General features: G+C 59.9%; 33 protein-coding genes, 8 pseudogenes and 1 riboswitch. Of the genes and pseudogenes, 29 read left to right on the top strand and 12 right to left on the bottom strand.

The genetic code is table 11. The features are described from left to right. From NKI59_RS31120 to NKI59_RS31130, 3 genes and pseudogenes are all read left to right on the top strand, one after another. On the top strand, nucleotides 1–629 hold a 629-nt coding region (locus tag NKI59_RS31120), incomplete at its 5' end, for a TCP-1/cpn60 chaperonin family protein (protein WP_352708441.1). Nucleotides 630–1,033: 404 nt separating this feature from the next. Then, nucleotides 1,034–1,417 carry an ABC transporter permease family protein gene (locus NKI59_RS31125; protein WP_352708442.1) on the top strand — a complete coding sequence of 128 codons (384 nt, stop codon included), beginning with the start codon at nucleotides 1,034–1,036 and terminating at the stop codon, nucleotides 1,415–1,417. A 639-nt stretch (nucleotides 1,418–2,056) separates the two neighbouring features. Beyond that, nucleotides 2,057–3,138, top strand: a pseudogene (locus tag NKI59_RS31130) (HPP family protein). 116 nt (nucleotides 3,139–3,254) lie between these two features. Here the strand turns inward: NKI59_RS31130 and NKI59_RS31135 are convergent. Together NKI59_RS31135 and NKI59_RS31140 are read right to left on the bottom strand one after the other, a co-directional pair. Beyond that, nucleotides 3,255–3,872, bottom strand: a complete 618-nt coding sequence (locus NKI59_RS31135) for a cold-shock protein (protein WP_352708443.1) — start codon at nucleotides 3,870–3,872, stop codon at nucleotides 3,255–3,257. Between the two features lie 261 nt (nucleotides 3,873–4,133). Next, nucleotides 4,134–4,346, bottom strand: a pseudogene (locus NKI59_RS31140) (3-methyl-2-oxobutanoate hydroxymethyltransferase); the annotation flags it as partial. 147 nt (nucleotides 4,347–4,493) lie between these two features. Here NKI59_RS31140 and NKI59_RS31145 point away from each other — a divergent pair. Next, nucleotides 4,494–5,456: an NUDIX hydrolase gene (locus NKI59_RS31145; protein ID WP_352469024.1), complete on the top strand. Its 963-nt coding sequence runs from the start codon at nucleotides 4,494–4,496 to the stop codon at nucleotides 5,454–5,456. Nucleotides 5,457–5,460: 4 nt separating this feature from the next. Here NKI59_RS31145 and NKI59_RS31150 read toward each other — a convergent pair. After that, nucleotides 5,461–5,793 (bottom strand): annotated as a pseudogene (locus NKI59_RS31150) (transposase); the annotation flags it as partial. A 21-nt stretch (nucleotides 5,794–5,814) separates the two neighbouring features. Between NKI59_RS31150 and NKI59_RS31155 the strand changes: the two are divergent. Beyond that, nucleotides 5,815–6,027, top strand: a pseudogene (locus tag NKI59_RS31155) (PIN domain-containing protein); the annotation flags it as partial. A gap of 227 nt (nucleotides 6,028–6,254) precedes the next feature. On the opposite strand, the gene hemN reads toward NKI59_RS31155, so the two are convergent. Continuing rightward, nucleotides 6,255–7,595 carry an oxygen-independent coproporphyrinogen III oxidase gene (gene hemN / locus NKI59_RS31160; RefSeq protein ID WP_352708444.1) on the bottom strand — a complete coding sequence of 447 codons (1,341 nt, stop codon included), beginning with the start codon at nucleotides 7,593–7,595 and terminating at the stop codon, nucleotides 6,255–6,257. Between the two features lie 1,063 nt (nucleotides 7,596–8,658). Between hemN and NKI59_RS31165 the strand changes: the two genes are divergently transcribed. From NKI59_RS31165 to NKI59_RS31215, 11 genes and pseudogenes are all read left to right on the top strand, one after another. Next, nucleotides 8,659–9,810, top strand: a complete 1,152-nt coding sequence (locus NKI59_RS31165; RefSeq protein ID WP_352708445.1) for a porin — start codon at nucleotides 8,659–8,661, stop codon at nucleotides 9,808–9,810. 14 nt (nucleotides 9,811–9,824) lie between these two features. After that, nucleotides 9,825–10,034 (top strand): annotated as a pseudogene (locus tag NKI59_RS31170) (bifunctional hydroxymethylpyrimidine kinase/phosphomethylpyrimidine kinase); the annotation flags it as partial. A gap of 390 nt (nucleotides 10,035–10,424) precedes the next feature. Further along, on the top strand, nucleotides 10,425–11,957 hold the full coding sequence (locus NKI59_RS31175) for a Fic family protein (RefSeq protein WP_352708446.1): 1,533 nt from the start codon (nucleotides 10,425–10,427) through the stop codon (nucleotides 11,955–11,957). A gap of 15 nt (nucleotides 11,958–11,972) precedes the next feature. Continuing rightward, complete coding sequence (locus tag NKI59_RS31180; RefSeq protein WP_352708447.1) at nucleotides 11,973–13,742, top strand: prenyltransferase/squalene oxidase repeat-containing protein; 1,770 nt, start codon at nucleotides 11,973–11,975, stop codon at nucleotides 13,740–13,742. 203 nt (nucleotides 13,743–13,945) lie between these two features. Then, nucleotides 13,946–14,478 (top strand): annotated as a pseudogene (locus NKI59_RS31185) (HsdM family class I SAM-dependent methyltransferase); the annotation flags it as partial. Nucleotides 14,479–14,520: 42 nt separating this feature from the next. Then, entirely contained in the window at nucleotides 14,521–14,679 is a 159-nt protein-coding gene (locus NKI59_RS31190; protein WP_352708465.1) for a hypothetical protein, read from the top strand. A 109-nt stretch (nucleotides 14,680–14,788) separates the two neighbouring features. Beyond that, complete coding sequence (locus tag NKI59_RS31195; RefSeq protein ID WP_352708448.1) at nucleotides 14,789–15,292, top strand: type I restriction enzyme subunit R domain-containing protein; 504 nt, start codon at nucleotides 14,789–14,791, stop codon at nucleotides 15,290–15,292. A 141-nt stretch (nucleotides 15,293–15,433) separates the two neighbouring features. After that, nucleotides 15,434–15,973, top strand: coding sequence for a hypothetical protein (locus tag NKI59_RS31200; protein WP_352708449.1), 540 nt, complete (start codon nucleotides 15,434–15,436; stop codon nucleotides 15,971–15,973). Nucleotides 15,974–16,860: 887 nt separating this feature from the next. Then, nucleotides 16,861–17,242: pseudogene (glyA, locus tag NKI59_RS31205) on the top strand (serine hydroxymethyltransferase); the annotation flags it as partial. Nucleotides 17,243–17,296: 54 nt separating this feature from the next. Further along, nucleotides 17,297–18,472 carry a methionine adenosyltransferase gene (metK, locus tag NKI59_RS31210; RefSeq protein ID WP_352452623.1) on the top strand — a complete coding sequence of 392 codons (1,176 nt, stop codon included), beginning with the start codon at nucleotides 17,297–17,299 and terminating at the stop codon, nucleotides 18,470–18,472. A 110-nt stretch (nucleotides 18,473–18,582) separates the two neighbouring features. Continuing rightward, nucleotides 18,583–19,575, top strand: a complete 993-nt coding sequence (locus NKI59_RS31215; RefSeq protein ID WP_352708450.1) for an adenosine kinase — start codon at nucleotides 18,583–18,585, stop codon at nucleotides 19,573–19,575. 32 nt (nucleotides 19,576–19,607) lie between these two features. Here NKI59_RS31215 and NKI59_RS31220 read toward each other — a convergent pair whose 3' ends face one another. Beyond that, nucleotides 19,608–20,282 carry a transposase gene (locus NKI59_RS31220; RefSeq protein ID WP_352503101.1) on the bottom strand — a complete coding sequence of 225 codons (675 nt, stop codon included), beginning with the start codon at nucleotides 20,280–20,282 and terminating at the stop codon, nucleotides 19,608–19,610. A gap of 289 nt (nucleotides 20,283–20,571) precedes the next feature. Between NKI59_RS31220 and NKI59_RS31225 the strand changes: the two genes are divergently transcribed. Both NKI59_RS31225 and NKI59_RS31230 read left to right on the top strand, forming a co-directional pair. Further along, complete coding sequence (locus tag NKI59_RS31225; protein ID WP_352708451.1) at nucleotides 20,572–20,802, top strand: MFS transporter; 231 nt, start codon at nucleotides 20,572–20,574, stop codon at nucleotides 20,800–20,802. 84 nt (nucleotides 20,803–20,886) lie between these two features. Next, nucleotides 20,887–21,720 carry a helix-turn-helix transcriptional regulator gene (locus NKI59_RS31230; RefSeq protein WP_352515945.1) on the top strand — a complete coding sequence of 278 codons (834 nt, stop codon included), beginning with the start codon at nucleotides 20,887–20,889 and terminating at the stop codon, nucleotides 21,718–21,720. A gap of 317 nt (nucleotides 21,721–22,037) precedes the next feature. Here the strand turns inward: NKI59_RS31230 and NKI59_RS31235 are convergent, their stop codons facing one another. Continuing rightward, nucleotides 22,038–22,292, bottom strand: a complete 255-nt coding sequence (locus NKI59_RS31235) for a hypothetical protein (protein WP_352708452.1) — start codon at nucleotides 22,290–22,292, stop codon at nucleotides 22,038–22,040. Between the two features lie 555 nt (nucleotides 22,293–22,847). Continuing rightward, a riboswitch (cobalamin riboswitch) is annotated at nucleotides 22,848–23,048 on the top strand. Nucleotides 23,049–23,143: 95 nt separating this feature from the next. Between NKI59_RS31235 and metE the strand changes: the two genes are divergently transcribed. Further along, nucleotides 23,144–25,489: a 5-methyltetrahydropteroyltriglutamate--homocysteine S-methyltransferase gene (gene metE / locus NKI59_RS31240; RefSeq protein ID WP_352708453.1), complete on the top strand. Its 2,346-nt coding sequence runs from the start codon at nucleotides 23,144–23,146 to the stop codon at nucleotides 25,487–25,489. A gap of 79 nt (nucleotides 25,490–25,568) precedes the next feature. Here metE and NKI59_RS31245 read toward each other — a convergent pair whose 3' ends face one another. The 3 genes from NKI59_RS31245 to NKI59_RS31255 are packed head-to-tail and all read right to left on the bottom strand — an operon-like array spanning nucleotide 25,569 to nucleotide 28,027. Next, nucleotides 25,569–25,805: an FMN-binding negative transcriptional regulator gene (locus NKI59_RS31245; RefSeq protein ID WP_352708454.1), complete on the bottom strand. Its 237-nt coding sequence runs from the start codon at nucleotides 25,803–25,805 to the stop codon at nucleotides 25,569–25,571. Nucleotides 25,806–25,839: 34 nt separating this feature from the next. Then, nucleotides 25,840–26,742 carry a dihydrodipicolinate synthase family protein gene (locus NKI59_RS31250; protein ID WP_352708455.1) on the bottom strand — a complete coding sequence of 301 codons (903 nt, stop codon included), beginning with the start codon at nucleotides 26,740–26,742 and terminating at the stop codon, nucleotides 25,840–25,842. Between the two features lie 52 nt (nucleotides 26,743–26,794). Further along, entirely contained in the window at nucleotides 26,795–28,027 is a 1,233-nt protein-coding gene (locus tag NKI59_RS31255; RefSeq protein WP_352708462.1) for a trans-sulfuration enzyme family protein, read from the bottom strand. An 83-nt stretch (nucleotides 28,028–28,110) separates the two neighbouring features. Here NKI59_RS31255 and pdxR point away from each other — a divergent pair, with 83 nt between their 5' ends. From pdxR to NKI59_RS31280, 5 genes and pseudogenes are all read left to right on the top strand, one after another. Beyond that, nucleotides 28,111–29,607, top strand: coding sequence for a MocR-like pyridoxine biosynthesis transcription factor PdxR (gene pdxR, locus NKI59_RS31260; RefSeq protein WP_502901133.1), 1,497 nt, complete (start codon nucleotides 28,111–28,113; stop codon nucleotides 29,605–29,607). A 158-nt stretch (nucleotides 29,608–29,765) separates the two neighbouring features. Beyond that, nucleotides 29,766–29,843, top strand: a pseudogene (locus NKI59_RS31265) (MOSC domain-containing protein); the annotation flags it as partial. 310 nt (nucleotides 29,844–30,153) lie between these two features. Beyond that, on the top strand, nucleotides 30,154–30,297 hold the full coding sequence (locus NKI59_RS31270) for a hypothetical protein (RefSeq protein WP_352708456.1): 144 nt from the start codon (nucleotides 30,154–30,156) through the stop codon (nucleotides 30,295–30,297). 24 nt (nucleotides 30,298–30,321) lie between these two features. After that, on the top strand, nucleotides 30,322–30,450 hold the full coding sequence (locus tag NKI59_RS31275) for a phenylalanine--tRNA ligase beta subunit-related protein (RefSeq protein WP_353016739.1): 129 nt from the start codon (nucleotides 30,322–30,324) through the stop codon (nucleotides 30,448–30,450). Nucleotides 30,451–31,201: 751 nt separating this feature from the next. Further along, entirely contained in the window at nucleotides 31,202–31,531 is a 330-nt protein-coding gene (locus tag NKI59_RS31280; RefSeq protein ID WP_352708457.1) for a helix-turn-helix domain-containing protein, read from the top strand. A 277-nt stretch (nucleotides 31,532–31,808) separates the two neighbouring features. Here NKI59_RS31280 and NKI59_RS31285 read toward each other — a convergent pair whose 3' ends face one another. Both NKI59_RS31285 and NKI59_RS31290 read right to left on the bottom strand, forming a co-directional pair. Further along, entirely contained in the window at nucleotides 31,809–32,864 is a 1,056-nt protein-coding gene (locus tag NKI59_RS31285) for a cytochrome-c peroxidase (RefSeq protein WP_352708464.1), read from the bottom strand. Nucleotides 32,865–33,678: 814 nt separating this feature from the next. Next, on the bottom strand, nucleotides 33,679–33,903 hold the full coding sequence (locus NKI59_RS31290; protein ID WP_352708458.1) for a DUF982 domain-containing protein: 225 nt from the start codon (nucleotides 33,901–33,903) through the stop codon (nucleotides 33,679–33,681). 612 nt (nucleotides 33,904–34,515) lie between these two features. Here NKI59_RS31290 and NKI59_RS31295 point away from each other — a divergent pair. Then, nucleotides 34,516–34,986, top strand: a complete 471-nt coding sequence (locus tag NKI59_RS31295) for a Ros/MucR family transcriptional regulator (RefSeq protein WP_023679671.1) — start codon at nucleotides 34,516–34,518, stop codon at nucleotides 34,984–34,986. A 227-nt stretch (nucleotides 34,987–35,213) separates the two neighbouring features. On the opposite strand, the gene NKI59_RS31300 is transcribed toward NKI59_RS31295, so the two are convergent. After that, on the bottom strand, nucleotides 35,214–35,426 hold the full coding sequence (locus tag NKI59_RS31300) for a cold-shock protein (RefSeq protein ID WP_023679670.1): 213 nt from the start codon (nucleotides 35,424–35,426) through the stop codon (nucleotides 35,214–35,216). A 345-nt stretch (nucleotides 35,427–35,771) separates the two neighbouring features. Here NKI59_RS31300 and NKI59_RS31305 point away from each other — a divergent pair, with 345 nt between their 5' ends. The 4 genes from NKI59_RS31305 to NKI59_RS31320 all read left to right on the top strand — a co-directional run. Beyond that, a complete protein-coding gene (locus NKI59_RS31305; protein WP_352452611.1) occupies nucleotides 35,772–36,026 on the top strand; it encodes a hypothetical protein in 255 nt (84 codons plus the stop codon). Nucleotides 36,027–36,987: 961 nt separating this feature from the next. After that, nucleotides 36,988–38,409, top strand: coding sequence for a M16 family metallopeptidase (locus tag NKI59_RS31310; protein WP_352708459.1), 1,422 nt, complete (start codon nucleotides 36,988–36,990; stop codon nucleotides 38,407–38,409). Nucleotides 38,410–38,911: 502 nt separating this feature from the next. Further along, nucleotides 38,912–40,369: an NAD-dependent succinate-semialdehyde dehydrogenase gene (locus tag NKI59_RS31315; protein WP_502901135.1), complete on the top strand. Its 1,458-nt coding sequence runs from the start codon at nucleotides 38,912–38,914 to the stop codon at nucleotides 40,367–40,369. A gap of 473 nt (nucleotides 40,370–40,842) precedes the next feature. Then, nucleotides 40,843–41,284: transposase (locus NKI59_RS31320; RefSeq protein ID WP_352708461.1), on the top strand; the 442-nt coding region annotated here is incomplete at its 3' end.

A 41,284-nucleotide genomic window follows, 5' to 3' on the forward strand; every position in this document is an offset into this window, starting at 1 on the left:
AGGGCCGCGTCGCCCAGATCAAGCAGCAGATCGAGGAGACCACCTCGGACTACGACAAGGAGAAGCTGCAGGAACGTCTCGCCAAGCTGGCGGGCGGCGTTGCGGTCATCCGCGTCGGCGGTGCGACCGAAGTGGAAGTCAAGGAAAAGAAGGACCGCGTCGATGACGCCCTCAACGCGACCCGTGCGGCCGTCGAAGAAGGCATCGTTCCCGGCGGCGGCGTCGCACTGCTGCGCGCTTCGCTGAGCATCAAGGCAACCGGCGCCAACTCCGACCAGACCGCCGGCATCAGCATCGTGCGTCGCGCGCTGCAGGCTCCGGCCCGTCAGATCGCGGCCAACGCCGGTGCGGAAGCATCGATCGTTGCCGGCAAGATCCTTGAGAACAAGGGGGCGACCTTCGGCTACAACGCCCAGACCGGCGAATATGGCGACATGATCGCCATGGGTATCGTCGATCCGGTCAAGGTTGTGCGCACGGCTCTGCAGGACGCGGCCTCGGTCGCCGGCCTGCTGGTCACCACCGAAGCCATGATTGCGGAGGCTCCGAAGAAGGAGTCGGCTGGCGGCGGCATGCCTGGCGGCATGGGCGGCGGCGGCATGGGCGGCATGGGTGGCATGGATTTCTAATCCAGCCAATCTCGCAAGCTTACGGAAAGGGCGGCAGCGATGCCGCCCTTTTTGTTTGCCGAGCATGATCGACAGCTTGGAGGTGCAAGTCCTCTACCCAGCTGATGGCGGCGAAGCGCAACGGCGTCGTCGTGAGACGGGTCTGGCCGTGTCCTGTCGTTCAACCGCTGGTCGAAACTCACGATGATCGTGCTGCCTTCCGCCGTGCCGTGGATCTTTACAGGGCTGCGAGAAGGCCTTGCCAACGGCTGGCAGACCCTGGTTGCGGTAGAACTCATCGCATCGTTCGAAGGGCTCCGATTACCTGATGGCCTATGGTCGTCAGCTCTTTCAATTTGGACTCGTTCTTTCGGCCATGATCGTGGTCGGCCTGACCGAATTGGTGATCCACGGCCTGCTCACGCTTGCCGAAACTATCTGCAACGCTGGCGTCCGGAGACCCCACGATCAGCCTGATCACGATTGCAGGTCGGGATAGGCTGTCGCACGGCTCTTCCATCGCACCGCCGGCCTTCCGCTTCATCGGCCGACATCTGCGGCCGCTTGCGGTGTCGATGGCGCTGCTCGCGATTTGGGAGTTGCTCGCCCATGCCGGCGCTGCTGACCCACGTTTTCTACCGCGGCTGGGAGAGGTGGCGGCCCGCGGCATGGCAGAGTTCAGCCGAGGTAGCCTCGGCTCCAATCTTCTGGCGAGCCTGGAACGTGACCTGATCGGTTTCGTGTGTGGCAGTGTGGCGGAATCGCGCTTGGTCCGGCGATCGGATTTTCCCGCCTTATCGAACGCCTGAGAGGCTCGTGGTCGCGGTTGTGTTACCGCTATTACGTGACCTGATCACGTTGACGATGCCAGCACCTTCATTGGCCACTTTCTGGACCATGTACGTCACATCAGGCTCCCCCGCCCGATCGACACGAGCCGGCTCTGTAACCACGCCGCCGTCATATAGCGGTTCCACGACGGCACTGGCGGCAGTCGTCTTCTCAGCGGCTACTGGTGGACGTTTCAGCAGCCAACGAATCCGATGGTGGCAAGGACAGGCAGACCAAGCACCGCGTAGAAGCCGTACTCCGCTGGAGTTCGCCTCGGAAGTGGAGCGACAAGGGCCTGATTTGTCTTGCCATGCCGACATTGTCAGCACGCTTTTCGAAGCCTCTGAATTCCTTAGTGTCCATCCCAGCTCGACCTCCGACCATCCCCATTTCCGGCTGCCCGCGGCAGGGCAGCCCTTGGCCTCTAGCTGCGCTCGAGCGGATCAGCGTGCCGTCCGCCTCCTCTGATCAAAATGTCTGCACCCATTTGGCAATGGCCGCTTCGCGCAAAAGTTTTCCCCCGTGAGCCGACTTTCCGAATTGGCTTAACTTCCAAATCTGTGGCTTTGCCTGCATTGCGGAGCGCGGAGTTCCGACCACTCGCCCAAGGGTATGCCATGGCGTTTCGTCTCTTTGTTCCGATCCTTGCCGGTGCAACGCTGCGCGAGCGGCTGCTCGCCTGCATCGGGGCCATGATCGGCATCGCATTGACTGGCGTGATCAGTGCGCTGGCGAACGGGTCTGGCCCACATGTCGCACTGCTGGTTGCTCCAATGGGAGCATCGGCCGTGCTGCTCTTTGCCGTGCCTTCAAGCCCGCTGGCGCAACCTTGGTCGATTATCGGTGGCAATACGATTTCGGCGCTGGTCGGGGTGATCGTGGCGCATTTCGTGCATGAACCCGTCCTTGCTACCGGCATTGCGGTGGCGCTGGCGATCGCCGCCATGTCGTTCACGCGCTGCCTGCATCCGCCGGGTGGCGCCGCCGCCTTAACTGCGGTGTTCGGCGGACCGGCCGTCTTCAGCTCGGGCTTGCTGTTTCCCTTCGTTCCGGTAGCGCTGAACTCGATGTGCTGGTCGCACTCGGCTACGGCATACATAAACTGTCGCGGCGCAACTATCCGCATGTGGCGGCTCCCGCCCTTAAAAGCGCGCATGGAACCATCGATCCGCCGGCGCGGGAGCGGGTCGGCTTCCAGCCCGAGGATATCGATGCCGCGCTCGGCACGCTGGAGGAAACCTTCGATATCGACCGCAACGATCTTGAGCGGCTGCTACGGCAGGTCGAGTTGCAGGCGATGGTGCGCTCCCACCGGACCCTGCTGTGCGAGGACATCATGTCGCGCGATGTGATTTCGGTCGATGAACATGCGCCTGCCGACCAGGCGCGTCATTTGCTGCTCGATCACAACATCCGGACGCTGCCGGTGACCGACGCCGAGGGCGGGCTGGTCGGTGTAGTTGGCCTGCGCGAGCTGACGAAGGCGACCGACGCGGTGAGGGCTGTGATGGCGAAGGCTGGTACCGCCTCTCCCGATACGCCGGCCATGAGCCTGCTGCCGGTGCTCACCGACGGCCGCAGCCATGCCGTGGTCATCGTCGATGCCGAGCGACGCATTATTGGGCTGATCACCCAGACCGACCTGCTGGCAGCGGCAGTGCGCGTGCACATGGCGGACACAACGCTGGCAGCGGCATAAAATAGGGATCCGGACTTGCTCAATCCGGGAACCCGATGGGGCGCCAATAGGATAGCAGTATGACGGCCGCCCGACGCTCTCCGGCATCTCCTTCGAGGCGAGCAATGCATCGCCGTCTAGGCAAGGCGAATGCTCCGGACTTCCCAGCCTTTCTTGCCTTGCCCGCCTTCGACAAACACCTTCTGTCCCGCCACCAGCACGCTGAGCCCTGAGCGCGTCAGGGCGCTGGCATGAACGAAGACGTCCTTCTCACCGTTGTCAGGAGCAATGAAGCCGAAGCCCTTTTCGGGTTTGTACCACTTGACCGTGCCCCCGCTCTCCAGCTGCGCACCGGTTTCAACGAAGGTCCCTCCAGCGACGCGCGTATGTGACGGAGTTTTCGAGCGGTGATCGCCGATCTCCAGCACCTGCGCGACTTGATGACCTTTTGGACTTTTTTCGACCGTGATCTTGAGAGGCGTCCCCGCGGCAACATCCCGGCTTCCGGCCGCGTCTAACACTCGCACGTGCAGATAGGCCTCCGTGCCATCCGACAGTTTGACGAAGCCAAAACCCTTGCTGACTGTGAACCACAATACCTCCGCATCGACAGGATCTGCCGTCACGGGCGGCGGGCGCTGAAAATAGCTTGGCTCGGAAGTCCGTTCCGAAAAGGAAACGGGGTCATCGTCATAGCGATGCCGGCGTGGCTCGCGATGGTCTCGATATTTGCCCATGATCATCTCGACTGGCATGGATGGCGCACTGCGCTACCGTCAAGATAATCTCAATCCGGCGACGCGTTTATATCAAAAAGGCCGTGAAGGCCGCAGCTGTGCCCGGCCTATCGGCCGAACCCTTTGAAACTAGATTCATTTCCCCTGAAACAATAGTGCCGGCGAGTCGATTTACTGACTCGCATAGGTTGTGTTGGAGTGCGAGTGCGATGATGCTGGCGCGGGCGCACTGGAAGGGCTTTATCAGGCATTGCGGAAAGCCTGCTCCGGGTTTCTTCAAAAGGAACCGAACGGAGAGTCGACGACCATTTGCGCCGGCTCCAGGAGCGCAGGCCTGACCGTGCATGATCATCATCTCCAGCGTCACGCCCAGCGTCGACGCCAAGCCGTGGAGAACCATGCCGCGCTGTCGCCGACGAGAACAACGTCGGAATGTCGATCGACGAGCTTTGAATCGGCGCACTCAATGGGCCTCCTTCCCCAAGCACGGATGTCGCGTTGGCACTTTTTGTGCAGCTGCGAAGAGCTAAAATCGCCACGACAGGTGGTGTTGACGCGCCGACAATTATCAGACAAAAACGGAATTCAATCGGTTCAGCCGCTACGCGGCAGGGGCTCTGCTCAACAACGTCGGGGACCATGGACGATCGCGCAAAAGGGATTAGGAAAGGCGGAGCTGGAGGCAAGGCCAACGACGTCAATGCGGACTTGATCGCCGTTGTGGTCGCCATGGACAGCAGCGCCCCCTGCGTTCTGACCATCCCGCAGGCAAACGCCCTGCCCTCGGGCCCGTTCGAGCTTGCTCACCGTTCGCTGCAGTCGGGCCTCAGGGGATGGGTGGAACAACAGACCGGCCAGCCGCTCGGCTATATCGAACAGCTCTACACCTTCGCCGATCGCGACAGGGTTGGAGCTGACGACCGCGTGGTCTCTATCAGCTATCTGGCGCTCACTCACCAAGACGAAGCTGGCGACCCGGCCGGGCGACACTGGGGAAGCTGGTACGACTATTTCCCGTGGGAGGATCACCGCTCCGGCACACCGGCGGTCGTGTTGGACGAATTGCGGCCGCGCCTGATGGAATGGGCGGATGGCACTGACGACGGTACGACACGCCTCGACCGACGACGGCGGGCGGCGATCGCCTTCGGCTTTGACGACCGCCATTGGAACGAGGAACTCGCGCTTCAACGTTATGAGCTGCTCTACGAAGCCGCGCTGGTGGAGGAAGCAATACGCGCCGGACATTCCGCTGCGCCCACCTCGGTGTCGGGCAGATCGATGATCGCCGATCATCGTCGCATCCTGGCGACCGGCATTGCGCGACTGCGCTCCAAGATCAAATACCGGCCGGTCGTATTCGAACTGATGCCGCCGGTCTTCACGCTTTTGCAGCTGCAGCGCACCGTGGAGGCGCTTGCCGGCAGGCTCGTACGTAAGCCGAACTTTCGCCGGCTAATCGAGCAGCAGGAGCTGGTCGAGGAAACCGGTGAGACAACCGCGGAAACCGGCGGCCGGCCGGCGCAACTTTATCGCTTCCGTCACGCCGTTCTCGACGAGAGGGTGATAGCCGGAACAAAATTGCCGCTGTCGCGGGCTTGACCCGCCTTGCGCCAGCAGCCCTGACGATGTCGCGGACGGCTTGGCCCTTGTGAGAACCGGGATTGTCGAGAATGACGATGTCGCCCGGCTTCAGTGTTTTGTTGAGTTCGGTTTCGACATAGACGCGAAAGGCCTGCGTATTGATGGGTCCGTCAATGATCCAAGGCGCCTCCACCCGATCCTGCCGCAGCGCAGTGATGAAGGTCATCGTCTTCCAATGGCCATATGGTGCGTGGGCCATCAGCCGCTTGCCGCGCACACCCCAGCCGCGCAACGGCGCCATGTTGGTCTTGACCCATGTTTCATCCAGGAAGACCAGCCGCGTAGGGTCAATGCGGGTCTGTGTCGATCGCCGAGACTCCGGCGCGGCGCTGCCCTCATGGACAAAGGTCGGAAACGTGACGCACTGGCCGAATGGCTCGCCCGGGACCTGCCGCAGCGCTTCGAGTCGAGAGTCCTGCCGGTGGACGAACTGGTTGCCTTGGCCTGGGGCGACCTGACGGGCCTCGCGAAGCGGCGTGGCCGCGGTCTGTCATCGATGGACGGGCTGATCGCAGCCACCGCGATCTCCTGACCCATCACATGGCGGGGATCTTCATGCGCTGACGGCGAAACACCCAGATATCCCGCACCTACCACGATCAATATGGAAACGCCTCGGTGGCAGCCACGAGGTCGATGTCATTGAAGATGAGATGAAATAGGCGGATCAGCTCTGCTTTTCGTATCCTTGACGCGCGCTTCATGACAGGCCTCGGCCAAGGGCGTCGAGTTTAGCTTCCGGTTGGATGTTTGCCCTCACCTGGGGCTATGCTTACGGCCATCCCGATCGAGAAAAGCATCGAACGCGGCAGCGACAGCACGAATCACAAAGCGATGCTCCCGCCGTACGCGGACAAAACCGTTTTCGAAGTCCACTATCCCGTCCTCGGCCAGCATCACCAAGCGTTCAGCTGAATCGAGAAGACGGATCGGATCAGATCCGTGGGCGGTACAGATTGCCTGCACATCGGCCTCGAGATCGCACATTAGTCGCTCGATAATTGCGGCTCGCACGCGGTCGTCGTCGGTGAGGCGATAGCCCTTTGACGTCGCCAGACGGCCAGCTGCGATGTGCTGGATGTAGGAATCCCGTGTAACTTCGTTTTGGACGTACCCCTCGCCGACGCGGCCGATAGCCGACGCGCCGAAACCGATCAGGGTTCTGCAGGTGTTGGCCGAGTAGCCCAGCGAGTTACGCCGCAGGCGACCCGTTTTCTGTGCCAGCGCGAGCTCGTCGTCCGGCAAGGCGAAATGGTCGAGCCCGATCTCGCGGTAGCCGGCGGCGCGCAGCGTCGCGGCCACGGCCGCATACTGTTCGGCGCGGGCAGCGCTGCCCGGAAGAACTGCCTCCTCGATGAGGCGCTGATTCTTTATAAGCGACGGGATGTGCGCATAGCCGAACACCGCAAGCCGGTCGGGGCGCATTGCGACCGCCACCCTCGCGGTCTCCACGCAGGACTGCACCGTTTGATGCGGGAGACCGAAGATGAGGTCGAAGTTGATGCGGCTTACTCCATGCCGGCGCAGCATTTCCACGGCAACCGACGTCTGCGCCTCACTCTGAACCCGGTTGATCGCTTTTTGAACAATGGGATCGAAGCTCTGCACGCCGAGACTCACACGGTTCACGCCGGCCGCTCCTAAGGCCTCGGCCATCTCGGCCGTGAACGTGCGCGGATCAATCTCGACGGCGACCGTAGCTGTTTTCGTGAGAGCGAAGCGGCGTCGCAGGAACTCCATCAGAGCCAGGAACTCGGCTGGTCCTATGAGAGACGGCGTTCCGCCGCCGAAATGCATGTCGCTCACGGGCAGCCTCTGCGGCGCTCGCTCCGAGACCAAACGGATCTCGTCACGCAGCGCCGCCAGATAGTTGAGGATCGGCGCATCATGGCGGGTGATGGTGGTGGGGAAGCCACAATACCAGCAAGCTGATCGGCAGAACGGAACGTGAAAATAGAGCGACACCGGATCGTCAGCCGGCAGGTTCCTGAGCCATTCCTCATAAGCCTCGGCGCCGACCGCCCCAGAGAACTCCGACACAGTCGGATAGATAGTGTACCAAGGCAGGCCGGCCTCGCGATATTTTGTGGTCTGCAACAGTTACCGTCCCATGCTGATAACCACCAACCTTACCGCTGCGCTCGCCTGTGTCTTTGCGCTATGTCAGTCCGTTCGCTTTGGGCTCGAAACTTGTATTTCGCAGCAATAGCGGCCGTTCAGTCTTGGCTGGACAGCGATGGTCTGAGCACTCGGGCAGCAACTGGCCATGGCTGTTCCCGCCGAGATCCTCACGCGCACCGTTAAGTTCCACCATCCCTTCCCTTCAGCTTGCGCCTGGTCGAGGAGATTCTGCTGAGCGCGACTGCCGCATCCGACGAGATAACACGGCGTTGGGACCAGACTTAGCTCGCCAGCTAGCGCAGCCCCATGGTGATCTCTGGCATCTCGATGAGCTCGTTTTGTGAATTGCTGGCAAGAAGCATTAGCTGTGGCGCGCCGTCTATCAGGACGAGAGCTTGCTCGACGCGACCGTTAGGTCCGCCGCAATGCCAAGGCCGGCGCGCGCCTAGTGACTCCGTGCTGGAGGCAAGGCTGCGCGTTCAGCGCGTGATTATCGACCATCGCGCTCGCTAAAATGACGGCGTCGTACCGAGCGGTGCCGCCGCATGATGTCTCAAACGTCGGGGCTCACAGCAAACAAAGCTGTCGCCATTGAACGAAACTGTCGCGAAGCGAACAGACGAACCGTAGGCGAAACGTTTGCCGTTCGTGCTTGGGTTGATCCGCAAGGCAAAAAGGAAGGAAGAGCGAACCAAGGTCCGCCGGCACACTTGAGCTTCAAGCCGCAGCGCGTCGTCAGGATGGCACGCCATTTGCAGTAGCCTTTTTGACGGCCCGCCCACAACTAGCGGAGATGACGGTGGTGATTTGGACAGAATTGTTGAATGGCGTCGTCTCCGCGATAATTATATTTGTAATAACAATTGCATATTTGTAGCAATACTACCCAATCATATTCTCAATTTCATGAACATCTGGCGTGACGAGCGCATCAAAACTGCTCAAATTCGACTCAATGCCGCATCGTTATCGACTGTTTCCTTAGCAAAAATTCATTCACTGACGTCCATTCCTTTTACTCTTTGAACGGAGATCAACAATGAACATTAGGAGCCTCCTCCTCGGCTCAACTGCGGCACTGATTGCCGTTTCCGACGCTCGCGCCGTGACCGCCGTTGCCGAGCCTGACCCGACTGAGTACGTTAAAATCTGCGACGCTTACGGCTCGGGCTACGTCTACATTTCAGGCACTGAGACCTGCCTGCGCATCGGCGGCTATGTCCGTTACGACGTCGGCTTGGGCCATATGGTTGATCACGCAAGAACCTCGGATGTGAGGACTGGTGAGGATCAGGGCACATGGCAAAACAACACGCGCTTCACATTGAAAACTTGGACCGGCCAGGAGACCGAACTCGGCACGTTGAAGACCTACACCGAAACCCGCATGAACTTCGGTAACCGCGACGCTTCGGTTTCGGACAGTTCTCGTTCCTATGCCTTCAACGGAGACAGCACCTTGACTTTCGCCTGGATTCAGCTTGGTGGCCTCCGAGTTGGTAAGGACTGGTCGGCCTTCGACATGTTTATTGGCGGCGCGGGTGACGTACTCAACCAGACGCCGGTTCCGTACGGCGCTTTCGATACCAATGTGGTTCAGTACTACTTCGACGCCGGGAACGGCTTTTCGGCCGTGGTTTCGCTCGAAGAAGGCTCGGGCGTGGTCGGCACAATCGACAGCTACGCTCCGCAGGTAGTCGGCGGCTTGAAATACACACATGGCTGGGGCGCGATCACCGGCGTTGCCGCTTACGATAGCAACTACGAATCGGTGGCCGCCAAGGTCCGTGTCGACATCAATGTCACCAACGAACTGTTGCTGTTCGGAATGTTCGGCTACGGTTCCAGGGGCAAGCTCAACGACGACTCCACGAACGCGATCGACGCTCATGGTCGCGGCTTCTATAAGATTTGGGGCGGGAACTGGGCTTTCTGGGCTGGCGCCGCTTACGAGCTCAACGAGACAACTTCGTTCAAGCTTCAGCTCTCCGGTGATCAGCTCAAGAACCATGGTGTCGCTGCAAACGTTGCCTATGCGTTTCTTCCAGATTTCACAGTTACGGCGGAACTCGACTATGGCCGATACGGTAACTTCGCCGTCGGCAAGGTGGACGCTTCCAACGTGAATTGGACCAACGCCAACAAGAAGAGCAGTGTCGGCGGAATCCTGCGTTTCGAACGCTCATTCTAACGGATGAAAGGGCGCTGAGGCAGGCATCGCATGTACTTGTCGTCGGCGGATCGGACTCCAGTGGGGGTGCCGGAATTGCGCGCGATATCGAGACGCTCTCCTCCATGGGCGTGCGCAGCTGCCTTGCCGTCACTGCGGTGACGGTGCAAACACACGACAGCGTCACGGACATCCTTCATCTGCAACCCGGTCTGGTGGCCGATCAGATGCGTGCAGCGATCTCGCGGGCGTCGTGGCGTAGTGAGCGCGGGCGCGGCCGTGATGATCGTGGCGGGAGGGAGAGGTAAGGAGCGAGAATTCGCGTTTACGGGTACCCACGATGCACAACGGGCGAGTTTTTCAAAGAGGCGCGTCCTCCTTCGAAGCGCTTCGGAGGGCCAGGCTCTAGGCTCGCCCCGAGCCCTTGGTAGCCTGCGGGGGAGCTGGGTCTCGGCCCATCCGGGTAACGATCCTTCGCGCGGCTATGGAAACGATCGCATTTGCCGATTATCGCATAAAAAACTTGTTATCGCACGACTAAAAAAACTTGCAACTCCACAGCATCATTGACTTGTCGCCTATCAGCACTATATACTTGTAATCGCACAACTCTAAAAACTTGCAAAGGCACGGCCATGGCCAAGCCCCATGAAAAACTCGCTGTATCACTGGCCGTCCTCAAAGAGCTGCAGGAGGGTGGGCGGCGCATATTCAAATCAGATGAGCTGACCCGCGTCCACCGGGAGCGGCTGCTGCAGAACGGGTTCCTGCGCGATGTTATCAAAGGCTGGCTCATGTCGACCGGCCCGCAGGCACGGCAGCAAGACACCACCCCTTGGTACGCGAGCTTCTGGGAGTTCTGCTCCCTTTACTGCAATGACCGGTTCGGCAAGGACTGGTTCCTCTCACCGGAGCAGTCGCTGCTTCTGCACGCGGAAGCGCCCACTATTCCGCCTCAGGTGGTGGTGAATACCCCCAAAGGCACGAATAACAAAATCGACCTGCTGTTCGGCACTTCGCTCTATGACCTCAAGGTCAAGGAGATGCCGGCCGAACTGACAGAGAAAAACGGCCAGCGCGTGTTCACTGTCGAGGCCGCCCTTACCCGGGTGCCGGAAGCGTTCTTCCAGCGCGCCCCTATCGAGATGCAGATCGCCATGGCGTCGGTGCGCGACGTATCAACCGTTCTGGCCCTGCTGCTTGATGGCGGCCATTCCGCCGTGGCGGGACGGCTTGCGGGGGCCTTCCGTCGCGTAGGACGCGACTCCTTTGCCGATGAAATCGTGGCCGCCTTCAAAGCCGCCGGCTATGACGTGCGCGAATCCGATCCGTTCGCGGGACAAATTGGTGTGACAACTATTGCGGCGGGCGTACCGCCGTTGGTCGCCCGCCTGCGCGCGATCTGGCAATCGCAGCGCGAAGCCATCATCGAGATATTCCCGAAGGCACCCGGACTGCCGTCCGACAAAGACGCCTATATGAAGTTCGTCGAGGATATCTACGAAAGCGACGCCTACCATTCGCTGTCGATAGAAGGGTACAGCGTCACCCCGGAACTCATCGACCGGGTGCGCGAGGGGAGCTGGAATCCGGAGATTGATGAAGAGGACCGCAAGAACCGGGATGCGCTTGCCGCGCGTGGCTACTACCTCGCATTCCAAAAGGTCAAAGACTCTGTTGCCGCGATCATCAACGGCAAGCCAGCCGGCGCGTTGACGCGGGACACTCACCGGGAGTGGTACCGGGAGCTGTTCGCGCCGTCAGTGACCGCCGGCATCCTCAAAGCCAGCGCGCTTGCGGGATATCGCAATCACCCTGTGTACCTGCGCGGCTCGCAGCACGTGCCGCCGCGTACCGAAGCGGTGGCCGATGGTATGAATGAGCTGTTCGACCTGCTGGAGGCGGAGAAGGAGGCCTCCGTGCGTGCCGTGCTGGGGCATTGGCTTGTGGGCTATGTGCACCCCTATCCGGACGGCAACGGACGGATGGCGCGGTTCCTCATGAACGCGATGCTGGCTTCAGGCGGTTACCCCTGGACAGTCGTCAGAGTCGATGACCGGAAGGCCTACCTCGCAGGGCTGGAGGAGGCGAGCGGCAATATGAATGTGAAATCATTCGCCGCCTTTCTCGCCGAACGGGTGAAGTGGTCTATGGAGAAGGCGGCGTGAGGTCGGTGGTGTGCTATGTTTAACTTGCTTGTCTCGGGCCACGGCGAGTGGTGGGAAACGCCGCCGTTCACGTCAACCATTGACCGGTTCAAGGAATATAGCGGCGCCGAGGCCGAGGCTATCGACCTCGCGCGCCCTGAAACATTGCGCCGGCTGGAGGAAATCCCGGCGCTGTTGATGTACGAAGTCGGGGCGGGAGGCCCGCACGCGCGCGTGGTCCGGCACGGCCGCATACGCAATATCGTTCGGCGCGGACTCGAACTGGCCTTCACCTTCGAGCCCGATCCGGAACATGCCTTTCTCGACCGGTCAGCGGTGTTGAGAATTGCGGACCGGCTGGGCATTCAACAGTTCGAACAGCACCGTACGCACTGGGCGATCAAGGATGGTGACATTCCGGCCGAGCTGATTGCCACCGGCACCGCTGAACGGGCGCAGCGCACCGTTGCTGTGGTTGCGGCAGAATATGTAGAAGCGCGCCGCGAGGGACGAAGGAGAGAAGCTGCCGAACTGGCCGAAGAACTGGAGGATTTTCCTCCCTCGCTGGAGAAAGCACTGTCGCTAGTGCCGGCGCGTATCCTTCAGCAGCCGACACCCGAATTATACCCGATCCTTGGGATAGAGCCCCGCACGCCCGAAGGCCGCAACGCCGTCGTGGCCGTCGTCGCAAGGGATCACAATGGGCAGGACTTGCCTGCCGACTGGTCTTATTCGCTGGCGTGGTTCCTGGACCTTTACGGCAGCGCGACGGAAGCGGGGCGCCTTGACGGCGCGCTGGCCGAATGCGCAACGCATATGATCGCGCTCGGCACTGGCGAGGGAGAAGCTGCCGCCCCGGTTGAAGATATCGGCTACGCACTCTGGCGCTGTTCGCGAAGCCCGAAACTTATCGGCGATCTGCGCCGGGAAATTGCGGTCCTGACTGATCGCCTCGTGCGCCGCCAGGAGGGTGGGGGCTACTGGAATGAAACTAGAGAAGGGGTTCCCCGGCCCGGCCTGCGCGCCACGGCCCTTGCGACAGTCGCCCTTCAGCGGCTTGGCGATGACCGCTACCACGACGCAATTCGGAAAGCCGTGTCATGGCTGATCACACAAGTTATTCCTGACACAGGCGCGCTTCCGCGCGACGCGGGCGACGACGATCCCGAGGTCATCGCCACGACACTCGCGATGGAGGCTATTCGCCGGTCTGATTTTGTCGATGACGTGCCCCACGTGCTGGCGGCTGGAGATGCCTGGCTGGTCTCCGGTCAGACCGTGCTGGGAGGCTGGCAGGCAGAGCCGTGGGCAGAGGATTTTGTCGCGGCCTTGGTGCTTGAATATCTCGCGCGCCAAAACGAGATGCTGCCGCAGGTCGATGGCTTTCTCCTGATGGCGCGCGACTTCTTCCGCAAGGCAGAAGAGCTGCAGCTGGAAGGCGGCGCCAATAATCGGCGGCTTGCTGCCATAGCGACCGTGCATGCTGTGGAAATGTTCCTCTATGGGCTGTTTGAGCGGCGGGAAGATTTGGCGCTGTCAGCCTTCCGCGAAAACGGCACTGAGACGCTCGGCCCCCGGGAAGCGCTCGGCGCTCTGCAGGCTGCGTTGCAACGGATCGGGGTGCTGCACGCGCCGCAACGGCTGTCCCACCGCGACAATCTGAGTGCGTTGGTCGGGCGGCGTGACGGGATCATCCATCGCGCTCACGAAATTAGCGAAGCGGAACTCAGAGACGGGATGAAGCATGCCCGGCGCTTTATCGAAAAGTATGCCCGGTCGCTGCTCGACTTGAACCTGTTGCAGTGAATGTACGTGATTGAGGGGGATGATGAAAAGAAGCGATATTCCAAAGGATGTTATGGCGGCTATTCCGCAAGGCCGCGGAAGAATATGGGGGCAGCGATGCCCCGGCGACATGGCCCCGGATGTGCTGATGACCGGACGTTACCAGTTCGGCAGCAACGAGCGCCGATGGCGACGACATTCTCGGCGATGCCGACGAATATCTGATGCGCCATTTCGCGACTGAGAGCGGAGAGAGCAAAGGCCAGTTCTACACCCCCGCCGAAGTCAGCCGCATCATGGCGCAGATCATCGGCATTCGGTCCGCCAAGACCAGCGGCGACACCACCGTCTGCGACCCGACCTGCGGATCGGGATCGCTGCTGCTGAAAGTGGCCGACGAGGCCGGGACCAATGTCACGCTCTACGGGCAGGAGAAGGATCGGCCACCAGCGGTCTCGCGCGCATGAACATGATCCTGCACAACGCACCCACCGCGATGATCATGCAGGGCAACACCCTCACCGATCCCAAATTCCGCGACGGCGATGCGCTCAAGACCTTTGATTACGTCGTCGCCAATCCGCCCTTCAGCGACAAGCGCTGGAGCACCGGGCTTGACCCGCTTCATGATGAGCTGATCGCTTGAAGTCGTTTCGGCGTACCGCCCGCCAAGCAGGGCGATTACGCCTACCTGCTACACATCGTCCGGTCGCTGAAGAGCGCCGGTAAGGGCGCCTGCATTCTGCCGCACGGCGTTCTCTTCCGCGGCAACGCCGAAGCCGAACTCCGGCGCAACCTTGTGCGCAAGGGATACATCATCCACACCTACAAATTCAGCGAGGCGGTGGAGCACGAAGTCGTTCTCGACCTCGTTTTTTATGAAGCACGCGATATCGACCAGCGCCTGGGTTCAGAGGAAAAATTGATCAGTGGTTCGATGCCAAAACCAAGGCCCTGAATGACTGGCAAAGGGATGAGCTAAAAAAGAAATGGGGCACGATGTAAAACGTGCTTAGCTCGCGATCCCGCATGGATCGTGTCGTCAGCGGCACGTCTTCGATTTCAGCGTGAAGCCCCGCCTGTCAAGCGAACGCGGCAACGCAATTCTCGTGGCCTCCAGCATCTACGAAGCCTGCAAGCACTTCGAGCTTTTTCAAAAGACCCCGTTCCGCAACAAGTGCGCCCTGATCACATCGTACAATCCGAATGCGCAGGACATCACAAAGGAAGAGACGGGCGCCAACACCGATATCGACCGGCAGGTCATTTACAACACCTACACCGAGTTGCTGAAGGGCGTTGAGGCCATGGGCGGTTTGTCCAAAACCGAGGTGTACGAGGAGGCGGCCAAGGCTCTTTTCACCAAGGAGCCGGCGAACATGAAGCTGCTGGTGGTCGTCGACAAGCTGCTCACAGCTTTTGATGCGCCACCCTGCACCTATGTCTACATAGACACGTCTATGCAGGACCACGGCCTGTTCCAAGCGATTTGCCGGACCAATCGGCTTGACGGCGAGGACAAGGATTTCGGTTATATCGTCGCCTACAAGGGCCTGTTCAAGAAAGGTTGAGAATGCGATCGCGGTCTATACGTCGGAACTTGATCATTCCGACGACGGGCCGGCTCCGGATGTGCTGCTCAAGGACCGTCTGAAAAAGGAAAAGAACGTCTCGATCAAGCCCTGGAACGCATTGTCCTGCTTTGCGAGCGTGTGGAGCCGCCGAAAGGAGAACTGGAATACATCCACTTCTTCTGCGGCAACACCGAAATCGCGTCAGACCTTAAAGAGCGCGAACCTCAGCGCGCGGCCCTGTACAAGGCAACCGCAGGGCTGCTGCGGGCGTATGCTAATATCGCGGATGAAATGGATGCCGCAGGCTACAACAACGCCCACGTTGCCCGCATCAAGAAACAGGTCGAGCATTACCTGAATGCGCGGGACACTGTGCGTCTGGCCAGCAACGAAAGCCTCGATCTGAAGGCCTACGAGGCTGATATGCGGCACTTGATCGACACATATTTCAAAGCCGATGAGCCCCGCAAAATCTCACCATTCGACGGCATGAGCCTCCTTGAGCTCAGCTCGTTTGGGAGGACGTGCTGGACGATAGGGTCACCCTTCCCCGCAAAATCAAGCAGTCCAGCGAGCGTAAAATCCAGGATCAAGCTGACCGCACATGGAATCTTCTCACTACGCTTTACTACACGGGAACAGGCCGTATCCCTTGGCGCCGGAAGAAGATCGGATTGAAAGGGAACCTTCTTTGTCATCTTTGCATCACGGTCAGTCTGCTCGAGATTGACCGCTGCAAACCGGGAGCACGAGCGGGCTGGGCAAACGTTGCAACAGATCCTTCAAGGAAATTCATAGACTCTTAGCAACTTCGGTTCGCTGTGAATGGTAGGCTTATTGCAACGTCTGAGGTCAGTGGGGTCCAAACCGTGGCGCCGCTTATTCTCCGACCCGCCGAACTGCGTGCAATTTCGGCTAAAGGCAATGGCAAGAAGAGCGCCCATCTTGTTTGTTCGACACAGCCATATCGGCTCAAAACAGTATCTTCACGGCCACCGACATTGTCCGGTCGGTGGACAATCAACCATATAATTTGGTTCGAAAGCCGCAACATCTGTGGAGAACGCGAAATGACAAATTCAGTAGGAGTGCCCAGGCTTTCCAAGTGGCTTGGTCCTGACCAATGCTGACACTGGTCAGTCGCCTACGGACGGCAGCGCATTTAGATCGCCTTCGAATCCTAGGTCTTTGCGCGCACGCGGACCTAACTGTCCGCCAGCTAGCGGAGATTCTGGGTCTGCGTCGTGATCACGTTGTACGACACGTCCGGCTGCTGGCCAGAGCCGACTTTCTTTACTGCACCGAACAACGCCCGTGGTGCTCGTACCATCTCAAAGCGGCAGGTAAGGACGGCGGGCTGGTTCAGTTGTTGGTTGATCTCCTGCCCCACGGCGATGGCTATCACAAACGAGACCTTCAACGGCTCGAAGCGACACAAGACGCGCCGTCGAAGGGGATCGCATGCTTGACCGTGAAATAGATCCAATTGGAGCGCGAAACCACCATGGACAACTCCGCCGACGGCGCCATCGCGCCGCCCGACACTTGCGGACGGTCTCGCTTGGCGGCCTCTGGCCCACGCGCTTCTGGACCGAGGTTATGACCTGGTCACCGGGGGCACTGACAATCACATGCTGATCCTTGATCTTCGCGATCGACCACTATCAGGCAAGGCCTATGCCGAGCGGTTAGCGAAGGCAGGCATCATTACGAACTTTAATATGGTGCCGGGGGACCCGCGCCATCCTGAGGTCACAAGCGGAATTCGCCTGCGGGCGCCAGCAGTGACGTCAATGGGCTTGCGCGATGTGGAAACCGTGCAAATTGCTGGCTTCATGGACTCCGTCCTCCGGCGCGCCAGAAGACGAAGATCTCCATGCCTGCGTGCGAAGAGACGTTGCCGATTTGTGCGCTGCGTTCGAGGTCCCGGGCCTCACCGACAGGTAAGGTGGGCTAAGCAAAATGCCCCATACAACTCCAACACCCGAAACGAGGCATTTCATGGCTAGGCAGTTCGTGTTCTCTTCCGAATCGGTTGGCGCGGGACACCCGGATAAGTTGGCCGACAACATCTCGGATGCCATCCTCGATGCCATCCTCCGCACCGATCCCAAGGCGCGCGTCGCCTGTGAAGCGTTGGTAAAATCAGGGATAGTCGTTCTGGCTGGCGAGATTACCAGCGATGCGCGGGTGGATTATAGCCAAGTTGCGCGCGATACGATTCTCGATATTGGATACGACGATGAGGCCGTCGGCTTTGACGGCCGGCGTTGCTCCGTCGTTCATGCACTCACCGAGCAATCGCCCGACATTAGCCAGGGCGTTGACGAGGGACGAGGGCAGGACCTCCAGCAGGGAGCGGGAGATCAGGGCCTCATGTTCGGCTACGCATGCCGCGAAACCGATACCTTGATGCCTTTGCCGATCCAGCTCGCTCATCGCTTGACGAAACGACAGGCAGATGTCCGGAAAGCACGACAGCTTGGCTGGTTGCGTCCTGACATGAAATCCCAAGTCTCAGTGCGCTATGAGGGGTTGCGCCCGGTCGCCCTGGATACCATCGTCGTATCGACCCAACATGACGAGCAGGTCTCGCAAGAGACGGTCCGCGAGGGCGTCATTGAGGAAATCATAAAGCCTGTCCTGCCGACCCACCTGGAGACGGAAGGCATCAGAATTCTGGTCAACCCGACGGGGAGGTTCGTAGTCGGCGGGCCGCGCGGCGACTGCGGTCTCACTGGACGCAAGATCATCGTCGATTCGTATGGTGGGATGGGTCGTCACGGCGGCGGCGCTTTTTCGGGCAAGGACCCGTCCAAGGTTGACCGCTCAGCTGCCTATGCGGCCCGGTATGTCGCAAAGAATATCGTCGCTAGCGGACTTGCGGACGTCTGCGAGGTGCAGCTTGCTTACGCAATCGGCGTGGCCAGTCCGGTTTCTGTCATGGTCAACACGTTCGGGACAGCGAGGGTTGAGGAAAGAAGGATCGAGCGCCTCATTCTTGAGTTGTTTGATCTCAGACCGAAGGGCATTATCAAGATGCTTGATCTCTTACGCCCTATATACCGCAAGACCGCGACCTATGGCCATTTCGGCCGTGAAGAGCCTGACTTCACCTGGGAGAAGACAGACAGGGCCGACGAATTGCGTCGCGAGGCAGGACTTGCCGCCCCGTGAGGGGCTGGCGCCGAACGGATTGGCAAGCGGAAAGCCCATTCCCACTGGCCAGACCCGCCCGCGGCCGGCATGCCAGAAAGCCGGTGGGTTTTTTGGCGGAGACATGAATTATGCCGGACTATGACGTGCTTTGTATCGGAAATGCCATCGTCGACATCATCGCCCAGTGCGACGAGGCGTTCCTGGAGACGAACGGCATCATCAAGGGCGCAATGAATTTGATCGACACGAGGCGCGCCGAACTGCTCTACAGCCGCATGGGCCCGGCCATTGAAGCCTCGGGCGGCAGCGCCGGCAACACGGCGGCGGGCGTCGCCTCCTTCGGCGGCCGCGCCGCTTTCTTCGGCAAGGTCTCCAACGACGCGCTCGGCGAAATCTACGCGCATGACATCCATGCCCAGGGCGTCGCCTTCGACACCAGGCCGCTTAACGGCGAACCGCCGACAGCGCGCTCGATGATCTTCGTCACGCCCGACGGCGAGCGCTCGATGAACACCTATCTCGGCGCCTGCGTCGAGCTCGGCCCGGAGGACGTCGAGGCCGACAAGGCGTCGGGCGCGGCCGTCACCTATTTCGAGGGCTATCTGTGGGACCCGCCGCGCGCCAAGGAAGCGATCCGGCAGACGGCGAAGCTCGCCCATGCCGCCGGGCGCGAAGTGTCGATGACATTGTCGGACTCGTTCTGCGTCGACCGCTACCGCGACGAGTTCCTCGATCTCATGCGCTCCGGCACCGTCGACATCGTCTTTGCCAACAGCCACGAGATCAAGTCGCTCTACCAGACCGGGTCATTCGACGAAGCGCTGGCGCGGATCCGCAAGGACTGCAAGATCGCCGCCGTCACCCGCTCGGAAAAGGGCTCGGTGATCGTGCGCGGCGACGAGACCGTGACCATCAATGCGACCAGGATCCGCGAGCTGGTCGACACCACCGGCGCCGGCGACCTCTACGCCGCCGGCTTCCTCTACGGCTACACGCAAGGCCGCAGCCTGAAGCAGTGCGGCGATCTCGGCTCGCTAGCGGCCGGGCTGGTCATCCAGCAGATCGGCCCAAGGCCAAGGCAGAATCTGCGCCGAGAGGCCGAGCAGGCGGTATTGCTGTAGGTGGGGAGCCAAGAACCAGCTGCCCACCCTTCTTAATCCAGCCCGAGCCTTTTCTTCAGTTCCGCATTCTCCTTGCGGAGACGATCGGCAAGCAGGCTCTTTAGCCGCTTGTTTTCTTCCTCGAGCGCGACGAGATCCTTCAGCCCGTCACTGTCCGCCGCCGGCGCCGCCGCCTTCTTCCAAAGATAATATGTCTGTTCCGAGATGCCGGCTTGCTTCACCGCACTCTTGAGAGTAGCGCCGCCGCCGATCGAGGTCTCGATCTGCGCCAGCTTCTGGGCACGATCCTTCGCGGAGTAGCTCTTTCGGCCTGTTCGCGCTGACGGCGGTGCTTCAGTGGCCGCGGATATCGGCTTGGCGCCGTTCTTGCGGGCAGGCGAGCTCGCCTCAGCTTCTGGCTTCCTCGACCGCCGCGCTCTCGCCTTCGGTTTTGGCGTTTCCGTTTTGTCTGCCGGTTCGCTAACTACTGCTGACTCGGTTTCCAGAGGATTGGCCATGAAATGCTCCACTCGCGGTTCGTGCAAAGGTTCAGCATCAAGGACCACTACAGTAGAGTCAACAAGCTGACGATTTAACGGCTCGACTTCCTTTGTTGTCTCGGCCATCGCCGCGGCGATGTCGAAATTGCCCCAGATGGAACGTGCGGATTTTTGATAATTGCGCTTTTGTTTGACTTCCACGGTGAATGGTCGCGTCTGCCGCCTCATAGTTCCTTCCTGAATAGGAGAATGAAGTCGCCGCTCGAATTTTTGGCGCTTCCTGCTTAGCGCGGAGCATTATCGTATAGCCGCTCAACGGGCAAGTGATGCCGGTCTTCGATGGCTGACCCATCTGGGGGATTTGAGCGGCTTCGCGCGTCCTGCGCATGCCTGTAAGGCCGCCAAGTTTTCTGGGTTAGCAGGCGCGCACTGTGGCAGCTTGGCTTGTACGGCGAGGCCATGGTTGAGTGAGGCGAAACAAATCCAGCCCCGCGGTCAATCCCGAGGGCTTCCCACAATGGCGAAGAGAACATCTTCACTCGTTCCTTTTGAGCACAAGACCTTCCGTTCGCTATGGTCGGCTGCACTCATTTCGAACCTTGGCACCCTAGTGGAAGGTGCGGCGGCAGCTTGGCTGATGACGAGCATCGCAGCAGTAATTTTTGATCGCCCATTCGTGCTGTGTACCAGCCCTGTGTCTTGCCGCAAGTGGTCACGAAAGGCTGCCGGAGCCTCGAAGACGCCCTAAAAACACATGCTGCGATTTTTGAACACGCTTGACGTGTTAGATTAATTCATCCACAATGCGTGTGTTGAACACGCGAGGTGAGTTATGAACATGAAAGAGCTTAGGGTTCGACTGGGCATGACTCAAAAAGATTTGGCAGAGCAGATGGCAACGACGCAACAGACTGTGGCCCGTTGGGAAACAGGCAAAACGCAGTTGAACGTCGAGCAGATCAAGGACCTTTGTCTCACGTTGAAATGCACGGTCGAGGAGCTGCTGGGCTGGAAGATTGATGTCGAGGAGTGGCGCACGAGCCCGTTTGCAATTGCCGATGCCGAAACGCGATACGGCACGCTCAGAATCAAGACGACTGTTGGCAGCCGCCAATATCCTATCGATGAAAAGGCGCGTGAATCGATTTTACGTCAGTTGAAGGAACTTCATAATCTGCGTAGAAATAACACAAGCAGGCCATGGCTGTATTGCTGGAGCCTTGACAACAAAATACTCTTGATAAATCCGCAATATGTCCGCACCATTGAGCTTATCGGTGACGATGTAGAGGAGATGCCAGAGTATTATCATCCAGAAATCTATCGGGCTTTGGATGACTGGGATAAGGGTGAGGTTTCAGGAAAGCTGAAGAAAGAATGCGATGCCATCATCGCAGAGATGGGTGATCAGGAAGCCGTGCGCATGGCCTCCTATGTTCGCGTCACATATGACGACGGAGAAGATGAGTGGAACTTCTTGGATGAAGAAACCGCTACGACTTTCTTCGGATTGGAAGCTGCGACCTTTGACGTTCCCCAGTGTAGTTTCGCCGAAGTGGAGGAAGAAGGTTACTACCGAGCGCGATACGCCAACCTTGATCGCGTCGCGGTGATGGAGGTTCCAAGCGACCGTTATCACAGATTGACCGCGCCCGAGGAAGCTTAGAACCATCCACGAAGGGCGCATGTTACATCTCGACCTTGCGTGGTGCGTTTTCAGTACGAGATGACGTTAAGCGTAGGTAGTGGCAGGTAAGAGTGCTCGACCAGAAGCTCAACTGCCTCCTCAATATCGCTGCCGATGTGCCGCAGGACACGTCCACGGGAGCGTGGATAGGCGTGAAGTTCCTGCACTCCACGGTCCGCTCTCCCATCGCCGGTGTGTGCCCGACGCCATCTTGTGGACGAGCTTGGCCGCCTGCACCCGGTTGTATTCCGGCTTGCGGTCCGCCTGGGCGGTCCGCCGCGATGGCTATCTCCATGTCAATCGGCGCCGAACTTTGACTGCCCGCTGCTTTTGATGAATTTGGCGAGGTCCCGCGCATAATCACTCTTGGTCTTCTCCTTGAGGCCCTGTGTCGCGAACTTGTGGTCCAGCAGGGCAAACAGGTCCAAGTCCCCTTCCGCCTGTGGCGCTGGCTTGCCCTCACCGCCCTCGGCTTCCCAATTGGGGACCGCTTCTGCGCGCTGCACCCTGGCGATTGTCCGCCCAAGACGCATCACAAGATCGAACGCCAAACCGTGCGCGTGCACGACGATTTGCCGCTCAGGCCTCATTTGGACAGGACTTGAGCTGGCCCGGTGGTTTGAGCCGGGTTACCTTGAGCCGGTGGGCTGCGAACAAGCAGTTCGAGACATTGGCCTCGATCACTTCGCAACACGCCGCTGCGCCTGGCCTCGGTGTGCTCCCCCCGAAATCGTTGTGTCATATCACCGAGGGCATCACGGCCAACAGCTTCCACATGGGCAACAGCCTCCCCATTGAGCCGAATATGGTCGCGAGCAGATCACCAACGAAGCGGTCGGAACCTCGGAGCCGAAGTTCGACGCCGAGGTGGTTCGCATGATGCGCTAAGCAGCACCACGGCGCTTGCCGGTATGTTTGCTGCCGGCAGCCGACGAACTCCTATCCTCCTGGACAAGGGCGCCGTGCGTCATTGCTTTGATTTACCGGCCGCTCAAGGCTTCCACAGTTTTCGCTTTCGAGGCGACCTTTGGAACATGCCAACGGAAATTTAACATAACGACATAAACATTTCTTTATGCGGCATTGACAAAGAAGCGAACTGCTGTAATTGTCTCCCGCGTCGTGGTTCTCCGTACGGCGCTGCCGCAGCGGAGCTAAGAGGGAAGCCGGTGCGATGCCGGCGCTGCCCCCGCAACTGTTAGCGGCGAGCCAACCCCACTCATGTCACTGAGGCGAATAGCCTTGGGAAGACGGGTAGAGGCTATGACCCCGCGAGCCAGGAGACCTGCCACGGCGAATTACGTCCACGGGCGGGGTGTCTCGGTGGCCGCTGCAGCCTGGCGTTCGTGCCGGCCTGCTAGCGCCTTCCTTGTCACCGACGCCCCAACCATCGGGGTCTGGCATGACTGTCTCTCAGCAAATTCCTGTAGCAACGCTCGGCGTGCCCCGCTTCGGTCGTCGGCGAGAACTGAAATTCGCGCTTGAAAGCTACTGGTCCGGAAAATCGTCCGCTGCCGACCTTCTCACGACCGCGAAGGCGCTCCGTGCCGCTAGCTGGGAGGAGCAGCACGATCGCGGCGTGTCGAAAATCCCGTCGAACGACTTCTCGCTCTACGACCATGTGCTCGACACCGCAGCCATGGTCGGCGCCGTTCCATCCCGTTACGGCTGGAATAGCGGCGAGGTTCCACTTGACATCTACTTCGCAATGGCGCGGGGCAACCAGGGTCAGACGGAGGATTGTCGACACGCTGGTCACCAGCAGGCGGCTCATCGGTCTGATGTAACCGCGATGGAAATGACCAAGTGGTTTGACACCAACTATCACTACATTGTGCCGGAACTCAACGATGATCAGACGTTCGCCCTCTCGTCGACGAAACCGGTCGATTACTTCATCGAGGCTAAAGCTCTCGGCGTTCACACACGCCCAGTCATCCTTGGACCGATCACCTTCCTCAAGCTGGCGAAAACGCCTGCCGAAGGATTCGATCCCATCGCGCTCCTGCCGCGGCTGCTGCCCGTCTACGAGCAACTCCTGCAGAGGCTGAAGCTGTCTGGAGCCGACTGGGTGCAGATCGATGAGCCAGCGCTTGTCCTCGATCTGAACCCGAACGAACGAGCTGCGTTCGAATTCGCCTATGGCCAGCTGTCGAAAGCCGCGCCCGAGCTGAAGATCATGCTGGCTACCTATTTCGGGCCGCTGGGAGACAATCTCGAAACCGCGGTTTCTCTGCCCCTGGCCGGGCTGCATATTGATCTCGTGCGCGCTCCCGAGCAGCTGGAAATAGTGGGGCGGCTCGCACCGAAGGATCTGGTGCTCTCGCTTGGCTTGATCGATGGCCGCAACGTCTGGCGTGCGAACCTGCCCGCCATTCTCGACCGCATCAAACCGATCGTCGCCGGCTGGCCCTTGGACCGCGTCGAGATCGCGCCTTCTTGCTCGATGCTGCATGTGCCGATCGACCTCCGCATGGAGACGGAACTCGACGCGGACATCAGGTCGTGGCTCGCCTTCGCGGCCCAGAAGACCGACGAATTGGTGTTGCTTGCCCGGGCCCTGTCCCAAGGCAGGGATGCGGTGGCAGGCGCGTTGAAAGCGTCTGCCGAGGCTGCCGCCACTCGCGTGACATCCACGAAGATCCATGACCCGCTGGTTGAGGGGCGGATCGCCAGCATTGACGACAGCATGAAGCGACGAGAGAGCGCTTTTGCCGAGCGCTCCAGAGTCCAGGCCGGCACGCTCGGGCTGCCGCCGTTCCCGACGACGACCATCGGGTCCTTCCCGCAGACGCCGCAGGTACGCAGGGCGCGGGCCGCTCATGCGAATGGCCAGCTGAGCTATGTCGACTACGAGACCTTCCTGAAGAAGGAGATCGAGGCTGCAATTCGCTGGCAGGAAGAGATCGGGCTGGACGTGCTGGTGCACGGTGAGTTCGAACGAAACGACATGGTACAGCATTTCGGCGAGCAGCTGTCCGGCTTCGCCTTCACCCAGCATGCCTGGGTGCAGAGCTATGGGTCGCGTTACGTGCGCCCCCCCATCATCTTCGGCGACGTATCGAGGCCCAATCCGATGACGCTGCGCTGGTGGCAGTTCGCCCAGTCGCTTACGGAAAACCCTGTGAAGGGAATGCTCACAGGCCCAGTGACCATTCTCAACTGGTCATTTGTTCGCGACGACGTACCCCGCTCCGAAGCATGCCGCCAGATCGCGCTCGCCATCCGCGACGAAGTGACGGATCTCGAATGGTCCGGCGCAAGGATGATCCAGATCGATGAGGCCGCGTTTCGCGAAGGACTGCCACTGCGCCAGTCTGATTGGAACGACTATCTCGACTGGGCTGTCGAATGCTTCCGGATCGCTTCAACGGGTGTAAAGGACGCGACTCAAATCCATACCCACATGTGCTATTCGGAGTTCAACGAGATCATCGACGCGATCGCTGAAATGGATGCGGATGTCATTTCGATTGAGACGTCGCGCTCGAAAATGGAACTGCTGGACGCCTTCACGAGCTCCAAATATCCGAATGAAATCGGGCCCGGAGTCTACGACATTCACTCACCACGGGTCCCGGAAGTCGGCGAGATTTCGGATCTCGTCATGCTTGCCCGCGAGCGACTGTCCGATGACCAACTGTGGGTAAACCCGGACTGTGGCCTCAAAACCCGCAAGTGGGAGGAGGTCCGCCCTGCCCTCATGAACATGGTTGCTGCAGCACGCGCGCTCCGGGAGAAAGTGTAGGCCGGAAGGTTTCCTGGTTGCTCACCATGTGGTGAGTTAGCGGCTGCCGCATGTGGGCCGTGAATGTGCCAAAACGCGATCACATCCTTTGAAATAAGTCACTCGAGCGAGAAAGTGCACTTTCCTTCGGCACGTGTACTAATCGCGCAGGAATAAAGGGAAAGTTTTCTCGCTGTGACGTGTCGAGTTCGAAGGGGATGTGATTGGCGTCGAGACCGCTCCGGCCATGGGTTATCAACATGCCAAGTGCGCTGTTCTCGATCAGTTCGTAAAGGACTTCTCGGCTCGGTTTATCGAAATGCGCGGGTACATACATGATCGGTTCCTTCACTGGCCGCCGGGTTCGCTATTCACCGGTTGACATCCGATGGCAAGCGTTCCAACGCGGCGGCGATCTGGCCCTTCGCTGCTGAGGGCAGAGGCAGGATGGGACGCGGGGGGTCGGCACGGCAAATGTCGAGCAATTCGGCAAGTGCATAGACGATGCGAAGGCTCGAGAACTCCTTGAAGAGGCTCCAGAGCGGCGCAAGCGTGGCATCGATCCGTCGCGCTTCGGCCGCATCGCCCTGTTGCGCCGCCGTGACGATCTTCACGCAGACCTCGGGCAGGATGCCGGCGAGGACGCTGTACCATGTGTCGGCGCCGGCGATCATGGCCTCTGCGGCGTTCCAGTCGCCGCTGTAGCCGATTGAGAACCCTTCCGGCACAGTGCGCCTCTGGTCGGCCAGATGGCTCTTGATCGCATCGCCCTTGTCTGTCGGATTCTTGATAGCGACAATCCCACCCACCTTTGCCAGGCGGCTGACGAGTGCTGGGGTGAAATGAAAATGCGTCGTTCCTGGATTGTCGTAGACGACAATCGGCAGGCCGCTCTCGCACGCCACCGTCGAGAAATGTTCGAACACCTCGTCCTCAGTGAGCGGGGTGTAAGAGGCGGCGGCAAGCAACCCCGCGGCAGCCCCAAGGGCCTTGGCGTCCTGCGCGAACCTCACTGCTTCGTCGGTGCGCAGCGCGCCCACACCCACCACGACCGGCATTTGTCCCCCGGTTTCGTCCAAGGTCTCGGCGAGCGCCCGTCGCCGTTCCTCGCGCGTCAGATACATGTATGTGCCGGTGCTGCCGAGAAGACCGATGGAGTCGACCTGAGCGGCGCAAAGCCTGGCAATCAGCTTGCGCAGAGCAACGGTATCGACACGGCCGTCACGATCGGTCGGCGTGATGGGAAACGCGGAAAGGCCGCTCAGGAATGCCATGGCAAGGCTCCAGGTTTGTGCGTGAGCGCAGGACTGGCCGGACGACAAGTCATCACAAGGCGTCCAGAGCCCGCCGCAGGTCGGCGATTAGGTCATCGGCGTCTTCAAGACCCACCGAGAGACGCATGAGGTCCTCGCCGACTCCATCGGCCAGATGCGCATCCTTGCGGATCGGCTGACGAGCACGGGTCAGGCTTGCCGGATGATAGATGAGACTGTCGGCATCGCCGAGGCTGACAGCCCGGGTGATCAGGTTGAGCCGGTCCATCATCCGCCGCGCGCCCTCGAACCCAGCGTGGAGGCCAAAGGCCAACATGCCCGACCCTTGGGACATCTGCTTTCGCGCCGTCACCTGATCAGGGTGCGAGTCGAGGAAGGGATAACTCACCCATGCCACCGCCGGGTGCGCCTGGAGCGCCTGAGCCACCGCAAGGGCAGTGGCGCTGTGCCGTTCCATGCGCAGCGTGAGCGTCTTCAGACCGCGCAGGATCAGGAAGGCTGACATGGGCGAGAGCGCTGCGCCGGTGATGTAGCGCAAGCCCGTTTCGTGCAGCGTGCGGAGCGTTGGCGCGTCGCCCAGAAGCGCGCCCCCAAGGGCATCGCCATGACCGTTGATGTACTTGGTCAGCGAGTGGAGCACGATGTCGGCCCCATGTTCGAGTGGGCGCTGGAGCGCGGGCGAGGCGAAGGTGCTGTCCACGGCAACCTTCACACCGCGCGCGTGGGCGCGCTCGGCAATGGCAGAGATGTCGAGGATGCGGCTCAGCGGATTGACCGGGGTCTCGAAGAAAACAAGCCGGGTCCGCTCGGTGATCGCGGCATCGAGATTTTGGGGATCGGACAGGTCGACCGCGACGACCTTGATGCCGAAGCGGGGGACCGCCTGTTCGACCATGGCTAGCGTGTTCGCATAAAGCGTCCTGTGGACGATGAGTTCATCGCCTTGGGACAGGAGCGACAGGATCAGCGTCCCGAAAGCCGCCATCCCCGAGGCAACGACCAGACCTGCCTCGGCTCCTTCCAGATTGGCGAGCCGTTGTTCGAGGATCTCCGTCGTCGGATTGTATTCGCGCGCATAGAGCCTTCCGCCAAGCGCGGCGGCGGCCTCGTTCGCTGCCACGCTTTCGAATCCATAGCTCGAGGTCAAGAAGACTGGCGGCTGAACGGCATTGGAAAAGCCGGCGGGATCGTAGCCATGATGGATCGCCCGAGTGGCGAATCCGAGACCGGTGTCGTTGAGCGACCGCGTGAGAGCATCGGTTTCCGATTGATAGGAGCGGGTCATTCGGCCTCTAAGATCTTGCTTGGGTTTCCGAAAGATTGACGGCAAACTGGCCAATGTGAAATATCCAGTTGGCGATGAATGAAATGGTCCAGTCTTCAAGTGCCGGTTCTGCAGGTCGCACGCACGCGATGGGTGCACGCCAGATCTACGAGGCTCTTCGCGAGCAGATCCTCGGAAGTGTCTACGAAACCGGCAGTCAGCTGCCTTCCTCCCGAGGCCTCGCAAATGACCTTGGGGTTTCGCGAACGACGGTGACGGTCGCCTATGAGCAACTGGCCGCGGAAGGTTTCATCGACGTCCGTCAAGGCGCACGACCCCGCGTTGCATCTTCGTTGATCGGTCCTGAGACGAGCCGCACTGTCGCGAAACGAGTCGGCCCGGTTCATCTGTCCGCCTATGGCGAACGACTGCGCGTTACGCCGCCCTGGCCGGATTATCTGCCGACTGGACTGAAGGTCGATTTCCGCTATGGCGACCTGGCGCCGTCAGACTTCCCCGCATTGGTCTGGAAACGTGCGATGAACGAGGCGATGGGGCAGCGCCCGTTGCGTCTTGCCTATGACGATCCTCGCGGCTCGCGCCGGCTGCGTCAGGCGCTCCAGGGCTATCTCTGGCGCGCCCGAACCCTGAGCTGCGACCTCGAGCAGATCATCATCGTCAACGGTTCGCAGCAGGGCCTCGACCTGTGCGCGCGCCTGCTTCTCGATCCCGCCGACCGCTTCGTCATCGAGGACCCGTGCTACAGGATGGCGCGTCAGGTCTTTGCCAGCACAGGCGCCTCGCCCATCCCGGTCACCGTCGACGAGGACGGGATGAAGACGGAGTTGCTGGCGGGGATTGGTGCACGACTGGCCTATGTCACGCCATCGCATCAGTTTCCGCTGGGCGGCGTCATGCCGATCACACGCCGCCACCAGCTTCTGGAATGGGCGCGGAACAACAGCGCCTATGTGATTGAGGACGACTACGACAGCGAATATCGCTACGACATCAATCCGGTCCCTCCGCTGCACAGTCTCGAGGACCACGGGGCTGTCATCTACCTCGGCACGATCTCCAAAACGCTCTCGCCGATGCTGCGTATCGGCTACCTCGTCGTCCCGCCGGAATTGCAGGAGGTCTTCGCAACCGCCAAACAATTCTCGGACCGGCATTCGCCGGTGGCTGAACAGGAGGCTCTGGCTTGTTTGATCGAAAGTGGCGGCTACGAAAGCCATGTGCGGCGCGTGCGCAGGCTGAACGGCGAGCGTCGGGAGACGTTGTTGGGCGCCTTGCGGCACAGCTTCGGCGATCGCATCGCTGTCCAGGGAGCAGAGGCCGGACTGCACGTCGCCGTCTGGTTCGGCGAACTGCCGCGATCGCGGGAAACGACCCTGGTCGAAGCCGCCCGAGGCGCGGGCCTGGGGCTACACCTGATCTCGCCCCTTTACGAGCGGCAGTCGGACGAAGGCCACATCGATCGCGTGGGGCTTGTCATGGGCTATGCCGCCTTGAGCATTCGGCAGATCGAGAAGGGCGTTGAGGTCCTGCGAGCGGTTGTCAAGCAGGTGCAAGACGCGTTGCCGGGCCACGGTGGCTAAAACGGCGGGGACGTGGCGTGCTGGCGAGGAAACCGACCCTTGGGCTGAACTGCGTTTCGTTGCAAAGCCAACTGGACTGGGAAAACGCCATACCATGCTGTTGATCAGGCCAGTTTGGCGGCAGATTTTCGTGCGAGACGAATTTCCGAAAGCGATGCATGACCCGGCAAGGAAAGCTGCTTCACATCCATATCGCGCCCGCTGCCTCCTATGAAATGGAGGATCTGGAGGAGGCGTAGCTTGTTGCCGGCCGAGGTGGGCTCGAGCACCCGCAAGACATAATCGACGATCTCTATCAGGCCTTGTCCACCGCCGAATCATGGAATTATCCAGCGCATGGTGCGGCATGCACCATGGCGACGCCAGAAGATCTGGACGCTCGACAAGCACCTTTCTTGAAACATTTCCCGAACCACCCGCAGCGCAAAGCCTCCCCATGAGAAAAGAGCATCCCATGTCTTTCACGCCATTGATTGCCCCGAGATCAAGGCCCGCTACCGGGATTTTCATCTGATCAGCATTGTGGTGCGGAACCCTGGAATCGACGTGCCGGATGCACAGGCGTTGAACGACACGATTGCGGCGGCGGAACAGGCGGCGCTTCGCGATGACGCCCAAAGGGACGCGCGTCTTGCGGCGTGGGCCGTTGCCTACGAGGCTTTCGGCACAAAGGCCAATCGAACGCCGTGATCGGCCGCCGCGCTTCTCAAGCGGGTGCGGAAAGATGGCTCTCTCCCGCGGATTTCCCCACTGGTTGATGCCTACAATGCCGTCAGCGTGTTGTATGGCGTTCCGATTGGCGGGGAAGATCTCGATCTCTACCAGGGGTCCCGAGACTTTTAATTGCGAAGGGAGCGGAGCCATTCGACACGATCGAGCAAGGTGAAATGGTAACCGAGCATCCCGAACCGGGCGAAGTCATCTGGTGCGATGATTCCGGTGTCACGTGCCGCCGCTGGAACTGGCGGCAGGGGCGGCGCACCATGGGTCACGGTCGATACCCGCGCCATGTGGCTCGTGCTGGAAGCCCTCGGCCCAATGTCAGCTATACAGATGACGGGCACCGGAGAGCATTTGATGGGACTTATCCAAGCGTTGTGCCCGGGTGCGCGAATCGAAACCGCGCGGATCGACGAGTCCACTACATCTCGTCTCCCTTAGGGCATGGCCCACCTTTCGGATAAACACCCCACTCAGCCCTGTCCGGATCTGGCGCTCCTTGCTCGCTCCGCTGGCCTACACAGTTGATTGCGAACGACCCAGAACGGCTCTCGAAAACGAGCGAACGAAATCAGATCACTGCTTGTTCTCCCTTAGCGTTGTTTGGCGTACTTTTATCGCGATGCCTCCAGTGGGGATGGTCCAAATTGCGCAAGCTCGGTCGAGTGATCGCGGAGAAGCTTAATGTCGACTAAATCGAAATTCATGGAGCGGTACGGACAACGGGTGCGAACCCGGGACGTCGTCCCGGTGTCGTCAGGCTCTCCCGTCCGACTGAGCCTCAGTTTTGACGGCGCGAATACTTCCTGAGGCCGCCCGGATTCTCGTTAAGAGACAGCTGCCGCTCAGGACGGCCCACGCGATACTCACGGAGATGGTCGATCACGGCAAGGCGTTCGTGACGGTTCCTTGCGTCGACGACCTATTGGCACTGAAGAATGAACTGTCGTCCGCAGGTGTGATCGCGAAGGTTCATGCGCCGCGGCCGATAAGTGTTCGCGAAGTCCGGGATCGCACGAAGCTCTCTCAGGAGGCATTCTCCGTGAGGTATGGCCTCGATCTGGCAACGCTTCGAAACTGGGAGCAAGGTCGCTCGAAACGGGATGCAGCGGCGAATACTCTCCTTTGGACCATCGCCCGGAATCCGGAAGCAGTCGAAGAATCGCTGGACATGGAGGACGGAGTGGCTGCCCCTTCGCCCTAAGGGGGCCGATCACTTCGGCGCGCGGCAATTCGGCCGCCAGCGCGATGACCGGCCGCCGCGCGGTATCGACAGCGCGCGAGCCTCATGCGTCAGACGCCTTCCTTGGCATGTCGCACGCCAGATCCCAAACATGATTCATGGCAACGAGCTGGTGACGGAAGCAGTGTCTGCACTTTGGAAACGAGCCATTTGCGTTCTCATGGACGTCGCGACTCGTCTCGTCCAGTAAAAGTCGCAATCATTGTCAATTGCGATGTTCCGCAGTCTAGCTGGCCGTTTATTTTCCTAAGATCTGCGTTATAGGCCGGGGTGTTGTCGCCGTTTCGGCGGGTAAGATGGGATAGGCGACCTCGGGTGCCTTTCCGGTCAGCGAGTTGAGGAAGGCAACAAGCAGGTCGACTTCTTCGTCCGCCAGTACCACGCCAAGCTGGGTGGTTCCCATGATGGCAACGGCCTGTTTCAGATCCCAAACCTTGCCCGAATGAAAGTATGGCGCGGTGAGTGCAACGTTGCGCAGTGGCGCCACGCGGAAAACATAGGAATCGTCGGCTGCATTGGTGACCGCAAATCGGCCCTTGTCTTTTTCCGGCAGGACCTCGGCGCTGGGCTGTTCCACGAGGCCGAATGGGTAATAGGCTTCCCCACCAACGTTGATGCCGGCATGACAGGACGAGCAGCCTTTGTCCATGAAAAGCGCCAGGCCCTGTTTCTGTTCGGAAGTCATGGCAAGCTCATCACCATTCAGGAAGCTGTCGAAGGGGGCCGGCGTGACCAGTGTCGCCTCGAAGGCTTCGATTGCCTTGGCGAAGTTGTCGAAGGTGACCCGATCGGCTTCAGCCGGAAAAGCTGCATCGAACCACTCTACATATTGCGGCATCGACTTGAGCGTGGCGATGACTTGACCCGGTGTATTGGCCATTTCGACGCCGGCTTGGACCGGTCCCTTCGCCTGAGCCTTCAGGTCTTCGGCACGACCGTCCCAGAACTGGGCGATGTTGAAGACAGCGTTCAGTGCGGTCGGCGCGTTGCGCGGTCCCTTCTGCCAACCATGGCCGATCGAGGTTTCATGATTGTCGTCGCCGCCGGTGGCCAGGTTGTGGCACGAGTTGCACGACAAGACGCCTGACGCCGAGACGCGTGGATCGAAGAACAGGGCCTTGCCGAGAGCGATCTTCTCCGGGGTGATCGGGTTATTGGCGACTGCCGGCGTGGTGGATGGCAAAGCCCTGAAGGTGGCCAGTGCCGTTTCTCTGAGGTCTGCGGGGATCGAATCCGCAGCAAAAGCGGTGGCTGCCAGCAACGGAACAGCCATCGTACTGAGTAGGATTTTCATAAATGATCTCTCTGCGTCGTGCACGCAGCTACTCTGGGATACGCAGCCCATGAACGCCCTGCGCTAGATCAGCTGCGGGAGAGGACCGGGGTCTGACACCTGTTTCGCGGCAGAGCTGGGACCCTCTTGGAAGTGATCGCTCTTCTCGATTGGACTTCAGGGAGGAGGAGGAGGATCCCTGCTCGGCAACCTTCGGCGCCGGAGCCGTGCTCCGGTTCTCTGCGCCTTCTACCAAGAACATTCGGGTCCGCCGCCGTGTCAGATTTCGGTTGGGGGCCGGTTATCTGTTCCGCTGCAGGTCCTGCTCGATTTCCGGGCCTTCGCCAGATCGACGTTGGCCCCAAACGATCCGCGATCGCGTCTTGTAGCACCCTTTGCGGGACAATCTTATTTTCGACTGTGGAGGGCCGTTTGGGGTGAGCGAAATTAAACGAATTTCAAAGGGCGCCCAAGTAGCTGTTTTGATTAGCTTGTGAGGCCTATAGCCTCCATCGAGCGAATATTGGCAGACGATGGAGCACAATTTTGGCTTCGTTATCATCTTGCTTCAATGGGACAACTGCTTTGCAATAACTACACGGCAATTTACCATCATAAATTTGAGAGAACCAAGTCCCATGCAGTGATTTTCACATCGGAAGCGTTGCAGTCCTGTCGCGAGAAGTTGATTTAAAAATACAACAAGATGATTAACATCGCCATAGGGGGCCCAAAATATTGTTTGTTCGCTATAGTACGCTCCAGATGCCGGCGAAATCTCGATACAATAACCTCGTCGGCGTACCCGCTCCAGCCTCACATACGGCTGCGACGCCTATACTTGCGCTTTTCCACTGCCCGACATGCAGGCAGCGAGCCATTGCATCGCGGAGGTTGCATCTTCCAATATGGCGACCTGTTCCCCAAAGCGGAAAAAAGTCTTGCGCGCTGCGCTCGCAGGTATTCGTCCGTTGTATGCATCAAAGCACGCCCTGAGGGCGGCTTCGTAGATCCGATCTCTGCGATCTTCTGGCCCTTCGTTGAGGAAAATCGATAGCATCCGCAGGACTGGCAATCTCTTGCACGATGTGCGCTGGACGTCTTACGAAAAGTGGGCTGCTGAAAGTCCCTGAGCTCATTCGTTCCTCCCGACCTGCTGAACCGCTAGTTTGGGTAAGGCGCCTCCTCTACACCCGCCCACCATTGCGGAATGTGTTGTCACAGCGATAGCGGTTCAATAGCAAGCAGCGGCGTAATGTCCTCGGTTTACCAGCGGTCCAATCCCTAACATCCTGCTGCGAGAGCGGCTCACCGGATGAATCTACATCGTTTCGACCAATTGCGAATCAACGCTTGATACTTCCTCCACACCCCACCAGGAAGCGGCCACTGCTCTGCCACCGATTTCACAGCCAAAGAGAGGATGGCGAAGAATAGCCCGCTTCGTTTCGAGATCACTGGTCATTTTGGCGCAAAGCTTACGGCCGAGACGCGCCTGAAAACGCGCAAGCACCGCGGCAGGTCGCCAACAACGGAACGCATACTGCGCTATAGATCTCGCTGCTGGACGAGCATGGCAATAATCCTGTCGAGATCTTGGTTGCTTTCAGCGGAGACCGCCACTATGAAGCGACGCTTCGCCGACTGTGTTTCACGCCGCCTGGAGAGTTTCATGACAGAAGAAGCCGAAAAAAACATCGACACCCTCATCGAGCTCACGGCCGATGTCGTCTCAGCCTATGTCTCCAACAATCCGATCCCGGTGGGGGATCTCCCTGCCCTCATCGGCCAAGTGCACGCGGCTCTGAAAGGGACGGCGGAAGGTGTCTCTGCAAAAGAGCCGGTTGCCCTTACGCCTGCAGTCCCGATCAGGAAGTCGGTGACACCGGACTACATCATCTCCCTTGAAGACGGGAAGAAATTCAAATCGCTAAAGCGCCATCTGTCGACCCACTATGGGCTGACGCCGGATGGATATCGGGCCAAATGGGGCCTACCGGCGGATTATCCCATGGTCGCGCCGAACTACGCCGCGGCGCGCTCGTCATTGGCCAAGACAATGGGGCTCGGCCGCAAACCGAAAGCGCCGGAAGCGCCGGAGCCGGCGCCGACGAAGCGAACCCGCAAGAAGGTCGCGGCTTGATTTCGGCAATTGAGATTCGTTCTGGAGCGTTGCAGCCATCGGCTTAATCTGCGCGTCATATAAAAAGGCGGGGCCAACCCCGCCTTCCTTTCAAACAACTTTGTTTCATGAGGAATTCGCGACGCCTGCAGCAATCTGCTGCCCTCAGTTTTTGCTCGCTCCTATCGAGCGGCCGTGAGGACCTCCGGACCTACGCGCCCACTCTTGCCAAGACGCAGGAGAAAATTTCAACCAGCTTTGCTGAGGCTGCCAGCGGAGGATTTGCCGGTGCGGCGATCCTGCTCGATCTCATAGTTGATCTTCTGGCCGTCAGCGAGGGTCGAGAGGCCCGCGCGTTCGACAGCGGAAATGTGGACGAAAACATCCGGACCGCCATTGTCGGGCTGGATAAATCCAAACCCCTTGGTGCTGTTGAACCACTTTACCGTTCCAGTCGGCATATACGTGTTCCTCCTTAACAATTGCAACGTGGGCAGGCCATCAGGCCTGCCCGACTCATAGCCGAGACTTGGGCGCAGCAAAAAGCGAAAAATTGTTAAGCCCCAATCAGCTGGCGCACTCCATTTTGGCCGTAGTCGCCAGCAAGCACTGTCCTACACTACCGCTCGAGCATGGCCGGAAGCGCCCGATCCTTCCAACGCTCCTCAGCGCCACGTCTAGGGCTGGTGCTTGGAGGCACGGGACGTAAGGCCGACCGCTGCTCGTGCCGCCAGGTCAAAGGCCGGGTAGTTCACGGAGCTACCTTCGTGCATAACGGCTTGGCAAGCGCTTGAAGGAGTTTCGAATTGGATTGTTTCAAGAGGGTCGAGGGGTTGATCGATGCCACCAGCGTGGAAGCGATCGATAACGCGCGCGTTTTGCTGGACCAGTTCAAGGGCAAGTCAGAAACAATCGCCCAAGCGATCGACGACTTCCTACTTGATTTCATGACCTTGCTGTTTGTGGTAGAAGCTACCCGCGAGCGGTTCCACAATCCGGCGAGGCGGTTGGCGCGTATCAGATTGAGCAGGATCAGGCTGTTACTCACCCGATGCTCTTGACCTAAGGGACCACGCCGCCAGCGATGCGTTTGCAGCCGCAAAGAAGGCAAAATCTGTTCGCCGGCAAACCGAGCACAGCCAGGCGGTATTTACGCAGATGAATTCGATCGCGACCGCCAAATTCTTCTGTTTGGTACCCAGCGACGACGGCAAGCGCGGACAGCTTCCGTGCTGCTGTCCTCCAGCGACAAACGTGCCTGCATGCCCCCTATCCACGGCGAGCTCGACGGTTGTTTCTCACGTTTGACCAAGGTCCCGCGCAAACACTCCCCTTTCCCGCAGCAACTCATCAGGCTCAACGGCCTCGCGGCAGGCGCATTACGCCAGAAGCGCGCAACCGCATCGTTTTTTCCCGCCCGACTCTTACGATCTTCGTTTTCCGACGCCTCGCGGATATCGCCCAACTCGCCGATTTTTGGATCAGATCCGTCCTAGCGCGCGAGCAGGCTTCGCGCTCGAGTTGGCTGGGCTGCTCACGCCTCTGCCCTTCAGCATCGACCCGGTCTGGCTGTCGAGGACAGGGTTCCGCTGGGGCGACCAACATCTCCATTCTCACCGTCAGTGCAGCGGCCATTCGAAGCGCATCCTATACCCCTCCCCGGCAGCGCGCCTAATCGTCTTCCGAACTAAGAAGATATTCTCAGCCGCGCGCGCGTCGCGTTCGGCCCTGTCTGATGTCCGACAATGTCGGATGCGCAACATGGCAGAGCCCGATTGTCCACTGCCTCGAACGGTTTTCTGATCTGGCACGGTGCATGCTTGGTCATCGGCAAGGCGTCGCGGACCAAGGAGAATCCGTCCCATGATCACCTCACCAAGAAATACCGCCGCAGGTCTCCTGGGTCCATCCAAAGATGAGGCTCGAGTAAGGCCTGGTCCCATGAAGAGCTTATTCATCTGGCTCGGCGCTGCCCGCCGATCCTCCCACGCGGGGAGACGGGGACGCAGCGCCTTCATCAAAATGAAGAACAAATCACTTTGCCTCGAACCTTGCCTTTCGACCAGCCACCACAACCGCAGCCATCGATCGTCCCCCTGGCTGCGCAGGGCGTTCATTGCCACCGCGCTGGCCCTGGTGACGACCGCTCCGGCTCTGGCCGCCACCGACGGCGGCAAGGTGACGGATTTCCTGCTCGACAACGGCATGGAAGTGGTCGTCATCCCCGATCACCGCGCGCCGATCGTCACTCATATGGTCTGGTACAAGATCGGCAGCGCCGACGAGCCACCCGGCAAATCCGGCCTTGCCCATTTCCTCAAGCATCTGATGTTCAAGGCGACGACCAACCACGCCGCCGGCGAGTTCGACCGAGCCGTCTCAGCCATCGGCGGCTACAATAACGCCTTCACCGCCTATGACTACACCACCTTCCTCGAGACGGTGGCGCCCTCGGCGTTGGGTGAGATGATGGGCTTCGAGGCCGATCGCATGTTCAACCTCATCCTCAACGACGATGATATCAAGACCGAGCGCGACGTGATCCTGGAGGAGCGCCGTTGGCACAGAGAGACGAACCCGCATGCTCTGCTGGACGAGGAGGTCAACGCGACGTTGCGGCAGAACCAGCCCTACCGCATTCCGGTCATCGGCTGGATGCAGGAGATGGAGAAGCTGAACGGCACCGACGCATTCACCATCTACAACAAATACTACCGACCGAACAACGCCGTGCTGGTGGTGGCCGGCGACGTAGAGCCTGAGACGGTGAAGGCGCTGGCCGAGAAGACCTATGGCAAGGTTGTGCGCGGGCCGGACCTGCCCCCGCGCAACCGTCCGGTCGAGCCGGAGCAGAACACCAAGCGCACAGTGACGCTGACCGATGCGCGCGTTTCGGTGCCGAGCTTTTCCACTCAATGGGTGGTGCCGTCCTATCATACCGCAGAGCCCGGCGAGGCCGAGGCGCTCGACCTGCTGGCCGAGATCCTCGGCGGCGGTAACCGCAGCCGGCTCTATCAGGAGCTTGTCGTCAAGCAAGGCATAGCCTCGGCGGCCGGCGCCTCCTTCCAGGGCACCATGCTAGACGACACCAATTTCACGATCTCCGGCTCGCCGCGCGGCGATGCAAAGCTCGTCGATCTCGAAGCGGCAGCCGTTGCCGAAGTCGCCCGGATCGCCAAGGGTGGCGTCACCAGCGACGAGCTGGACAAGGCCAAAGACCGCTATATCGGCTCGGTGATTTTTGCGCACGACGAGCTGGACCACATCGCCAACATTTATGGCAAGACGCTCACCACCGGTGGCAATGTGAAGGACGTGCTCGAGAGGCCGGACCGCGTCCGCAAGGTGACCACCGACGAGGTCAAGGCGGTCGCCGCGCGTTATCTGGTGCTCGAGCATTCGACGACAGGCTATCTTTTGCCGCAGCAACAGGCGGGGAATTGATCATGAGCTCCATCCCCGTGCAAATGCGCCGGCCGGTCTTCCTTCGGCGCGCCTTCGCCACCCTGTTCCTCTCCATCCTCTTTCTCATCTTGCGGGCGCTCGCCGGGTAAACGGGATCTGTTTAAAGCCGCGAGGAGCGGTGTTCGCGGGCCTTGCCAGGCATTTGCCGGTTCCGGCGTCATTATTGGGGTGCGCTCCTCCTCAGGCCAGCCTCTCTTCGAGTGGATAGAGTCGCCGATTCGTGGTCCGCAGATTGTAGGCCGAGGCCACCAGCATCCACTGCGCGGGGCTGGCGAAGCCGATGTCCGTTGTTCAATCGTTCGACTAGTAGAACCGCGAGACATCTTCTAGCGTATTTCTCCCTTTCCACTTGGGTACCGTGGTCTACCAGCTGTCTGGCCGAGGCCCTATAAGGAACCCGGACGTCGCGGAGTACACACCGCACCTGCTATATATACCTGCTGCGTTGAGGAGGAATCCGGTATTGCCCCTGTGCCTGCCGATGATCCGTCACCTGACATCCCCCGACCTGTTTGGACCCATTGATCGCCTGCCGGCACTTGGCACGCGGATCAGCGAGCGGACATTCGAGGTCCTCAACCCGTCGACTGGCGAAGTGCTGGCAGAACTACCCGACATGGGTGTCGAGGAGACATGCGCTGTGATCGACAAGGCCTATGTCGCGCAGCCTGGATGGGCAGGGTTGACCGCACGTGAGCGCAGCGACGTTCTATGGCGATGGCATCAGTTGATCATCGACCACGCCGACGATCTCGCCGCGATTCTCACCGCGGAGATGGGCAAGCCGCTTGCCGAAGCCAAGTCGGAGATATCGCATGCTGCGGCGTATCTGCAATGGTACGCCGAGGAGGCCAATCGCGTCTATGGCGAGACGATCTCCGCACCATCGATGGACCGCCGAATGCTGGTAATCAAGCAGCCCATCGGAGTTGTTGGCACGATAACGCCATGGAATTTCCCGGCCTCGATGGTGGCGCGCAAAATCTCGCCAGCCTTGGCGGCGGGCTGCACGATCGTCCTCAAGCCCGCTGAACAGACGCCGCTGGTGGCGGGAGCAATGTTCGCCCTCGCCCATCAGGCTGGCTTTCCTGAAGGCGTCGTCAACCTGATCTATGCGTCCGAAGGTGACGCGGTCGGCCGCGAACTTTGTACCAATCCCAAGGTCCGCAAGATCAGCTTCACCGGGTCGACTGAGATCGGGCGCCTTCTCATGCGCCAGTGCTCGGACCAGATCAAAAAAGTCAGCCTTGAGCTCGGCGGCAATGCACCTTTCATCGTCTTCGATGATGCCGATATCGATGCCGCGGTTGACGGTGCGATCCAGGCGAAGTTCCGCAATGCCGGCCAGACCTGCGTTTCGGCGAACCGCCTTTATGTCCAGTCGGGCGTTCACGACGAGTTCGTCGAGAAATTCGTGCAACGGGCTCGCCAACTTCAAGTTGGTGACGGTTTCGCTCCCGGAGTGGACATCGGACCGCTCATCGACAAGCACGCTTTGGCCAAGATCGAGTCCCATATTGCCGATGCCGTCACCAAAGGCGGCGCAATTCGATGCGGGGGCAAACGCATGGGCACGAATGGCACGTTTTTCCAACCGACAGTCCTGACCGGTGTCTCCAGCGAGATGACCGTCGCGCAAGAAGAGACATTCGGGCCGCTGGCACCAATTATTCGCTTCAAAGACGCGGATCAGGTCGTGCGTGAGGCCAACGACACGATCTACGGCCTCGCGGCCTACTTTTATGCCTCCAACCTGAAGCGTGTCTGGCGTGTGGCCGAGGCCTTGGAATATGGAATGGTCGGGGTAAATACCGGCCGGATGTCTTCAGAAGCGGCGCCGTTCGGTGGGATAAAACAGTCCGGCATCGGGCGGGAGGGATCCCGCCATGGCCTCGAGGACTACCTCGAAATGAAATATCTCTGCATGGGCGGCATCTGAATTTTCGGCTTGCAGGGTTCACAGACCGGGGAACCTAGCGAGCGATCTCCAAATATGTGAATTGTAGGATCGCTCCTCGATTGGGAACTGAGGGGCGGCTCCGTAGCCGAGCAAACACGCAATCCTGAAGGAGCACCCTGGCTGGACTTATCTCTCGACGAGACAAGCGTCTGCATTGTCGGCGAAGACGGCGTGCATGTGACGGAGGATACGCTTGCGAGGGATTTGGCGGCCCTCGCCGACTATCTTCAGGCGACGGGCTGTCTTTGCGCGGGTCTGGTTGGAAGCTTGTGCACCATCGCGATCGTGAACGCTGGTTGTGCGCAATATCCGGTTTCTGGGGCAGAATTTGATAGTGTCCTGAAGGTTCTGCAAAAAGTTTTGGAGAGAGAACGGCGCTTGCTCTGAAGGGCGAGCGGCCATGGCACGGTGGTGACGTTGCAATCACCGATTCCCGTGGAAGGGGAAGTGCCATGACCAATCGAGAAGTTAAACTGAGCAGGGGCGAGTTGAAAGCGTTGCTGCTGTCGGATGAGGACGGCTTTCGCCAGGTATTGCAGACTGTCGTGCAGGAGGCTCTGGAAGCCGAGATGACGGAGGCGATCGGGGCCGAGAAAGGCGAGCGGACGGCGGAGCGGGTGAGTTACCGGTCCGGGTATTACGAGCGCAAGCTGGTGACGCGGGTTGGGGTGCTGGAACTTCGCGTTCCGCAGGATCGGACGGGCCGGTTCTCGACGGAGTTGTTTGAGCGCTATCAGCGTTCGGAGAAGGCCTTGGTGTCGGCGCTGGTCGAGATGTACGTACAAGGCGTTTCGACCCGCAAGGTGAAGGCGGTGACGGAGGAATTGTGCGGCCACTCTTTCTCGGCCTCGACGGTGAGCGAGGCGACGATGCGGCTGGATGAGGCGCTCAAGG

Origin of the sequence: Mesorhizobium sp. M0598 (assembly GCF_040320865.1) — a bacterium.
Classification (GTDB): domain Bacteria; phylum Pseudomonadota; class Alphaproteobacteria; order Rhizobiales; family Rhizobiaceae; genus Mesorhizobium.

Bases quoted from the DNA above. Each gene is read 5' to 3' on its own strand.
- NKI59_RS31135 (WP_352708443.1), bottom strand. From the start codon at position 3,872: ATGCCAGTCGAGATGATCATGGGCAAATATCGAGACCATCGCGAGCCA.
- NKI59_RS31180 (WP_352708447.1), top strand. From the start codon at position 11,973: ATGTTTAACTTGCTTGTCTCGGGCCACGGCGAGTGGTGGGAAACGCCG.
- NKI59_RS31175 (WP_352708446.1), top strand. From the start codon at position 10,425: ATGGCCAAGCCCCATGAAAAACTCGCTGTATCACTGGCCGTCCTCAAA.
- metE (WP_352708453.1), top strand. From the start codon at position 23,144: ATGACTGTCTCTCAGCAAATTCCTGTAGCAACGCTCGGCGTGCCCCGC.
- NKI59_RS31255 (WP_352708462.1), bottom strand. From the start codon at position 28,027: ATGACCCGCTCCTATCAATCGGAAACCGATGCTCTCACGCGGTCGCTC.
- NKI59_RS31215 (WP_352708450.1), top strand. From the start codon at position 18,583: ATGCCGGACTATGACGTGCTTTGTATCGGAAATGCCATCGTCGACATC.
- NKI59_RS31285 (WP_352708464.1), bottom strand. From the start codon at position 32,864: ATGAAAATCCTACTCAGTACGATGGCTGTTCCGTTGCTGGCAGCCACC.
- NKI59_RS31225 (WP_352708451.1), top strand. From the start codon at position 20,572: ATGGCGAAGAGAACATCTTCACTCGTTCCTTTTGAGCACAAGACCTTC.
- NKI59_RS31165 (WP_352708445.1), top strand. From the start codon at position 8,659: ATGAACATTAGGAGCCTCCTCCTCGGCTCAACTGCGGCACTGATTGCC.
- NKI59_RS31290 (WP_352708458.1), bottom strand. From the start codon at position 33,903: ATGCTATCGATTTTCCTCAACGAAGGGCCAGAAGATCGCAGAGATCGG.
- NKI59_RS31295 (WP_023679671.1), top strand. From the start codon at position 34,516: ATGACAGAAGAAGCCGAAAAAAACATCGACACCCTCATCGAGCTCACG.
- NKI59_RS31300 (WP_023679670.1), bottom strand. From the start codon at position 35,426: ATGCCGACTGGAACGGTAAAGTGGTTCAACAGCACCAAGGGGTTTGGA.
- pdxR (WP_502901133.1), top strand. From the start codon at position 28,111: ATGGTCCAGTCTTCAAGTGCCGGTTCTGCAGGTCGCACGCACGCGATG.
- NKI59_RS31220 (WP_352503101.1), bottom strand. From the start codon at position 20,282: ATGAGGCGGCAGACGCGACCATTCACCGTGGAAGTCAAACAAAAGCGC.
- NKI59_RS31310 (WP_352708459.1), top strand. From the start codon at position 36,988: ATGAAGAACAAATCACTTTGCCTCGAACCTTGCCTTTCGACCAGCCAC.
- NKI59_RS31145 (WP_352469024.1), top strand. From the start codon at position 4,494: ATGGACGATCGCGCAAAAGGGATTAGGAAAGGCGGAGCTGGAGGCAAG.
- NKI59_RS31230 (WP_352515945.1), top strand. From the start codon at position 20,887: ATGAACATGAAAGAGCTTAGGGTTCGACTGGGCATGACTCAAAAAGAT.
- NKI59_RS31315 (WP_502901135.1), top strand. From the start codon at position 38,912: ATGATCCGTCACCTGACATCCCCCGACCTGTTTGGACCCATTGATCGC.
- NKI59_RS31280 (WP_352708457.1), top strand. From the start codon at position 31,202: ATGGTCGATCACGGCAAGGCGTTCGTGACGGTTCCTTGCGTCGACGAC.
- NKI59_RS31245 (WP_352708454.1), bottom strand. From the start codon at position 25,805: ATGTATGTACCCGCGCATTTCGATAAACCGAGCCGAGAAGTCCTTTAC.
- NKI59_RS31250 (WP_352708455.1), bottom strand. From the start codon at position 26,742: ATGGCATTCCTGAGCGGCCTTTCCGCGTTTCCCATCACGCCGACCGAT.
- metK (WP_352452623.1), top strand. From the start codon at position 17,297: ATGGCTAGGCAGTTCGTGTTCTCTTCCGAATCGGTTGGCGCGGGACAC.